Annotated in this window: 50 protein-coding genes, 1 tRNA gene and 1 pseudogene (1 of these 52 cut by a window edge); 16 read left to right on the forward strand and 36 right to left on the reverse strand. The window is 61.8% G+C overall.

The window, feature by feature from the left end; genetic code table 11:
- A pseudogene (locus QZ329_RS03700) lies at positions 1-97 on the reverse strand (flagellin); the annotation flags it as partial.
- Positions 98-448: 351 nt separating this feature from the next.
- Here QZ329_RS03700 and QZ329_RS03705 point away from each other — a divergent pair.
- Positions 449-1,192, forward strand: coding sequence for an alpha/beta hydrolase-fold protein (locus QZ329_RS03705; RefSeq protein WP_295748435.1), 744 nt, complete (start codon positions 449-451; stop codon positions 1,190-1,192).
- 57 nt (positions 1,193-1,249) lie between these two features.
- On the opposite strand, the gene QZ329_RS03710 is transcribed toward QZ329_RS03705, so the two are convergent.
- Complete coding sequence (locus tag QZ329_RS03710; protein ID WP_295748437.1) at positions 1,250-1,633, reverse strand: zinc ribbon domain-containing protein; 384 nt, start codon at positions 1,631-1,633, stop codon at positions 1,250-1,252.
- A gap of 154 nt (positions 1,634-1,787) precedes the next feature.
- Complete coding sequence (locus tag QZ329_RS03715) at positions 1,788-2,936, reverse strand: PepSY domain-containing protein (RefSeq protein ID WP_295748439.1); 1,149 nt, start codon at positions 2,934-2,936, stop codon at positions 1,788-1,790.
- A 132-nt stretch (positions 2,937-3,068) separates the two neighbouring features.
- Between QZ329_RS03715 and QZ329_RS03720 the strand changes: the two genes are divergently transcribed.
- The 3 genes from QZ329_RS03720 to QZ329_RS03730 all read left to right on the forward strand — a co-directional run bounded on the left by QZ329_RS03720 (position 3,069) and on the right by QZ329_RS03730 (position 4,343).
- Positions 3,069-3,145: transfer RNA gene (locus QZ329_RS03720), tRNA-Arg, on the forward strand.
- Between the two features lie 150 nt (positions 3,146-3,295).
- Entirely contained in the window at positions 3,296-3,655 is a 360-nt protein-coding gene (locus tag QZ329_RS03725) for a CidA/LrgA family protein (RefSeq protein WP_295748440.1), read from the forward strand.
- Positions 3,648-4,343: an LrgB family protein gene (locus QZ329_RS03730; RefSeq protein ID WP_295748442.1), complete on the forward strand. Its 696-nt coding sequence runs from the start codon at positions 3,648-3,650 to the stop codon at positions 4,341-4,343. Before QZ329_RS03725 ends, QZ329_RS03730 begins: the two co-directional genes overlap by 8 nt.
- Before the next feature lie 101 nt (positions 4,344-4,444).
- On the opposite strand, the gene QZ329_RS03735 is transcribed toward QZ329_RS03730, so the two are convergent.
- The 6 genes from QZ329_RS03735 to deoC form a co-directional block, all read right to left on the reverse strand.
- A complete protein-coding gene (locus tag QZ329_RS03735) occupies positions 4,445-5,386 on the reverse strand; it encodes an ABC transporter permease (RefSeq protein WP_295748443.1) in 942 nt (313 codons plus the stop codon).
- On the reverse strand, positions 5,383-6,510 hold the full coding sequence (locus tag QZ329_RS03740) for an ABC transporter permease (protein WP_295748445.1): 1,128 nt from the start codon (positions 6,508-6,510) through the stop codon (positions 5,383-5,385). The genes QZ329_RS03735 and QZ329_RS03740 overlap by 4 nt, the downstream gene beginning before the upstream one ends.
- A 3-nt stretch (positions 6,511-6,513) precedes the next feature.
- Entirely contained in the window at positions 6,514-8,022 is a 1,509-nt protein-coding gene (locus QZ329_RS03745; protein ID WP_295748553.1) for an ABC transporter ATP-binding protein, read from the reverse strand.
- A gap of 223 nt (positions 8,023-8,245) precedes the next feature.
- Positions 8,246-9,442: a BMP family ABC transporter substrate-binding protein gene (locus QZ329_RS03750; protein ID WP_295748447.1), complete on the reverse strand. Its 1,197-nt coding sequence runs from the start codon at positions 9,440-9,442 to the stop codon at positions 8,246-8,248.
- A 189-nt stretch (positions 9,443-9,631) separates the two neighbouring features.
- Positions 9,632-10,348 carry a purine-nucleoside phosphorylase gene (deoD, locus tag QZ329_RS03755; protein ID WP_295748449.1) on the reverse strand — a complete coding sequence of 239 codons (717 nt, stop codon included), beginning with the start codon at positions 10,346-10,348 and terminating at the stop codon, positions 9,632-9,634.
- A gap of 1 nt (position 10,349) precedes the next feature.
- Positions 10,350-11,006 (reverse strand): deoxyribose-phosphate aldolase, encoded by a 657-nt coding sequence (gene deoC, locus QZ329_RS03760; RefSeq protein WP_295748451.1) that lies wholly within the window; start codon positions 11,004-11,006, stop codon positions 10,350-10,352.
- Positions 11,007-11,298: 292 nt separating this feature from the next.
- On the opposite strand from deoC, the gene QZ329_RS03765 reads away from it, so the two are divergent.
- The 3 genes from QZ329_RS03765 to lexA all read left to right on the forward strand — a co-directional run bounded on the left by QZ329_RS03765 (position 11,299) and on the right by lexA (position 13,607).
- Positions 11,299-12,513 (forward strand): trypsin-like peptidase domain-containing protein, encoded by a 1,215-nt coding sequence (locus QZ329_RS03765; protein ID WP_295748453.1) that lies wholly within the window; start codon positions 11,299-11,301, stop codon positions 12,511-12,513.
- 127 nt (positions 12,514-12,640) lie between these two features.
- The gene (gene secG / locus QZ329_RS03770; RefSeq protein ID WP_325257479.1) at positions 12,641-12,871 is read left to right on the forward strand and encodes a preprotein translocase subunit SecG; all 231 of its coding nucleotides are present in this window, start codon (positions 12,641-12,643) and stop codon (positions 12,869-12,871) included.
- Between the two features lie 145 nt (positions 12,872-13,016).
- Positions 13,017-13,607 carry a transcriptional repressor LexA gene (gene lexA, locus QZ329_RS03775; RefSeq protein WP_295748457.1) on the forward strand — a complete coding sequence of 197 codons (591 nt, stop codon included), beginning with the start codon at positions 13,017-13,019 and terminating at the stop codon, positions 13,605-13,607.
- A 64-nt stretch (positions 13,608-13,671) separates the two neighbouring features.
- Here lexA and QZ329_RS03780 read toward each other — a convergent pair whose 3' ends face one another.
- From QZ329_RS03780 to QZ329_RS03835, 12 genes are all read right to left on the reverse strand, one after another.
- A complete protein-coding gene (locus QZ329_RS03780) occupies positions 13,672-13,845 on the reverse strand; it encodes a putative motility protein (RefSeq protein WP_295748459.1) in 174 nt (57 codons plus the stop codon).
- Positions 13,842-14,105 carry a carbon storage regulator gene (locus QZ329_RS03785; RefSeq protein WP_295748460.1) on the reverse strand — a complete coding sequence of 88 codons (264 nt, stop codon included), beginning with the start codon at positions 14,103-14,105 and terminating at the stop codon, positions 13,842-13,844. Before QZ329_RS03785 ends, QZ329_RS03780 begins: the two co-directional genes overlap by 4 nt.
- Positions 14,099-14,560, reverse strand: coding sequence for a flagellar assembly protein FliW (locus QZ329_RS03790; RefSeq protein WP_295748462.1), 462 nt, complete (start codon positions 14,558-14,560; stop codon positions 14,099-14,101). The genes QZ329_RS03785 and QZ329_RS03790 overlap by 7 nt, the downstream gene beginning before the upstream one ends.
- Entirely contained in the window at positions 14,557-15,165 is a 609-nt protein-coding gene (locus QZ329_RS03795; protein WP_295748464.1) for a DUF6470 family protein, read from the reverse strand. The genes QZ329_RS03790 and QZ329_RS03795 overlap by 4 nt, the downstream gene beginning before the upstream one ends.
- Positions 15,166-15,213: 48 nt before the next feature.
- On the reverse strand, positions 15,214-16,671 hold the full coding sequence (locus QZ329_RS03800; RefSeq protein ID WP_295748466.1) for a hypothetical protein: 1,458 nt from the start codon (positions 16,669-16,671) through the stop codon (positions 15,214-15,216).
- Positions 16,672-16,689: 18 nt separating this feature from the next.
- Positions 16,690-19,032 (reverse strand): flagellar basal body rod C-terminal domain-containing protein, encoded by a 2,343-nt coding sequence (locus QZ329_RS03805; protein ID WP_295748468.1) that lies wholly within the window; start codon positions 19,030-19,032, stop codon positions 16,690-16,692.
- 32 nt (positions 19,033-19,064) lie between these two features.
- Positions 19,065-19,547, reverse strand: a complete 483-nt coding sequence (gene flgN, locus QZ329_RS03810) for a flagellar export chaperone FlgN (RefSeq protein WP_295748469.1) — start codon at positions 19,545-19,547, stop codon at positions 19,065-19,067.
- Between the two features lie 3 nt (positions 19,548-19,550).
- Positions 19,551-19,859 carry a flagellar biosynthesis anti-sigma factor FlgM gene (locus QZ329_RS03815; protein ID WP_295748471.1) on the reverse strand — a complete coding sequence of 103 codons (309 nt, stop codon included), beginning with the start codon at positions 19,857-19,859 and terminating at the stop codon, positions 19,551-19,553.
- A 211-nt stretch (positions 19,860-20,070) separates the two neighbouring features.
- Positions 20,071-21,111 carry a chemotaxis response regulator protein-glutamate methylesterase gene (locus tag QZ329_RS03820; protein WP_295748473.1) on the reverse strand — a complete coding sequence of 347 codons (1,041 nt, stop codon included), beginning with the start codon at positions 21,109-21,111 and terminating at the stop codon, positions 20,071-20,073.
- Between the two features lie 21 nt (positions 21,112-21,132).
- Complete coding sequence (locus tag QZ329_RS03825) at positions 21,133-21,969, reverse strand: protein-glutamate O-methyltransferase CheR (RefSeq protein ID WP_295748475.1); 837 nt, start codon at positions 21,967-21,969, stop codon at positions 21,133-21,135.
- Between the two features lie 29 nt (positions 21,970-21,998).
- Positions 21,999-22,493 (reverse strand): chemotaxis protein CheW, encoded by a 495-nt coding sequence (locus tag QZ329_RS03830; protein ID WP_295748477.1) that lies wholly within the window; start codon positions 22,491-22,493, stop codon positions 21,999-22,001.
- Positions 22,494-22,514: 21 nt separating this feature from the next.
- Positions 22,515-24,605: a chemotaxis protein CheA gene (locus tag QZ329_RS03835; protein ID WP_365351381.1), complete on the reverse strand. Its 2,091-nt coding sequence runs from the start codon at positions 24,603-24,605 to the stop codon at positions 22,515-22,517.
- 95 nt (positions 24,606-24,700) lie between these two features.
- On the opposite strand from QZ329_RS03835, the gene QZ329_RS03840 reads away from it, so the two are divergent.
- The 7 genes from QZ329_RS03840 to QZ329_RS03870 all read left to right on the forward strand — a co-directional run bounded on the left by QZ329_RS03840 (position 24,701) and on the right by QZ329_RS03870 (position 38,619).
- Positions 24,701-26,137, forward strand: a complete 1,437-nt coding sequence (locus QZ329_RS03840) for a hypothetical protein (RefSeq protein ID WP_295748479.1) — start codon at positions 24,701-24,703, stop codon at positions 26,135-26,137.
- Complete coding sequence (locus QZ329_RS03845; RefSeq protein ID WP_295748481.1) at positions 26,124-26,468, forward strand: EscU/YscU/HrcU family type III secretion system export apparatus switch protein; 345 nt, start codon at positions 26,124-26,126, stop codon at positions 26,466-26,468. The genes QZ329_RS03840 and QZ329_RS03845 overlap by 14 nt, the downstream gene beginning before the upstream one ends.
- Complete coding sequence (locus tag QZ329_RS03850) at positions 26,465-27,049, forward strand: PilZ domain-containing protein (protein ID WP_295748483.1); 585 nt, start codon at positions 26,465-26,467, stop codon at positions 27,047-27,049. Before QZ329_RS03845 ends, QZ329_RS03850 begins: the two co-directional genes overlap by 4 nt.
- A 20-nt stretch (positions 27,050-27,069) precedes the next feature.
- Positions 27,070-32,115 carry an S-layer homology domain-containing protein gene (locus QZ329_RS03855; RefSeq protein WP_295748485.1) on the forward strand — a complete coding sequence of 1,682 codons (5,046 nt, stop codon included), beginning with the start codon at positions 27,070-27,072 and terminating at the stop codon, positions 32,113-32,115.
- A gap of 77 nt (positions 32,116-32,192) precedes the next feature.
- The gene (locus QZ329_RS03860) at positions 32,193-36,353 is read left to right on the forward strand and encodes an Ig-like domain-containing protein (protein ID WP_295748487.1); all 4,161 of its coding nucleotides are present in this window, start codon (positions 32,193-32,195) and stop codon (positions 36,351-36,353) included.
- Positions 36,354-36,374: 21 nt separating this feature from the next.
- Positions 36,375-37,082 (forward strand): PilZ domain-containing protein, encoded by a 708-nt coding sequence (locus QZ329_RS03865; RefSeq protein WP_295748489.1) that lies wholly within the window; start codon positions 36,375-36,377, stop codon positions 37,080-37,082.
- Between the two features lie 121 nt (positions 37,083-37,203).
- Complete coding sequence (locus tag QZ329_RS03870) at positions 37,204-38,619, forward strand: AAA family ATPase (RefSeq protein WP_295748491.1); 1,416 nt, start codon at positions 37,204-37,206, stop codon at positions 38,617-38,619.
- Here the strand turns inward: QZ329_RS03870 and QZ329_RS03875 are convergent.
- From QZ329_RS03875 to fliD, 7 genes are all read right to left on the reverse strand, one after another.
- Positions 38,568-39,752, reverse strand: coding sequence for a hypothetical protein (locus QZ329_RS03875; RefSeq protein ID WP_295748493.1), 1,185 nt, complete (start codon positions 39,750-39,752; stop codon positions 38,568-38,570). The genes QZ329_RS03870 and QZ329_RS03875 overlap by 52 nt on opposite strands.
- A 31-nt stretch (positions 39,753-39,783) precedes the next feature.
- Positions 39,784-41,733 (reverse strand): cell division FtsA domain-containing protein, encoded by a 1,950-nt coding sequence (locus tag QZ329_RS03880; protein WP_295748495.1) that lies wholly within the window; start codon positions 41,731-41,733, stop codon positions 39,784-39,786.
- A 158-nt stretch (positions 41,734-41,891) separates the two neighbouring features.
- A complete protein-coding gene (locus QZ329_RS03885; protein ID WP_295748497.1) occupies positions 41,892-43,676 on the reverse strand; it encodes a methyl-accepting chemotaxis protein in 1,785 nt (594 codons plus the stop codon).
- 65 nt (positions 43,677-43,741) lie between these two features.
- Entirely contained in the window at positions 43,742-44,479 is a 738-nt protein-coding gene (locus tag QZ329_RS03890; protein WP_295748499.1) for an ATP-binding cassette domain-containing protein, read from the reverse strand.
- A gap of 116 nt (positions 44,480-44,595) precedes the next feature.
- Complete coding sequence (locus QZ329_RS03895) at positions 44,596-44,985, reverse strand: hypothetical protein (RefSeq protein WP_295748502.1); 390 nt, start codon at positions 44,983-44,985, stop codon at positions 44,596-44,598.
- Between the two features lie 7 nt (positions 44,986-44,992).
- On the reverse strand, positions 44,993-45,370 hold the full coding sequence (gene fliS, locus QZ329_RS03900; protein ID WP_295748504.1) for a flagellar export chaperone FliS: 378 nt from the start codon (positions 45,368-45,370) through the stop codon (positions 44,993-44,995).
- A 24-nt stretch (positions 45,371-45,394) separates the two neighbouring features.
- Positions 45,395-47,989, reverse strand: coding sequence for a flagellar filament capping protein FliD (fliD, locus tag QZ329_RS03905; RefSeq protein WP_295748506.1), 2,595 nt, complete (start codon positions 47,987-47,989; stop codon positions 45,395-45,397).
- Between the two features lie 171 nt (positions 47,990-48,160).
- Here fliD and QZ329_RS03910 point away from each other — a divergent pair, with 171 nt between their 5' ends.
- Both QZ329_RS03910 and QZ329_RS03915 read left to right on the forward strand, forming a co-directional pair.
- Positions 48,161-48,958: an AAA family ATPase gene (locus QZ329_RS03910; RefSeq protein WP_295748508.1), complete on the forward strand. Its 798-nt coding sequence runs from the start codon at positions 48,161-48,163 to the stop codon at positions 48,956-48,958.
- A 35-nt stretch (positions 48,959-48,993) separates the two neighbouring features.
- A complete protein-coding gene (locus QZ329_RS03915; RefSeq protein ID WP_295748509.1) occupies positions 48,994-49,665 on the forward strand; it encodes a late competence development ComFB family protein in 672 nt (223 codons plus the stop codon).
- Positions 49,666-49,764: 99 nt separating this feature from the next.
- Here QZ329_RS03915 and QZ329_RS03920 read toward each other — a convergent pair whose 3' ends face one another.
- The 8 genes in view from QZ329_RS03920 to flhA are tightly spaced (at most 33 nt apart) and all read right to left on the reverse strand, a layout consistent with a single transcriptional unit that may run on beyond the window.
- Positions 49,765-51,048, reverse strand: a complete 1,284-nt coding sequence (locus QZ329_RS03920) for an HDOD domain-containing protein (RefSeq protein WP_295748511.1) — start codon at positions 51,046-51,048, stop codon at positions 49,765-49,767.
- A gap of 15 nt (positions 51,049-51,063) precedes the next feature.
- Positions 51,064-51,990, reverse strand: coding sequence for a chemotaxis protein (locus QZ329_RS03925; RefSeq protein WP_295748513.1), 927 nt, complete (start codon positions 51,988-51,990; stop codon positions 51,064-51,066).
- A 33-nt stretch (positions 51,991-52,023) separates the two neighbouring features.
- Positions 52,024-52,503 (reverse strand): chemotaxis protein CheD, encoded by a 480-nt coding sequence (locus QZ329_RS03930; protein WP_295748515.1) that lies wholly within the window; start codon positions 52,501-52,503, stop codon positions 52,024-52,026.
- Positions 52,493-53,122 (reverse strand): chemotaxis protein CheC, encoded by a 630-nt coding sequence (locus QZ329_RS03935; RefSeq protein ID WP_295748517.1) that lies wholly within the window; start codon positions 53,120-53,122, stop codon positions 52,493-52,495. The genes QZ329_RS03930 and QZ329_RS03935 overlap by 11 nt, the downstream gene beginning before the upstream one ends.
- Positions 53,123-53,136: 14 nt before the next feature.
- On the reverse strand, positions 53,137-53,925 hold the full coding sequence (locus QZ329_RS03940; protein ID WP_295748519.1) for a flagellar hook basal-body protein: 789 nt from the start codon (positions 53,923-53,925) through the stop codon (positions 53,137-53,139).
- A gap of 12 nt (positions 53,926-53,937) precedes the next feature.
- Positions 53,938-54,702, reverse strand: a complete 765-nt coding sequence (locus QZ329_RS03945; protein WP_295748520.1) for a flagellar hook-basal body protein — start codon at positions 54,700-54,702, stop codon at positions 53,938-53,940.
- Between the two features lie 3 nt (positions 54,703-54,705).
- Entirely contained in the window at positions 54,706-55,539 is an 834-nt protein-coding gene (locus QZ329_RS03950) for a FliA/WhiG family RNA polymerase sigma factor (protein ID WP_295748522.1), read from the reverse strand.
- Positions 55,536-57,457, reverse strand: partial view of a flagellar biosynthesis protein FlhA gene (gene flhA / locus QZ329_RS03955; RefSeq protein ID WP_295748524.1) — the 3' portion only. 187 nt of this gene lie beyond the right edge of the window; only the last 1,922 of its 2,109 coding nucleotides appear in the window; the start codon falls outside the window, past its right edge — the gene reads right to left on this strand; it ends in the stop codon at positions 55,536-55,538. The genes QZ329_RS03950 and flhA overlap by 4 nt, the downstream gene beginning before the upstream one ends.

Consider the following 57,457-nt stretch of genomic DNA (forward strand, 5'->3'; position numbering starts at 1 on the left):
CGGAAGACAGCTTCTCCAGGTTCTTAGAGAGCGCGCTGGTGTTGATGTTGTAGTTGCGGTAGGCGTTCATCGCCATAATATTGTGCTGAATACGCATAACAAATCTCCTTATTTAAATTCCGGACGCGATCCTTGCGTCCGTCCGCTTGGGTGGTGGCGGCCTCTGGCCCGGGCAACCGGCCGGACTGCCCGGACCTTCTGCCGCCGGTACGGTATTTCAACCGGCCGCGCGGACCAGGTGAAACCTTTTGGGGCCCTTGGGATCAGCTGACGCTGAATCCGTTCAATAGTCTTATCGGCACTTTTTTCACGAAATTAAGGGCGCGGCCAAAAAATTTCAAAGAACCCTTCCGTGCCCCGGCGGAGGCGGAAACTGCGCCTTGCCCTTCGGGGCGCTTTATGATACACTGACAGCGGCGCAAGATTTGTTTAAAGGAGGAGGCGTCTCATGCGCATCGAATATTATAAGGAATACAGCAGCCGCCTGGGCCGGGAAATGGAATTCAAAGTATACGGCCACGGAGGCAAACCCGCCCTGGTCTTCCCCTGCCAGAACGGCCGGTTTTTCGACTGGGAGGGCTTCGGCATGCTGGAGACCCTGGAAGACTATCTGGAGGGCGGGAAGCTCCAGCTCTTCACCGCAGACACCATTGACCGGGAGACGGTCTCCCAGGTGGACGGGAACCCCTATGACCGGGTGCGGCGGCACGAAGCCTGGGTGAATTACCTGACGGAGGAGCTGGTCCCCCGCATCCGGGAGATCAACGGCACAAGGCAGGCTCTGCTGTCCACGGGGTTCTCCATGGGGGCCTACCACGCGGGGAATCTGTTTTTCCGGCGGCCCGATATCTTTGACAGCGTCATCGCCCTTTCCGGCGTTTACGATACCTATGACATGTACAACGGCTATATGGACGAAGTGGTCTATGCCAACGACCCCTGCGCCAGCCTGGCGGGCATGCCGCCGGACCATCCCTACCTGTCGCTTTTCAACCAGCGCAGGATCATAATCTGCGTGGGACAGGGCGCCTGGGAGGAGCAGCTGCTGGCAGGCACCCGGCGTTTGGACGCCGTGCTGCGGGCCAAGGGCATCCGGGCCTGGGTGGATTATTGGGGCCTTGACGTGAACCACGACTGGCCCTGGTGGAAAAAACAGATTCGCTACTTCCTGCCCAACGTCCTCCCGGAATGAGCGCCCAAAAAGGGACTGCCCAGGCAGTCCCTTTTCTTTGCTCTCGTTCTGAAAAAATCACTCGCCCATGGGCGCGCCGCACTGGGGGCAGAACTTGCTGTCGGACTCCGCGCCGCAGATGGGGCACTTCTTTCCGGCGAAGTCCTCCTCCGCCTCTTCGGCGGGCTCTTCCTTCACAGGCTTGCTGGCCTCCAGCTCGGCAATCTTAGCCTTGGAAGCGCTGACGGCCTCCACCGCCTCCCGCACCGCGTCGGGAATCTCGCCCTCATACTCGCTGACAAACCACTCGCCGATAGCGCGGTAGTTCTTGTCGATCTCCTTCTGCTCGCCGGCGATGGCGACGTTGATCTTCACCAGCTCGGCGGCGTCCTTGGTCCGGTCTGCGGCCCGGTTGGCCACATCCTTTGCCTTGCGGGTCAGTTCGTCAAAATTAAACGCCATGTTGTTGGTCCCCTTTCATATTTTGAACCTGCCTTGGCAGGCTTCGGCCTCTTGATTCCGTCATCCTGCCGATTGTGAGACCTAGTATAACGCATCCATTTGGGAAACGCAACAGAATTCCCCCATGTTTTACAGTTCGTTTTCAATCGGCGGCTCAATCGTCCATTTCCGCTTTCAAAACCGCGCCGGTGGCGGCGTTGATTTCGTAGTCGTACTCCATCCGCCCCACTTCAAACTCCACCTCATAGACCTGGACGCCGTCCTCCCAATCCAGTTTGCATTTGACTTTCACGGCGTCCGCCTCCTGAACCCCGGCATGGGCGAATGCGGCGGACTTGGCGGCCGCCTCGCCGATGAGGGTTCCGCCTCCCCCGGCGGCGGAAGCGGCGGCGGAGACATGACTGAGGACCTTCTCCTCCCGCTTCAGCACAGCCCCGTCGTAGAGGCCGATCTCGTACTCATAGCGTCGTTCCGCCGTGGCAAACTCCACCTCGTAATGCTCCGGGCGGCCGTCGTCGTATTCCAGCCAGGCGTTGCAGTAAACCGTGCCGCTCTCCTGAAGCCCAGCGTCGGCCAGAGCAGCGCGCTCCGCCTCGGCCTCGCCAATCAGGGCAGTCTGGCCGGCGGACTGGGAGGGGGCCGGATTTCCGGCAGGGGCGGAAGACGGCGCGGATTCCCCGGGGGTCTTCCCTTCGGAGGGCGCGGGGGAAGCCGTTTGATCCTCTCCTTCGGAGGGGGCGGAGGGCATCCCGGCATCCGGGGCGGCGGCATAAACCTGGAGAATGTCGGGCGTCCCCTCCAGCACCTCGCCGGTATAAGCGTCCACCTTATAGTTAAACTCCCCCAGAGTGGGGTGGCGGAGCTCCACTTCATAGTGGGCGGGCGTCTCGTCCAGCTCCGGCTCCGCCTCCCAGGTGACGGCGTTTGTCTCCCATGTGCCGGCGTACTTCTCCACGGCCTCGGCCGCGGCGGAGAATCCGATGGGCAGGCCCGGCGCGCCGGTTTGAAGCAGCTGCACCAGCTCCTCCCGGCTCAGCTCCTCCAGACTTCCGGCGGACAGGCTGCTGTTTTGCAGCAGCACCGCCTCAATGATATCCTTTTTATTGGAGGCGTCCGGAGCGTCCCGTGTCTCCGTACTCTGGGGCATCGCCCCGGCCTGCTGCGCCGGCGGCGGAGTCTGGGCTTTTCCGCCGAATATCTGCCAAAGCTGAAGACCCAGCACCGCCGCCAGGAGGACAACGGTGGCCGTCAGCAGCCAGCGGATCAGCCGCTTTTCATTGGTTTCCTTTCGCTCGGGGGGCATATGAATCACCATCCTTTTTGTATGGCTTCATTATAACGGGGCGCGGAGGAAATGTCCAGAGGGGATTCTGTGCGTTTTGGGATTGACAGGCTGGAAAAAAACAGGTAAAATAATTGCATTGCCCTTCCATATGCCCTGGTAGCTCAGTAGGATAGAGCGAACGCCTCCTAAGCGTTAGGCCGCTGGTTCGACTCCAGTCCAGGGTGCCAGCTCAGAAATTCCCCTTACCGCTGCGCTTCCCGCCCCGCAGGGGCGGAAAGCTCCGCCGGACGGGGAATTTCTTCGCTTTCGGACGGAATCTGCGGATTCCGTCCGAGGGGGGGACGGCGTGCGGGGATTTATTTTGTGGAGGTATGGGGATGAAGTTTGTTTTTCAGTTTTTACGGATTTTGGGCTTTTGCTTTTTGGGGGAGGTGCTTCATGCGCTGCTGCCTCTTCCTGTGCCGGCCAGTATTTATGGGCTGGCGCTGCTGCTGCTTGCTTTGAAGACTGGGTTGGTGCGGCTGGATCAGGTGAAGGAGACGGCGGGATTCTTGATTGCCGTCTTTCCGCTGCTCTTTGTGCCGGGGGCCGCTGGGATCATGGAGTTGGGGAGTGTGCTGAGGGCGATGTGGCTTCCCGTCCTGCTGGCTGTGACCTTGGTGACGGTTTTGGTGATGGCCGCCGCCGGACGGATTACGCAGGCGGTTATCCGGAGAAAGGAGGCCCGGCATGACTGAGCTTTTGACCACGGGGGCCGTCTGGGGCGTGCTGCTGACCCTGGCCGCCTTTGCCCTGGGGACCTTCTTGCAGCGGAAAACCGGGCGGGCTTGGTGCAATCCCCTGCTGCTGGGCGCTCTTTTTGTTGTCCTCTTTCTCCGGCTCTGCCGGATTCCCTACCCGGACTATCAGGCCAGCGCCGCTCCCGTGAGCTATCTGCTCCTTCCCGCCACCGTCAGTCTGGCCGTGCCCCTCTACGAGCAATGGGAAGCCCTGCGGAACCACACCGCCGCCATTCTCTCCGGCATCGGAGCCGGAGCCGCTGTCAGCGTGGGCGCCATTCTGGTTCTGGCCTGGGCCTTTCACATGGACCGCTCCGCTGCCGTCAGCCTGCTGCCCAAGTCCGTCACCACCGCCATCGGAACCGACGTCTCCGCCGAGCTGGGGGGCATCCCCGCCCTGACCACCGCCGTCATCATCCTCACCGGCATCTTTGGGAACCTCGCCGCCCAAGGGGTGTGCAGGCTGTTCCGCATTACGGACCCCGTGGCGCAGGGCGTGGGCATCGGCGCCGCCGCCCATGCCATCGGCACCGCCAAGGCCCTGGAGATGGGGCCGGTGGAGGGAGCCATGAGCAGTCTCTCCATTGCTGTGGCCGGGATTTTGACGGCGCTGCTCTGTCCCCTGGCCGTTCATCTGCTGCCCTAGGCGGCCTGCCCGAAACGTTGCGAAAAACCCCTGGCGCGGTCCGGCGCCAGGGGTTTTCTGATACAGTTCGTATTTTTCCGACAGATATCTACAATTTGGACTTATCTCTGTCCCTTGTCGTAGGGGACACCCTCGGCCTTGGGGGCTCTGGACTTCTTGGAGGTAAAGGCCAGCACCACCAGGGAGATGATGTAGGGCAGCATGTTGTACACAGCGGCGGGGAGGTTCAGGGCCTTCAGCATGTCAAAGCCGGAGTACACGTTGCCCAGGGCCCGGAAGAAGCCGAACAGCAGCGCCGCCAGGGCGATGCGGGTGGGCTTCCACTGGCCGAAGATCATGACGGCCAGGGCCAGGAAGCCGAAGCCCGCCACGCCGTTTTCAAACTTCCACTCGCTGACGCCGGCGGTGATGTACACGATGCCGCCCAAACCTCCCAGCATACCGGAGATCAGCACGCCGGCATAACGCATCTTATAGACGTTGATGCCCACGCTGTCCGCCGCCTGGGGATGCTCGCCGCAGGCCATGAGCCGCAGGCCGAAGCGGGTCTTGTACAAGGAGACGTAGGAGCCGATGAGAGCCAGCAGGGCCAGCAGCATGAACCAGTTGAACTCAAAGCTGCCGATGTTCACCAGGAAGGCCTTCTTGGCGTTGATGTACTGAATGGTGGAGGACACATTGTCCACGCTCTCGGCGGTGTTCATGGCCTTGACGAAGACCGTGGCCGCCGCGGTGCCCAGCAGGTTCATGGCGGTGCCCACCAGAGTCTGGTCCGCCTTGAAGTTGATGGCGGCCACCGCCAGCAGCAGGGAGTACAGCATGCCCAGCAGGATGGCAGCCAGCACCACCAGCAAAATCATGCCGATGGCGGGAGTACTGTCCGGCAGGAACTTCATCATCAGCGCGCCGCCCAGGGCGCCCATGACCATGATGCCCTCCAGGCCGATGTTGATGACGCCGGAATGCTCCGAGAAGCAGCCGCCCAGGGCCACCAGAAGCAGCACGGACGCGAAAATCAGCGTATATTGCAGCAGGAGGATCATTTCCCGTCGCCTCCTTTCCCGGCGGCCTTCTTCTCATCCCGGCGGTTGAGCCAGCTGTTCAGCGCCATCTTGAAGAAGAGAACGAAGCCGCACAGATAGATAATCAAAGCGGAGATAAAGTCGGAGATCTGCGAGGAGTACATGGTCTTATCCACATACGCGCCGCCGTTGGTGATGTGCTGAATGAAATAGGAGGAGAAAATCGCGCCAATGGGGTTCAGCCCGCCCAGGAAGGCGGCGGCGATGCCGTTGAAGCCCATGGCGGGGACGGCGGACTGGGTGCACTGCCACTGCTCGAACCCGGTGAGGAACAGCATGGCCGCGCCCATGGAGGCCAGGCCCCCCGCGATGGCCATGGTGAGAATCAGGTTCTTCTTCTCCCGCATGCCGCAGTACTTGGCGGCAAACTTGTTGCAGCCGGTGGCCTTCAGCTCATAGCCCAGCTTGGTCTTCTCCAGCAGGACCCACACCAGAATGGCCACAAGAACGGCCAGAGGAATGGCCAGGCCCACATACTGATTCTTGCTGAACAGCGCGCCCAGACCCAGGGAGGGCAGGATCGCCCCCTCGTTGGTGCTGGCCAGGGTAAAGGTATAGGGGCTGGTCTCCTCCTTCACCAGGGTCAGCAGCATGTTCACGGCATAGAGGCTGATCCAGTTCAGCATGATGCAGGAGATGACCTCGTTGACGTTGCAGTAAGCCTTCAGCACGCCGGAGATGGCGCCCAGGGCGGCCCCGGCGGCGATGGCGGCGATGAGGCAGGCGAACCAGGGCAGCTTCAGCCCCAGGGCGCAGTACAGGCACGCGCCGGTGCCCACCACGTACTGCCCCGCCGCGCCGATGTTGAACAGGCCCACCTTATAGGCGAAGAGCACCGACAGGCTGCACATCAGCAACGGAGCGGTCTTCACCAGGGTGCTGCCGAAATAGCGCAGCTGGGCGGTGGATTTGGAGTAGGTCATGAAGTTTTCCACGATGGCCACAATGGCCCCATTGGCCCCGGCGGGATTGATGAGCAGCAAGGCCACATACCCCACTATCAGGCCCAGCAGAATGCACAGCAGCGAGGCCAGCAGAGACTGGACCGCGCCGTTGCGCAGCAGGGACGTTTTTTCCTTTTTCATGTCTTACGCTCCCTCCCTTTTCGCGCCGGCCATGTACAGGCCCAGTTCTTCCACCGTGACGGTCTTGGGGTCGAACTCGCCCACGATCTCGCCCTCGTACATCACCAGGATGCGGTCGGAGACGTTCATGACCTCGTCCAGCTCCAGGCTCACCAGCAGCACGCCCTTTCCGGCGTCCCGCTGGGCCACGATCTGCTTGTGTATGTACTCAATGGCGCCCACGTCCAGGCCCCGGGTGGGCTGAACGGCGATAAGCAGCTCCGGGGACTTGTCGATCTCCCGGGCGATGATGGCCTTTTGCTGGTTGCCGCCGGACATGCTCCGGGCCGCCGTAATGGGGCCCTGTCCGGACCGGACGTCGTACTGATCGATGAGCCCCACGGCGTACTCCCGGATGGCCTTGCGCTTGAGGAAGCCGGCGGGGGTGACGAAGTGACTCTCAAAATAGCGCTGAAGCACCATGTTGTCCTCCAGCGTGTAGTCCAGCACCAGACCGTGCTTGTGCCGGTCCTCGGGAATGTGGCTCATGCCGGAGGTGGACCGCTTGCGGATGGGGACATGGGTAATGTCCTGCCCCGCCAGAATCAGCTGGCCGCTCTTCAGGGGCTCCAGTCCCGTCAAACCATAGACCAGCTCCGTCTGCCCGTTGCCGTCGATACCGGCGATGCAGACGATTTCGCCCCGGCGGACCTGGAAGGAAACGTCCTTGACAGCGTTGTTGCTGTGGCGCTTTGAGGCGACGGTAATCCCCTTTACGTCCAGAACGACCTCGCCGGGCTTGGCGGGGACCTTCTCGACGGCAAAGCTGACGTCCCGGCCCACCATCATCCGGCTCAGCTCCTCCTGAGAGCTGCTGGCGATGTCCACGGTGCCGATGTATCTGCCCTTGCGCAGAACGGAGCAGCGGTCCGCCACAGTCATGATCTCGTTGAGCTTGTGGGAAATGAAGAGCAGGCTCTTCCCCTCCGCCGCCAGATTCTTCATGATCTGCATCAGCTCGTCGATCTCCTGGGGGGTCAGCACGGCGGTGGGCTCGTCAAAGATCAAAATCTCATTATCCCGGTAGAGCATCTTCAAAATCTCGGTGCGCTGCTGCATGCCCACGGTGATGTCCTCCACCAGGGCGTCGGGGTCCACGTGGAGACCATACTTCTCCGAAAGGGCCACCACCTTCTCCCGGGCCTCCGCCTTTTGAAGGAAGCCATGCTTGCAGGGCTCCACACCCATGATAATGTTGTCCAGCACGGTGAAACACTCCACCAGCTTGAAGTGCTGGTGCACCATACCAATGCCAAGGTCGTTGGCGTCGTTGGGGTCCTTGATGGATACCACCTGTCCATCCTTCTTGATGACGCCCTCTTCCGGCTGGTACAGGCCGAACAGCACGCTCATCAGCGTGGATTTTCCGGCGCCGTTTTCGCCGAGCAACGCGTGAATCTCGCCTTTTTTCAGTTGCAGGGTGATATTGTCGTTGGCCACGATGCCGGGAAAGCGCTTGGTGATATTCAGCATCTCAATGGCGTAACTCTGTTCCAATTTCACAACCTCCTCCTTCTCTGTTTCCTCGAACCGTCTGTGAGAATAATGGTTCCTGTTTATTATACCATATCCCGCCGGGAATTTCAAAGGATTTTTTGCAAATTTTCACAAGGTTGACCTTTTTCCAAAAACTGCCTGTCCGCCCAACAAAAACGAGGACGGGAAATATCCCGTCCTCGTTTGGTTTGGCGCTTTTTTACTTGATGTTGCCCAGATCGTTCACGGTGATGTTGGAAACGGCGGGCATGGCGGAGATGTCGTCGGACACGGTGATCTTTCCGTCGAACATATCCTTCACCAGGGCCTTGTAATTGTCCTGAGAGAAACCGTCGCCCCACTGGGTAGTATCCATGGGCAGCAGGACGTAGTTGGCGGAGGGATCGTCGCCGGAGACCAGGCCCAGAGCCTCGGCCTTGCCGCCGTAGTTGCCGAAGTTGCCGGCAGCAACCTCATCCAGCATGTGGTTGACCGTGGCGGCCAGGCCCTTCATGGCGGAGGTCAGGGTCACGCCCTCGCCGTAGGCGGCGTCCAGGGTGAAGCTCTGGTCCACGTCCACGCCGATGACCTTGGCGCCGGGGACCTTGGCGGCCGCCTCACCGGCGGAGGTGCAGATGCCGCCGCCGCAGGCGAAGATGGCCTGCACGCCCAGGTTCTGATACCAGTTGTCCGCGTAAGCGGTGATGTCGGGGTCGCCGAAGAACTGGTTGCCGTAGACATACTCCACCGTGGCGTCCACGCTCAGCTCGCCGGCAGCGGCGTCCACGCCCTGGACGAAGCCATAGCCAAAGCGCTGCACAGCGGGAACGGCCATGCCGCCCAGATAGCCCAGGTGGGTGTAGCCCAGCTTCACGGCGGCAACACCGGCCATGTAGCCCGCCAGCTCTTCCTTATACACAGCGCAGTAGACGTTGCTGGGAACGGCCATGCCGCCCAGGTCGCCCTCGCTGACGTCCAGAGCGATGAAGGTCAGCTCCGGATAGATGTCGGCCACCTGGGCGATGGTCTCGCCGAAGGCGAAGCCGGGCATGACGATGACGGTGTAGCCCTCGTCCGCAGCCTTCTCCACCATGGCCACACGCTCGGCGGTAGAGTCGCCGGCGGGCTTGTAGTAGGTGAAGTCCACGCCGTTGGCCTCGCTCCAAGCCTTACTGGCCTCGTAGGTGGTCTGGTTGAAGGACTGGTCGGTGATGTCGCCGTAGTCGGTGATCATGGCGACGCGGATGTCGCCGGCGCCTTCGTCGCCGCCGTTATCGTCGGGCGTGGTGGCAGGCTCTTGCTGCTGACTATCGCCGGTGCTGCCGGAATCGTTGGAGCTGCCGGAGTCATTGCCGCCGCAGGCGGCCAGAGACAGCGCCATCGCCAATGTCAGCAAGATCGCAAATAACTTCTTCATTGGAATCAACCTTCCTTACAGTATGTTCCTCCGGCTCCGGCCAGAGGTCGGCCTCTGCGGGCCAAGCCCATTATATCAATTCTTTTCCTGAATTTCAACCGCTTTACAAAATGTTTTCCTTTTAGCCGGAATCCAAGGGCGATTCTCGTTCGTATTTCACAAAAATTCCCGAAAGTCCCAGGCCGTCTCTCACGGTTTTGCCATCTTCACGGCGGTCTCCAGGGCAATCTCCATCATCTGGAACAAGGAGGACTGCCGCTCCTTCGGGGGCAGATTCTCCCCTGTCACCAGATTGTCCGTGACGGTGCAGATGGTCAGAGCCCGCTTCCCGGCCTCGGCGGCGTTCATATAGAGGCACGCCGTCTCCATGTCGATGGCCAGGACCCCCATGGGGGCCCATTCCAGGCCGCTGCCATGTTTATAATAGAACACGTCGGAGCTGAGGATGTTCCCTACCGGGGGCTCCACCCCCCGCTCCCGGGCCGCCGCCACGGCTGTCTCCAGCAGCCGGAAGTCCGCAATGGGGGCGAAGGTCCCCGGCAGCTGGAAATGATGGGCGAAGTTGGAGTCCGTGCAGGCCCCCTGGGCGATCACCAGGTCCCGGAGCTTCAGCTTCTCGGACAGGGCCCCGGTGGTGCCCACGCGGATGATGTTGTCCACGCCGTAAAAGTGAAAAAGCTCATGGGAATAAATGCCGATGCTGGGCATGCCCATGCCGGAGGCCATGGCGGACACCGGGACGCCCTTATATGTCCCGGTCCAGCCCTGGATGCCCCGGACGTTGTTCACCAGCCGGGCGTCCTGAAAAAAGGTCTCCGCGATGAACTTCGCCCGGAGGGGGTCGCCGGGCATCAGTACCGTCCCGGCGAAGTCGCCCTGAGCCGCCTCATTGTGGGGCGTTCCCATGTCAGCCCTCCATAGCCTTCACAGCCTTGACAATCCGGCTGGTGCCCAGGCGGGAGGCGCCCAGGCGGATGAAGTCCTCCGCGTCCTTCAGGTCGGCGATGCCGCCGGCGGCCTTGATCTTCACGTTGGGGCCCACGTGCTTAGCGAAGAGGGCCACATCCTCCCGGGTGGCTCCGCCGCCGCCGAAGCCGGTGGAGGTCTTGATATACTCCGCGCCGGAGGCGGTGACAATCTCGCACATCTTGACCTTCTCCTCGCCGGTGAGCAGGCAGCACTCGATGATGACCTTCAGCAGCTTGCCCTTGCAGGCGGCCTTGATGGCCTTAATCTCCTCCAGCAGCGCGTCCCATTTCTTGTCCTTCACCCAGCCGATATTGATGACCATGTCCACTTCCTCCGCGCCGTTGTCCACGGCGTCCGTGGCCATGAAGCACTTGGCGGCGGTGGTGTCATAGCCGTTGGGGAAACCGATGACGGTGCAGATGGCCAGCTTGCCTTCCACATACTCCGCCGCCTGCTTGACATAGCTGGCGGGGATGCAGACGCTGGCGCACGCGTATTTCATACCGTCGTCACAGATAGCCTTGATCTCCTCCCAGGTGGCTCCCTGGGCCAAAAGGGTATGGTCGCACTTTCCAAGAATTTCTTTCAGTTCCATTTCAGCACACTCCTTTATTATAAATTTGATTTACTTCCGCTGCGCGGGAAAGGTCTACCATTATAATTATAGCAGAGTTTTCCCATTCTGTCCAGTACGGCGCTTACAGGAGCGCTTCTTGCCGCGCATTTTATTTTCCCCAGGGTTTTCCAGGGACAAAGGCTCTGCCCGCGTCCGCTCTCCTGGGAATGCCGGCCTTTCGGGGAACGGGGCGGGATAGAGTCCGCCCCTACTTGCAAAGCCGGTTCCGCCGTGCTAAAATGGGACGAAGATTTGATACGGAGGCTCACCCATGAAAAAACGACTGCTTTCCCTTCTCTGCGCCTTGGCTCTGCTTCTGGGCGCGCTTCCCTCCGCCGCCGCTCTGGAGGGGGAATCCCGCCGGGCGGCGGAGACCCTGACCGCCCTCCACGTGCTGCCGGACAGCTCGAAGGGGCTGGACCAGCCCATCACCCGGGAGGAGGCGGCAACGCTGCTGATTCGCTTTTCCGGCTCCAACGCCGCCGGTTCCGCCGCCCTCAGCGCCGTCAAGACCCGGGGCCTGCTGAGCCGCACCGTCCCCCAGGACGGAGAAATCTCGGCGGAGGAGTTCTGCGCCGCCCTGCTGCGCCTGCTGGGCTACCTCTCCGCAGACGCGCCGGAGGCGGGGGCGGCGGTCTACGCCCGGCGCATCGGCCTCACCGCCCAGGACTATGAGGGGGCCCTCACCCGGGGCAAGGCTCTCCAGATTCTCCGGGACGCCCTGACCTTCCCCGACGAGGAGGGCGTCACCTCCGCGGAGCGGCTGGTGGAAGCGGGCCTCTGCACCCGGGCGGAGGCAGAGGCGGAGGGACTCTTCGCCCAGGAGCTCACCGCCCGGCAGATCGTGGACCGGCACATGTCCGCCGTCTTCCGGCTGGATACCTATTATTCCGAGGACCATTATCAGAAGGGCCGCATTGACAACGGCGGCAGCGGCTTCTTCGTCTCCCGGGACGGCTTGGCCGTCACCAACTACCACACCATTCAAAACGTGGTGGAGGCCACCGTCACCCTGATTACCGGGGAGACCTACCGGGTGGAGCGGGTGGTTTTCTGCGACCCCGGTGCGGACCTGGCTCTGCTGCGGATCTCCAACATCTCCACGGACAAGGTCCCCACGCCCTTTTTCTCCTACCTGAAAATCGCGGAGGAACCGGAGCTCCGTCCTGGCGACCGGGTCTATACCCTGGGGGCTCCCCTGGGCATCTCCCTGACGGTCAGCGAGGGCATCATCAGCGCCGTCAACCACCAGACGAACCACTTCACCACTCCCTGCGTCATCAACACCGCCGACATCTCCCCCGGCAGCAGCGGCGGCGCGCTGCTGAACGTCTATGGCCACGCGGCCGGTATCACCACCGCCGCCTATACAGGAGGCAACAATCTCTATCTCTCCGTCCCCCTGACCCCGATTCTGGAGGCGGACTGGACCGCGCCCGGGCTGCCGCTGTCCTCAGTGGCGGCGGTTATGGAGGCGGCGGGCTGATGGGGCGGCGGAATTCCCCGCTGTATTTTCTCGAATAGTACTTGAAAACCGAGAAAACCTGTGGTAATATAAAAAATTGTCAAATACGCTTCACGCGCTGCGTGATTTCATCTGGAGGTTGAACGTTTTGAAAATTGCCATCACCATTTTGCAGCTCCTCTGCGGCCTGGGCATCATCCTGATCGTGCTGTTCCAGTCCGGCAAGAGCGCCGGACTCTCCGGCGCCATCGGCGGCGTGGCCGACTCCTTCCTCGCCAAAAACAAGGCCAAGACCATGGACGCCAAGCTCGCCCGGGCCACCAAGTGGATCGGCGCGCTGTTCCTGATTTTGACCCTGGTCCTGCTGATTCTCGGCTGAGCAAGTGAAGACCGCCTCTCAGGGCTCTCCCTGGGGGGCGATTTTTTCGAAAAAAGTTCAGAACAAATGTTTGCTTTTTTGTTTTCGATGTGTTATAATAGAAAAAATATTTTTACCCTTTCATCGTGCGCTCAGGAGGTTTGCTATGGTAAAGCTCACTCACATGCAGCAGAGAGTTTACGACTACATCGTCTCCTGCATCCAAACCCAGGGCTATCCTCCCTCTGTTCGGGAGATCGGCGACGAGGTGGGACTGAAGTCTCCTTCTACCGTTCACTTCCATCTCAAGCACCTGGAGGAGGCGGGCGTCATTATCAAAGGGGCCGGAAAGGGCCGTGCCATCGCCCTAACGGAGCCTCCCGCGCCGAAAAACCAGGTGCCCATCCTGGGCAGCGTGGCCGCCGGCAGTCCTATCCTGGCGGAGGAGTGCATTGAGGACTATTTGACCTTTGACGCCGGGGGCCGGGAGGGGGAGCATTTCGCCCTGCGGGTCCGGGGCGAGTCCATGATCAACGCCGGCATCCTTCCCGGCGACCTGGTGGTGGTCCACAGCCAGCCCACCGCCCACCATGGCGAGATTGTGGTGGCCCTGCTGGAGGATGAAGCCACGGTAAAGCGCCTCTCCCTCCGGGATGGGCAGGTCTGGCTCATGCCGGAGAATGAACTCTACTCCCCCATCGACGGGACCTATGCCAGAATCCTGGGAAAGGTCACCGCCGTGATCCGGCATTATTAACATCAGATGGCAAAACGGCGGCAGGGCGCTTCGCGCTCTGCCGCCGCTTCTTTCTCAGGCATACTCAAGCATACGTATCAATATACTCGCCCAGGCCGGGGGTGGGAGGAAGCATTTCCAGCTCTCCCATCGCCTGCTGCTCCATGTCCGACATGGTCTGCTTCTGAAGAGACATGGCATACTGCGTGGCCAGCCGCGCAGAGCTGATCTGCATGGAGGCGAGAGCGACTTCATTCATGGTTTTTCTTCTCCTTTCTGCTTGTTTTTGTCCGAGGGAAGAGCGCCCAGCAGCCCCAGCAGCTCGGCAGGGGCCGCCTCTTCCACAGCGGAGTCCCGGTTGGCCGCCGTGGCGTCCAAAAGCTCGCTGCGGAGGATGGAAATCTCTTGGGGCGCGGAAATGGCCAGTCGGACCCGTCCCCCCTCAATGGACACCACGGAGATGGAGATATTCTCCCCAATCACCAGGGACTCACCGGGTTTGCGCTGCAAAATCAGCAAGATGCGTCCTCCTCCCCGCGGCCAAACTCCGCCAGGGGGTGCCGCATTTCATACCGGCCCATAATCACCTGCCGGGCCTGCCGGGTCTCCGGATGGATGACCAAGGGGCACTTCAGGTTTACCGTACTTTCCGACACGGGGTTTTTCAGCGCGCACATCACATAGAACCCCAGCTCCCCCGCGTCCTTCACACCGAACTGCCGCAGCTCCGCCTCCTCCAGCACCGGCGCGTAGTCCGGCAGAAAGGAGAAGGGGTCCAGCACCACAAAGGCCAGGGCCGGGGTTGTCATGCTCTGAAGGCACAGCATGCTGCCGCCGCTTCCGTCAAACGGCATCAGGAGGAAGTCATGCTCCTCCTCAAAGCCGAATAGGCCGGCGGGAAAGCAAATCGCGTCCTTGGCCTCGCACTCGATCTCTCCGAAGTACTTGGTCTCCAGCTTTAAAATCTCTGTCATGCCTTCACATCCACCGGCTCGTAATCGGGATCGGCAGAGGGGGGCACGTACAGCGGCCCGCCGATATACTTGATGATAATCTCCGGCTTCTGCTTTACGGAAATCTCAATGTCGCCGGGGATGAACTCGAACTCGGTCTTGTTGACCCGCCAGTCGAAGTTCAGCTTATCCATCTCATAGCGGATGTTCAGCTCGCCGGGGTCCCAATCAATCTCCGGGCCCACGGAGGGCATGAAATCCATGGCGGGCTGACTGTACATCTCCTGGCTGATGGCCGTTTTGGCAAGCCGGGACTGCACATCCTCGCCGATCTGGGCTTTCAAATACAGTTCTCCTTCCTGGGCAAGGGCGGCAGTGGCGCTGTACGCAGCCTGCTGGCCTTTCTGGGCGCTCTGCTCGATGCTGCGGACAGCAGTGGGAACGATGGACTGGCGCATCTCAAATGTGTCCACATTCAGCTGAATGGGCCGGCTCTTGATACTCAGTCCCTTTTTGTCCCGGGAGATCTCCAGCTCCGCCGTGCCGCGGGTATACTGCAGCTGGGCCCGGGACGTCCGCATCTCAATTTCGATGGGCACTCTGGTAATCTCAAGCAGCTGTTCCATAGATCAATGGCGCACTCCTTTCTCTACTTATAATCTCTTATAATCTCCTTACAGACCGATATAATCCATCAGACTCTGGGAGAGGATGCTGTTGCCCACCTTCAGGGCGGTGTCGTAGGCGTAACGGGCAAACATATACTCCGTAATGGCCGCCGCCGGGTCCACATCCTCCAGCTCCGTGATCTGGAGATTCAGCGTCTCCGCCGTCTCGGTAAGAAGCTCCGTATTGTCCTTGAGGAAGCCGGTCTCGGTGTCCAGCTCCGTCCAGCGCTGAATCAGGAGACCCTTGGTATCCTCAAACTTCCCGGCCAGGGCCTTGAACTCCGCCTCTTCCTCCTCGCTGGCGAAGTGGCCGTCGTCCTCGTCGCAGCGCTGGAGAATCTCGCCCATGCGCTGGATGATGGAGACCATGTTGTTGGGCACGGTGACGGTCCGCTTTACGGCGTCGTCCCCCTCGCCCATCGTGACCTCCACCTCTTCGGTGCCGAAGTTGCCCAGGTAGTAGATGCCCTGGAGGGAGGCGTCAAACACGCTGGAGGAAACCGCCTCGCCGTTTTCCTCCTTGAAGCCCAGGCCCAGGTCCATATACTTTTTCTCGCTGTTGACGAAGTAGTTCAGCTTCCTCTGGTCCTCCGGGTCCATGGAGTCCACGGGCACGCCCCGGTAGCACAGGGCGTTGTGCTGCGCCTCCTCCACGTTGTTGGTGCCGGTTCCGTCTTCCTTCAGGTATTTGAATCCCGTGTCCGCCTTATAGCTGGGGTTCATCACCTCCACCCGCAGGGCCAGGGCCTCGTCGTCGGTGGTGGGCTGGTGGGGGTCCGTCACCACCTGCGCCATATACTTGCCGCCCTTGGACGGGTCGTCGGGGTCATAATCCTTGTTCAGCACCGGCTCCGTCAGGGCCTCGCTGATGTCGTTGGTGTACTTCACGCCGTCCGCCACTTTGGCGGGGTCGGCCATATACTGGTAGGCCGCGGCGTATTTTTCATCCTTGGGGTCCAGGACGGTATTGGGGTCCAAATAGCTGGGGTTCATCCGCGGACCGTCCCAGGTGAAGGGAACGTTCAGCGTGTCCGCGCCGGCGAAGATATAGTTGTCGCCATAGCGGGTGTTCATTTTTTGAACGATGCTCTGGGCCTTGGCGGCCATGGACTGGCCCAGGGCTTTCCGGCCGGAGGCCGTGGCCCCGTTCTCGCCCCGGATCAGGTCGGCAAACACCGCGTCGTCCGACAGGGCGTAAATGTCGGTGGAGATATTCTCCTTCACCTGCCAGGCCTGGTCGTATTTATGCCAGACGGAGTTGTTCACCGTCAGCTGGCTCTTGGTGCGCATAAAGGAACTGCGCAGCTGGAAGCAGCGGGTGGCAAGAGCGGGGTCCTCGGCATAGGTGTTGAAAGCCCTTCCGGTGAACACCGTGGTCATGCTCTTGGCCATGTTGGTGTTGGACGTATTCAGGTTGTAGCGGTAGCCTTTCAGCGTGCCGACAGTGGTTGTGCGCGTAATCATCAGAGCTTCTCCTCCTTATCAGGTCGTCAAACCGGTGTTGTTAATCAGCTTGTCAAGCACGCTGTCAATGGTGGTCATCAGCCGGCATGCGGCGTTATAGGACTTGGAGTACATCATCAGGTTCATGGCCTCATCGTTGAAGTCCACGGACGAGACGGAGTCCCGGTTCTGGTCGATTTGCAGGGCGTTTTCATAGGCGGTGTCCAGCATGGTGCCGGTGAGGCTCTGGTCCTCGCCCAGGGTGGAACCGATGCGGTTCCACATCTCGTAGAAGGTGCCGGTGAACATGATGCCGTCGCTGGCGCCCTCAGTCCCCGGCAGGACGTTGGGAATGTAGTCCATCTTCTCGGAGAACAGGCCCCGGAGGTGCAGGATGTTGCTGCTTTGTCCGGAGGCGGGCTCCAGCTCTCCCGGCGGGCACTCGAAGCTGCGGACAATCAGGGCGTCCGCGTCCTTCCAAATCTGGGAGATGCTGATGTTGGCGGCGGTGATGCCGGAGGGGTCGTTCCCGGCGGGGTGGTTGCTGAAGAGGACGCCGCCGTCGAAGATGCCTCTGGCGGTCTCCTTCCATTTCTCCGAGGTGGGATCGGCGGGGTCGTAATCCGGCCCCTTGAGGTAGGCGTCGACGATCTCCTTGAGGTTGTCGGGCTTGGCCTGATAGGTCAGACCCGTCTGATTCTGGAGCTCCTGCTGAATGGCCGGGTCCAGTTTATCCCAGGTATCGTTCTTATTCAGCGTATGCGTCACGCCGCCGGCGGTGATGGTCACCGGCACGCCCGCCGGTTTCCCCGCGGCGTTGGTGCCCTCGGTGATGTAATTCCCCTTGTCGTCCACCCGGAAGCCCTGGTTGGCGGCGTTGAAGGCGTTGGCCAGCTGGTTGGCCAGAAGGTCCAGCGTTTTCTGGAAATAGGGGATGCCCCGCTTGCCGGAGGCGCTCTCATCGCCGGTGCGGTAGGGGCCCGTCATATCCTTCTCGGCGATGACGCTGAGATCCGAAAACTGGCCCTGCTCCGTCAGCAGCTCCCGTTCGGCCTGGAGCTCGCCATAGAGGTCGTTGTCGTCCAGCTCCACGGGCTTGGAGGCGGTCTGAACCACCACCTGCTTGTAGTAATCGTAAACCGGCGTCTTGCCGTCCGCCTCATAGACGAAGGTGCCGTTGGGGTTCCGCCGGTGGACCTGCTTATACTTGGTAAGCGTGATGTCGTTGGCGGTGGGTTTGTCATTCTCCGTAATGACGCCGCCCTTGGCCAGGGCTTCCAGCGCGTCCTTCATGGCGGCAGCGTCAGTTTTGTCGATCAGCTCCTCCGGGCCCTTGCTGTTGGTGTAGAGGAGGCGGCCGATCTTGCTGCGCAGCTCGGACACGGTCATGTTCAGATTGGAGTTGTCAATCTGACGGGCCTCGGCGGGGTCGTCGGTATCCTCGCCGTTGGGCTTGAGGTACTTGCCCACGTATCCGGGGTCCCCGGGGTTCAGGTCCTTGTTATAAGCCGGGTTCTCCTCCGGCACCTGCTCCAAAATGAGCTGGGCGCCGTAAATACCGTCGATCAGAAGGCTGGAGTCCGTCTCAATGGCCCCGTTGGGGTTGGCGTTGCCCAGGCGGATGGTCAGCTTTTCGATCTCCACGCCGTAGCTGAACTCCTCCATGCTGTAGGTCACGTCGATCTTCACCAGCTTGGAGAGCTCGTCGATCTGGAGGTTCCGCTCGTCCCGCAGCTCCAGGGCGTTGTCGCCGTGAATGTCGCACTTGCGGATCTCCTCGTTCAGTTCACGGATGTTGTTGAGGATGCCGTTGACCTTCTCAATATCCTGATGGAAGTCGGTCAGGGTGTTCTGCCGCACCTGCTCCAGCTGGCTGGCGTAGGAGTTGAACTTCTTCACCAGGGCGTCCGCCGAGGCCCGGACGCTGTTGTCGTACTCCTGGTGGCCGGTCTGGTCCGTCAGGTCCTGAAGGGCAGTGAACAGCTTCTTGATCTCCAGACCCAGGACGCCGAAGCCGCCCTCGTCCTTGCTCTCGTCGCCCTTGCCCACCTCGTCCAGAATGCTGGCAATGCTGTTGAGTCCTTCCAGCATGGCGTCCATATGGCCCACGCTGGCGCTCTCTTTGCGGAAGCGGATGTCCAGATAGGGACTGCGAATCTGGGAGAGGCTGTTCACAATGACGCCCTGTCCCACCCGCACGTCGCCCTCGGCGTAGTAGCGGTCGCTTCCCACGGTGTAGAGGCTGCTCTGGTCCAGTCTCTGGCGGGTATAACCCGGGGTGTTGATGTTGGAAATGTTATTGCCGGTAACAGTCAGGCCGGTCTGGGAGGCATAGATCGCCAGGCGGGCCTGAGTAAAAGAACCAAACGTGCCAATGCTCATAACTTATAAAACTCCTTTTATCTCGAACGGTGTCAGCAGCGAAAATCCGTCCGCATGGACGGGGGGGGCGCGGTCTCCGACTCACTGTGGTAACCGGGGCCCGCCGCCTCGGCAGGGGGACCGCCCATCTCGGCCAAAACCCGTTCCACCTCCTGAAGGTTCCGCTCCAGAACGGTCCGGGTCTTCCCGGCGGCCTGCTGGTAAACGCGGTATTTTTCCCGCAGGTTCTCCACCGTCTGCCGGGCCTCCGCCTGGAGGGCGGGGGGACAGCGGTCCGGAACCTTGGTCAAGGGGACGCCGGTCAACCCCAGCTGGGGCAGCAGCTTGTCGCGGGTCTGCTCCAGCCCGCGGAAGGAGAGGCTCAGGGCCTGCTCCTGATTCAAAAGTTCGTTCAGCGCGGCCAAATCATCCGCCTGGGCGGCGGCCAGCTTCCGCTCGGACAGCACCGTCAAATTCTCCAGCCCCTGACCCAGGGCGCTCAGGAAGGAGAGGTAGGAACGAAACAGCTCTTCCATTTCTCACTCCTCCACCAAAAACAGCATCCGCCCGGCAATGGCCATGGGGTCCGGCCGGTACTCCCCGGTGGACACCTTCCGGCGCAGCTCCTGAATGTCGCCGGTGGTATTGGCGGTCCGCACCTCCTGAGAGAGGCGGCTGACCATTTCCATCTGGAAGCTCTTCCGCCCCGCCGGCGCGGAAAACTCGGCGGAATCATAGTTGTGCCCGGAGGCAGGCTGGGACAGCCCGCTCCGCTTCTGAGCGGGGAAATACGGTTTCGTCCGGCTGATGGTCGAGATGGGGCCGGAACCAGTAGAAGTCAGCATCATATCTCACATCCTTTGCAAATGACGGCAATCCATTTCTAACTATTCATTATTCATATCGGCAAATCGGCCGGAAAGTTAAGAACGGAAGGCAGATTTTTCTTGCTTTCGGGAGAATTCTTCCCCAGGGAGCCGCCGTTCCCCGCGCAAAAAAACAAGCCCGCCCCCGCATAAGGAGCCAAGCCTGTTTTTCCCAATTATTTCAATTTCAAACTCAATGCAGCGTCTTCAAATGCCGGAGCAGCACGCTGGCCACATTCTCGCAGGAGGCCTGCACGCAGACCGCGCCGATGTCGTTGGCCACCATGGGCATCCCGTACACCACGCTGGACTCCTTATCCTGTCCGATGGTGAAGGCGCCCTTCTTCCGCATCTCCAGCAGGCCCGCGGCCCCGTCCTGTCCCATGCCGGTCATGATGATGCCCACCATCTTGCAGCGGACCACCTCCGCCATGGAGTGGAACATCGCGTCCACCGAGGGGCGGTGGCCGCTGACCTTCTCCCCCGGCGTACAGGAGACGGTGTACTTCTCCCCAATGCGCACCACCCGGCACTGGAGGTCCGCCGGGGCCACCAGGGCCAGTCCCCGGTGAAGCTCGTCGCCGTTTCTGGCCTCCCGGACCTCCATTTTGCAGATGCGGTTGAGCCGGTCGGCGTACATCTGGGTGAAGCCCTTGGGCATGTGCTGCACAATGACCATGGGCGGAATATCCGCAGGGAGGCGGCGCATGACCTCCAGTGTGGCCTCGGTGCCGCCGGTGGAGGCCCCCAGGCCCACCACCACCCGGTCCAGCGCCAAGCCGCCCCCCAGGTTCGGCGTGGCCACCGCAACGGAGGGGCTGCGCATCGGGGCGCTTCGGACCTTGGCCATGGAGGCCACCAGCACCTTCTGCGTGAGGTTGGTGATGAAGACCTCTTTGCTCTCCTGCACGTCGGGCTTGCGGACAAAGTCCACCGCGCCGGCGTTCAGCGCGTCAAACACCTTCAGGTTCAAAGAGGACACCAAAATCACCGGCACCGGGTTGCTGGGCATGTATTCCTTCAGGAAGTCAATACCGCTTTGCCCCGGCATCTCCACATCCATGGTGATGACGTCGGGCTTCAGGCGGGGAATCTTCTGCTTCGCATCCAGCGTGTTGATGGCGTAGCCCGCCACCTCGATTCTTGGGTGGGCGGAGAGCCCATTGATAATCAGACTTCTGGCCAGGGCGGAGTCATCCACCACCATGACGCGGATTTTTTTCCCCAGTTCCATCGTGAGGGAACCACCTCCTTGTTATTTTTGGAAGGTCGCCGTAGCCAAACGGCGATAGGGCGCGTTCTGGCTCAGGTTTTCCGAGGCGCTGATCAGCAGATAACCGCCAGGGACGGTGGCGTCGTAAAACCGGCGGACCAGGGCATCCTTGGTGGGCTGATCGAAATAGATCATCACGTTCCGGCAGAAGATCACGTCGAACTTCCGGCGAAAACGGATGGGGTCCATCAGGTTAAAGGTCTGGAAGATCACGTTGTTCTTCACGGCGGGAGACGCGGTATGGGTGCCGTCCCGGTTGGGGGTGAAATACTTCCGCTTCCAGTCCTGCGGGATGGTGTCCGGCAGGTTATAGGTCCCCCGCCGGGCGCTGGCCAGCGCCTGGGCCGAAATGTCCGTGGCCAGGATGCGGGTGTCCCACTCCTTGGCTCGGGGACCCAGATAATCGTAGAGGAACATGGTGATGTTATAGGGTTCCTCTCCGCTGGAGCAGCCCGCGCTCCAGATGGCAAGGGTCTTGTCGCGCTCGTGGCGGCGGACGATCTCCGGAATAATATTATTGCAGAAATAGTCCAGATGTTCCTTCTCCCGCATGAAGAAGGTATAGTTGGTGGTCAGCTTGTTGAGAACCAAGGTGACCTCGTCGTTCTCCTTCTTGTCCAGAAGGTGGTTGACAAACTCCGCGAAGGTTTTGTACCCCAGCTTTTTCAGCGCCGGGGAAAGCCGGCTGGTGATGAGCTGCTTTTTCTGGCTCAGGTCAATGCCGTAGCTGGACTGGATGAAGTTCACCATCCGCTTGAAGTCCGCGTCTGAAATCGTCATGGGGCCAAACGCGCCGCCGGTTTTCATTTCCGTATCCATAGTTTTGTTCACCGCTTTTACGAAGAAGATTACTCGCCGTATCCGTGGGCGATCAGCTGCTCGCAGTCCAGCACCAGCATGGTGCCGGAGCCGTCGGGCAGAGAGCACATGCCAGAAACCAGCTTCTGGGCGCTCTGGGAGGGGATGGGGACGATGCTCTCCACGGGAATGTCCAGCATCAGGTCCACAGAGTCCACCTGAATGCCCAGCTGGTTGTTATTGTAGTCGATGACGATCAGGATGCCTTCCTCCGCAGGGGGCTTTCCCAGGCGGAGACGGATATCCATGATGGGGATGATCTGGCCCCGCATGTTGAAGATGCCCTGGATATAGTCCGGCATCATGGGAAGATAGGTGGCGGAGTAGGTGTTCATGATCTCCACCACCTGCTCGGCGTCAATGCCGATCTTCAAATTGTCCACGGTAAAGATCAGGTGCTTCCGGCTGCCCGCGCCCTCGTCCTCGGGAACGGCCTTCTCCACCTCGTCTTCCTCCACCTGAAACAGGATGTTTTCATTACTCATTGCGTTTCCCTCCTTTGGCGCTTAACTGTTCCGAGCCGCCGCGTAGAGGCCGCCCGCGTCAAGGATGATGCTGATATTGCCGTCTCCCAGAATGCTGCATCCGGTGATGCCGTAATTCTTGATGTCAAAATTATTGACGTAAGCGGGAAGGGGCTTTACGACAATCTGCTGCTCGCCCAGAAGCTCGTCGACAAACAGGCAGTAGGAGCAGTCGCCGGATTCCAGCCACATCAGGATGCCGTTTTCCATCTTCTCCGCGCCGCTGGGAAGATTGTAAAAATCCTTGGCCCGGATGACGGGATAGTAGCCGTCCAGCATCTTGACCATCTCGCCGTTGACGGAGTCGTGGAGAATGTCCGCCTCCGTGAGCTTGATGCTGGAGCGGATGTTGTTGATGGGGATGGTGAAAATGGAATTCCCCACAGAGACCTCCATGCCGTCCATAATGGCCATGGTCAGAGGGATGCGCATAATAGTGGTCATGCCCTTGCCCTGCTCGCTGGTGATGCTGACGGAGCCGCCCAAACTCTCCACGCCGCTTTTCACCACGTCCATGCCCACGCCGCGTCCGGAGAACTCCGTCACCTGGACGTTGGTGGAGAAGCCGGGGGCCATGAGGAAGTTCAAAATCTCCTTGTGGGAGTACTCCACGTCGGGAGAGGCGATGCCGTTGCGGATGGCCTTGGCCAGAACGGCCTCGTCGTTGACGCCGGCGCCGTCGTCGGAAATCTGGATGATGACCTCGCTGCCGGTGTCCTGGGCGGAGAGAAGGATTTCGCCCACGGGGTCCTTCCCGGCGGCGATGCGGTCCTCCACATGCTCCTCAATGCCGTGGTCCATGGAGTTGCGGACCATGTGCATAATGGGGTCGCCGATGGAGTCCACAATGGTCTTATCCACCTCGGTGTTCTCCCCCACCAGGGTGAGCTTCACCTGCTTGTTGAGCTTCTTGCACATATCCCGCACAATGCGGTTCATCTTCTGGAAGGTGTTGGACACCGGAATCATCCGCAGGGACATGGACACGTCCTGCAGCTCATCCGTCAGCTTCCGAAGCTGCCGGGCGGACTTGGAAAACGCGTCCAGATGGAGACCCTTGAGGTCCGGGGAGGACGTAACCATCGCCTCCGTGATGACGATCTCGCCCACGATGGCGGAGAGCTGGTCCAGCTTGCTCAGGCCCACGCTGATCAGGCTCTCCTTCTGACCCTGGCTCTGGTGCTGCTGGCCGGGGGCCGCAGCGGAAGGAGCCGGCGAAGCGGGAGCCTTCTGGGCGGCGGGAGCGGCCTCCTGGGCGGCGGGGGCGGGCTCCGGCGGCGGGGGCGGGGCGGGGGCAAAGTTCCGCTCCTCATAAGAGTGAACGGAGCCGGCGGTCATCACGATGGGCACAGCCCTGGCCCGGTCCGCCTCGCTGCGGAACTGGAGGAGGAAGCCGTTTTCAATCACCACTTCGGACAAAGAGGGGTCCGCGTCCACTCCGGCGGGCTGGTAAGTGAAGTCCGCATCGGCGCAGAAGCCCTGCACGGAGGTGACCAGCATGAAGGCCCGCAGGTTCTCCATGCCGCAGCCCTCGTCAAAAAAGACCCGCAGCTCATAGGGGAAATCGGCGTTGCCCTCCGTGGTTTGGACGGGAGCCGCCTCGCCGGCGGGCGCGGGGGCCGCCGGAGCGGGAGCCGCCTTGGGCGCCGGCTCCGCTGGAATTTCTTCCCCCTTAATTTTGGCGATTAAACTATTAATATTTTCAAGGAAACTGTCGACATCCATATTAAGGGGCTGCTCTGCCTCCACCTTCTCCATTTCCTCCCGGAAATAATCCACGGAGTGGAGCATCACGTCGAAGAGCGCGGGGCGGTCCTCATCCTTAACCACGGACATCGTCCCTTCCCGGATGAGGAAGAACATATCCTCAATGCGGTGGGAAACCCTGGCCAGCGTATCAAATTCCATCATGGCGGAGGAGCCTTTGATGGTATGCATGATGCGGAAAATCTCATTGACGTTGTCCTGAGAGAATGTATTTTCCTTTTCCGCGTCCAGAACAATGCTCTCCAGCTGCTCAAGAAGCGTGTTGGTTTCATAGATGTACATATCGAGAATATCATTGTTGCTCACGAAAACACCACCTTATCAGCCTTTTTCATTACTATCGACCTGTTGCGCTAAAAAAATAAGTAGCAGCGGCAAGTTTTTTCTGTGAGGTGTCAAGAATGCCTGATCTGCTCGGCGCCACCAATCCGGTCCCAGGCTACGACAAAAGCACGGTCAACCGGAATATTCCCGTCTCCCCCGAAAACACGCAAATCCAAAACGTCCCCGATACCACCCGGGTCGTCCGCGCCGACGGACGGACCGAACAGCAGGACAGCAACCTCCAGGGGGACGGCCGGATTCGCTACGACTCCAATTTTCAAACCTTCCTCCAGCGCCTCAAGGAGACGCCCAGTCTGGCGGAATGCCTCTCCCGCATCTTCTCGGGGCGGGAGGGCATCGTCGTCTCCTCCGGCCTCAGCTCCGGCATCGCCGAGGAGATGGGCCGCCTGCTGGAGATGCTGCGGATGGACGAGGCCCAGCTGATGGACTTCCTGGGGGGCCAGTTCAAAACCGGAACCCGCTTCGGCGGGGCCCTCTTCGCCCTTCTGCGCAACGCCTATGACCGCGCCTCCTCCGACGGGGTGCGGACGGATATCCTCCAATTTCTGAAGGCCTATGTGGACTTCGACTCCACCAGCCACATCGAGGGCAACCTCCTCCGGGACCTTCGGTCTATGGCGGACGCCATGCCCGCCAGCTGGGCGGAGAAGCTCCGGGACCTGACGGCGCAGCTCCAAAACGGCATCGCCGCGGGGAACCGGGCGGGGAACCTCCAGCTCCTCCAGCGGGAGATTTTCCCCTATATGTCCGCCTATGTGGAGCGGACCCACGACATGGGCACGCCCCGGGCCCTTCTGACCATGCTGGCGCTGAACGTGGCCCGGTACGAAAACGGCTCTGAGGAGAAGCTGCTGGAGGGCTTCCACCAGCTCAGCGGCTACGGCACGCTGAAAGGCCAGCTGGGCGGAATCGACGATCAGTCCCTCCTCCTGCTTTTGAAAAGCCGCGCCGCAGGGGAAGGAGGCGCCCGGGCCATTCAGTTTTCCAACCAGCTGGCCTCCGCCGCCGCCCGGGCCTTCCGGGGCGAGGGCAGCGCCGAGGTGCAGCAGGCTTTTCAGAACCTCATCGCCGCCATGCTGGTGAACGAGAGCGTTTACATGCCCATCAACCACTATCTCCTGCCTCTGGAGTGGGACGGGCGGATGCTCTTCTCCGAGCTGTGGGTGGACCCCGACGCCGAGGAGGACCAGGGGGGCCGGGCCGGCGGCCAGAAGCGGACCATGCGCTTCCTCTTTAAAATGGATGTGCAGTCCCTGGGCATGTTCGACATCATCCTCACCGCCCAGGGCAGCGACGTGGACGTGCAAATCGCCTGCCCGGAAACGGCGGTCCCCTTCTCCAAGCAGATCGGAGACGCCGTTTCCCAGATTCTCACCCGGAACGATCTCAAGCCCGCCCGGGTGGCCGTCCGGCGGATGGACCGCCCGGTCACGCTGACCGAGGTGTTCCCCAAAATCTTTGAAGGGAAGAACAGCGTCAATGTCAAGATCTGAAGGAACGACCCGGGCCAAGAAGGCCGTGGCCCTGCAATACGGCCCAGGGGACACCGCGCCGGTCATCGTGGCCTCCGGCATGGGATACCTGGCGGAGAAGATCGTGGAGACCGCCGCCGACTGCGGCGTGCCCATTTATGAGGATAACTCCCTGTCCACCATTCTCACCCAGCTTCAGCTGGGCCAGGAGATTCCGGAGAGCCTGTATCAGGCCATTGTGGAGATTTACGTCTACTTCCTCCACTTTGACCCCTCGGGCAACCTCCAAAAGAAGCAAGAGGAGCGCGGCCAGGCGCCGCAGAGCGACACGCAAAGAGAGGGAACAACATGACCTATCTGATTTTGGACACCCAGAACCACGCCCTGGCCAGCGGCGAGCTGGCCACCCCGCCGGGGACCACCCCCATGCGCCTGAACGTCCTGGAACACAAAGTGGACGACGTGATGCGGCACGAGGTGATTACCCTCTTCAGCTCCAGCAGCGACGAGCCGCCCGTCCAGTGCCGCATCCTCCGCCAGCGGGGGGACACGGTGCTCCTGGAAAAAATCGCCACCCTGGACCCGGAGGTCCGAAGAAACCTGCGGGTGCCGGTGAAGTTCGACAGTTTTATTTACGCCCTCCCCGATTCCCCCTGGCAGGGGCGGCGGCCGGTGCAGTCCATCGACCTCAGCTGCGGCGGCATCGCCTTCTACGCCGGCTGTCCGCTGGAGCTGCATGAGCAGATGGAAGTCGTCGTCACGTCCACGGAGAATCCGGTGATTCTGCGGTGCGAGGTTCTGCGCAAGCAGGAACTGCAAAACGGCCGCTTCATGTACGCCACCAAGTTTGTCGGCATGTGCGAGGACGAGGAGGTCGCGGTACGGGAGGCGGTGTTCAGCCTCCAGCTGCAAAGCCGCGACACTCAGGATTGAAGAAAAGGAGGAAGATCAATATGATGGCAAATGCCCGCGCCCAGCGCGCTTTTGTACCAGGGTTCGCCCGGCTGGCGGCCCTGGTTCTCGCTGCCCTGACGCTATGCGCCGCCCTCTCCGCCCGCCCCGCCCAGGCGGCGGAGTGGATGGAACCCTACCTGGAACAGGTACGGGAGTGGGGCGTCATGCGGGGGGACGCCTCCGGCAATATGAACGCGGACCGGGAGATTACCCGGGCGGAGTTCGTCACCCTGGTCAACCGGGCCTTCGGCTATACGGAGGTGGGACCCCACACCTTCACCGACGTGGCCCCCAACGACTGGTTCGCCGAGGACATCAGCATCGCCCATCAGGCGGGCTACTTCAACGGCACCAGCCCCACCACCGCCTCCCCCATGAGTCCGGTGACCCGGGAGCAGGCCGCCGTCCTTCTGGGGCGGAGCCTGCGGCTCCAGGGCGTCACCGGCGCCGCCAATTCCACCTTCACCGACATGCAGGACATCGGCGGCTGGAGCCGGGGACTGGTGCAGGAGGCCGCGGACCTGGGCATTGTCCAGGGCTATCCCGACGGCAGCTTCCGCCCCGGTCAGTACATCACCCGGGGCCAGATGGCCTGCTTCCTGGTCCGCGCCCTGGGCACCCTGGTACAGGAGCCCGGCGAACAGGCCAGCGGCGGCGTGTACGGCAACCTGACCATCAACGCCCCCGGCGTGAAGCTGAAGGACACCACCATCACCGGCAACCTCTATCTCACCGGCGGCGTGGGCCTGGGGAACGTGGAGCTGGAAAACGTCACCGTCCTGGGCAAGATCGTCCTCTGCGGCGCCGGCGAGGCGGAGCGGGGCGACCACAGCGTCATTCTGCGCAACGTCACCGCCGGCACCCTGGAGGTGGACAGTCTCACGGACCAGTTCCTCTCCGTTCAGGCCGAGGGTCTCACCAGCATTGACAACACCATCGTCCGCACCTCCGCTTATCTGGAGGACCTGACGGAGGACGGCCTGGGTCTCAAGAGCATCCGGCTGGACGGCGAAGACGGCGTCCAGCTCCAGCTGGCGGGCAACATCAAGGACGTCACCAACCTGACTCCCAATTCCGCCCTCCAGATCGCCCAGGGCGTGGCGGGCACCGTCACCGTCGACGAGCGGGCCACCAACACCACCCTGAGCATCGACAACCGGGCCATCATCAACAATCTGAACCTGGACGCCGGCACCCCCGTCACCGGCGCGGGCAGCGTCAGTCATCTGAACATCAACGCCCCGGGTTCCAACGTCTCCATGCTGCCGGACACCATCACCGTCCGCCCCGGCATCACCGGCAACATCAACAACCAGAACATGAACAACATCTCCGCCGCCGAATCCTCGGAGGAGCCCCGGCTGCTGGCGGGCTATCCTGTCGCCCGGAACGTGGCCCCCACCTCCGCCGACGCGGTGTTCAGCACCAATAAGCAGGGCACCATCCACTGGGCCATCACCGCCTTGATGGACGGCTCCCTGGGGGAGGAGGAGCTGATGAACCCCTCCGCCTACTCCGCCAAGATTATCCGCAGCGGCACCGTCGCCGCCGCCAACTCCAGCACGGAGTACACCGCCCGGCTCACCGGACTGACCCGGGAGGGCTCCTATTACATCTCCGCCCTGGTGGTGGACGCCCGGGGCCACCGGAGCCCCGTGAAAGTGGCCGCCTTCACCACGCCGGACGACTCCACGCCCAACTTCGCCACCGGCTATCCCCAGGAGCCCGTCCTCACCGTGGACGCCGACGGCGAACAGGTGGCCCAGATCATGGTCATGCCCACCAAGGACTGCCAGATGTACTACGTTCTGCTGCCCAGCGGCGCCACGGCCCCCACAGCGGCGGACTTCCGCTCCGCAGCCCTGCCCGGAAACCTGGGCTTCGGCATCGTGCGCCTGCGGAAGAACACGCCCTTCCTGGTCTCCCGCATCAACTCCTCGCACCTCCAGGAGCAGACCACCTACAACCTCTACCTCTGGCTCAACGACGCGGACAACGGCCGCAGCTCCGCCGTCCGCCGGGTTCAGATCACCACCCGGGACCTGACGCCCCCCACCATCCAGCACCTCACCGTCACCAACATCGCCGCCCAGCAGGTGCAGCTGTCCTTCGCCCTGGATGAGCCCGGCATGCTCTACTGGGCCGTGGTCCGGCAGGGCACCAGCTTCTACGCCAGCGGCATCGACAAGGAAAACCCGGGTCTTGCGGGGCAGATTCAGATTGAAAACGGCACCGGCACCAACGTGGTCCGCCGGGGCGGCCCCATCCGGGCCAACCAGGCCTCCACCGACGTCACCTTCACCGTGGCCGGGCTCCAGCCCCAGACCGCTTACGATCTCTACTACGTGGCCAAGGACCTCGCCGGGAACTACTGCGTGTACTCCCAGACGCTGACGCCGCCCATGGAGATCAACACCCTGGACAACGAGGCGCCCACCGTCACCCAGGAGTTCACCAACGACGGCGACGGCCCGGAGAGCCACCCCACTCCCTACCCGGACTCCACCATCCGTCTGGTCTTCTCCGAGGTGGTCCTGGCCGCCCGGAACGAGGCCGGCGAGTGGAAGTACGACAGCTTTGAGGACGCCTGGCGGGACGCCCAGGGCGGCTCCGCCGAGAAGCAGAAGGTCTTCGCCGACCTCCTGCGGGAGCACATCAAGCTCTACCGCCGCCCCGCCATGGGCCAGCCCCAGCTGGTGACGGAGCGGACGGCGGACAACGAGTCCACCATCGGCGACAGCTGGGTCATCGACTACCGCAAGGCCGTGGTCCAGCGGGACCCCTCCGGCAGCGGCGAGATGTACATCACCTTCCCCTATGAGGAGGACAGAGGCCGCAGCGCCCTGAACCTGGGCAGCGGCGAGACCTATTACTTCGTCGTCTCCAACGTGGCGGACAACTCCGACGCCCACAACCGCCTGCAAAACAGCGCCGGCAACCGGGAGGGCTTCCAGCTTCCCGACTTTACCACCATCGACGCCCGGCTCCACATCACCGCCGGCACCGCCATGGGCACGGTGGGCGGACAGAACATGGTCTTCGACATGAACTTCCGCCTCTCCCCGGAGGGCACCGCCAACGTCAACAGCGAGGTGCTCTGGGACATGATCTTCTGGGCTGACGAGTCCCTGGCCTTCAAGCTCTACTGCAACGACGGCAGCGGCTGGCGGCAGTTGGGCGGCGAGGCCGAGATTCACACCAACGCCCAGCAGCCCCGCACCGGCATCAGCATCACAAAGCTTTTGCTGGGCTCCAGCGGCGGCGTGCCCAATTTCGAGCAGCTCAATCAAGTCAGCGGCGTCCGGGATTACGGCATCATGATTACCCGCCGGGGCGACTCCACTGATAGCGAGACCTGGAGCGGGGACGTCACCCTCACCATCATGCCGGTGGCCGGGGACCTGAACTCCCTGACCAATCTGGCCGGGAAGAACCTGACCCCCAGCGCCTACCAGGCCCACCAGAACAGCAACTACGCGGTGCGGGAAATCGGTATCCCCCGGGAGTATCAGGTTTCCAAGCCCTTCGCTGACACCAAAATGCCCACCTTCATTGAGAACTATCCCCGCTTCACCCCCACGGACAGCGGCGTCAGCATTGACCTGATGGCCAGCCGGGACAACTGCAAGTACTTCTGTGTGGTCACAAGAGTCAACAACATTCCCACCACCCTGGACGACGGCTCCGCCAACGCCGGAACCCCCATCACCCTGGACACCTGGCGGCTGCTGCCCCAGTCCGGCGGAGAGCTCCGGGACGCGAACGGCCTGAATCCTCAGGCCCCGGGCAACGTGAACCCGCCGTCCACCACCTCCATCACCAACGGCACCACCTATGTGGGTCCGTCCTACATCATCCGCAACGGCTCCTGCGGCCGCCGCGTCACCAACATCAACATCACCGCCTCCGACCCTGAGGGCGGACTGGACGCCAATTCCGAGTATGTGGCCTACTTCGTCCTCCAGGGCGACGATCCCACCTCCGCGTCCAAGGTCTACGCCTTCCGCTTCCAGACCGAGGCCGTCACCCGGCCCGTACTGTCCGTGACGCTGAACAGCCCCATGGGCATCATCCAGTCCAACCGGGAGGCGGACGTCTGGTACGCTCTGGTCACCGCCGGCACCACCCAGGCGCCCTTCAACCTGACTCTGGCGGACTGCGCCCCCGGAAACCCCAACTGGGACTCCAACTCCGCAGCTCAGGCCAGCTACGGCAGTCTCTCCGTTCTGGAGGCCATGCGCATGGAGGCTCCCAGCGGCATGACCGGCTCGCTGTTTGACGCCTTCGCCAACCTGGACAACAGCAACACCATGGCCATTGTCAACGTGGTCAAATCCTCCGGCTCCTCCGCCGGTTCCATCCCCATCGCGGCGGGTCCCGTGAACCTGAACAGCCAGAACAACCTGCGGACCTCCGTGAACTTCTCCCAGTATCTGGTGGGCAACGCGGAGTACTGGCTGGTGGCCGTGGGCCAGTGCCAGGGCACCTCGGGCCACGCGTTCCGTTCCAACCGCTATCTGCGCAACACGGACACCACGCCTCCTCAGGTCACCGCGCTGGACACCAACATCAGCAGCGGCACCATCTACACCGTGGATGACCGGCAGCTCGCCTATACAGAGCGCTACAGCGGCACGCTGTACATCACCTTCAGCGAGGCCCTGTACTACCGCGAGTCCGCCGAGGTGCGCAAGCAGATCATCGACGCGCAGAACGTCGCCGACCCGCAGAACCGCTACATGAGCAGCGTGGCCCTGCTGGGCAGCAACAACCCCAACTTCCATATGCTCTGCCGGGTCACCAACTTCAACCCCAACAACCCCCAGGACTGCATGGACCTGCGCATCCAGTTTGAAAACTGCGGCGACGGCGACTCCGTCACCTTCGACGCCAACCTCTGCGATGTGAACAACAACCCGGGCTCCCGCCCCCTGACGCTGACGCTGCGTCTGGTGGAGGAGAACGGTCTCCTGCGGCCCAAGTTCGAGTTTGCCTCCACGGCCATTGCCGGCATCTGGGACGGCAGAACCAACGTGCGCAACTGACCCCTCAGCCCACCGAGGGCGGGCGATACCGCCCGCCCTCTTGCTTTTCGCTTTTTGGATAAAGGAGTGTATGCCACATGAAAATTCGATTCCTCCGCCGGGCCGGAGCGCTGCTGCTGGCGCTGACGCTGGCCGCCGCCCTGCTGGCGGTTCCCGCCGCCGCCGTTGACCCCGGAGATCAGCCGGACCCGCCCGCCACCGTCGCCGTCACCGGCGTCTCCCTGAACCCGGCCTCCCTCTCCCTGGAGGTCGGGGACACGGGGACCCTCGCCGCCGCCGTGGCCCCTGCGGACGCCACGAACCAAGCGGTCACCTGGTCCAGCAGCAACGAGGCGGTCGCCACGGTCTCCAATGGCACGGTTTCCGCCAGATCCGCCGGTCAGGCCGCCATTACCGTCACTACCGAGGACGGCGGATTTACGGCCCAGTGCTTCGTCACCGTAACGGTGCCGCCCCCTGTGGCCGTCTCCAGCGTCTCGCTGAACAAGGACAGCCTCTCTCTGGAGGTCGGGCAGGAGGAACAGCTCCTCGCCACCGTCCTTCCGGCCAATGCCGCCGACAAAACCGTTACCTGGTACAGCAGCAACACCCGCGTCGCCACCGTGGGCGAGGATGGCGCCGTCCAGGCCCTCTCCGCCGGCACCGCCCTGATCTCCGCCGGGGCGGGTGGGAAATTCGCCTACTGCAATCTCACCGTCACCGCGCCGCCCACCGGCGTCACCGCCGTGGAGCTCGACCAGCGCGCCGTCTCCATTCCCGTGGGGGGCAGTCTCACCCTTACCGCCACGGTCATCCCCAGCAGCGCGGCGGATAAGTTCCTCACCTGGAAAAGCTCCAACAGCGCGGTGAAAGTGGTCCCCAGCAGCACCGGAGGCACCGCGGTGGTCTCCGTTCCCTCCACCACGGCGGTGGGAACCACCGCCACCATCACCGTCACCTCCAGCAACAACCCCGGCGCCGCCGACAGCTGCCTGATCCGCGTGGTGGCCGCCCAGCCCCCCGCCGTCACCAGCGTGGCCATCACCAGCCGCACCAGCGACGAATTTAAATACGTGGACCCGGGCAAGACCTTCCAGCTCACCGCCGAGGCCTATCCCACCAACGCTCTGGAGGCAGACCGGAAGATCACCTGGTCCTCCAGCGACACCTCCGTCGCCACCGTGGGGCAGGACGGCGTGGTCAAGGGCGTCTCGCCGGGCAAGGCCGTCATCACCGCCCAGGCCGGCGGGTCCGACGGGCCCACTGCCGTCCGGGAGATTGAGGTCTCCGGCCTGCTTTTGAGCTATGTCAAAAAATCCTCTACCGGCGGCGTGGGCACCACGGTGCAGCTTACGCCGGACACCGTGGTGGAGCTTTTCCAGTACCGGGACATCAGCGTCACCGTCTCGGCTTATGGTCAGGCCCGCCTGCGGACCATCAACTGGGACAGCACCAACAACACCGTGGCCCAGGTCATCGGCGGCCGGGTCACCGCCAACTATCCCGGTGAGAACGCGATCATCACCGCCGCCGCCGCCGGCACCGGCTACAGCGCCAGCTTCAAGGTCCGGGTGACGGAGGACGTGGCCGACGCCATCACCGTCAACATGGGCTCCAGCCCCTCCTACTCCTTCTCCAGCGTCGTCAGCGAGTTGAACAGCCGTTCCCAGGCCAAGGCCGGGGGCCCCCTGGACAACGTGTATAATCTGAAGGTCTCCACCAAGAACGGCGTCCTGTACTACCGGTTCAACTCCCCCGACGCGCCCAACCACGGCGTGGGCGGCACGGAGCGGTACTACTACCAGCCCACCGCCCAGGGGCAGATGGCCCTGCGGGACATCACCTTCGTCCCCAACTCCGGCTTCAGCGGCACCGCCGTGGTGGACTACAACGCCGTCTCCACCAACGGCACCGCCTTCACCGGCACCATCCGCATTGAGGCCACTGCCACCGGCGACGTGACCTATTCCACCGCCATGGACCAGCCCGTCACCTTCGCGGCGGAGCATTTCTCCGCTATCTGCCGGGGCCGGAATGGTCAGGCCATCCGTCACGTCACCTTTGAGCAGCCCTCCTCCAGCCGGGGAACCCTGTACTACAACTACAGTCCCACCGGCCAGTACTCCCCCAAGGTGGACAGCGCCACCCGGTACTACGCCACCAGCAATCCCTCCATCGATCAGGTGACCTTCGTCCCCGCCAAGGGCTATATCGGGGACGTGGACATCGCCTACCGCTGCACCGACAGCTCCGGCGCCTCCTATACCGGCACCGTCACCGTCACGGTCTACTCTCCCGACGGCTCCGAGAGCCGGGATGTGGAGTACTCCACCGGCCTGAACCAGCGGCTGGAGCTCAACGGCGCCGACTTCAACACCGCCTGCCAGCGGGCCACCAACGGCACTCTGGACCGCATCCGCTTTGACAGTCTCCCCTCCTCCAGCGCGGGCATTCTGTACCTGAACTACACCAGCAGCTCCAGCACCCGGGTCTCCACCGGGCGGAACTACTACCGGAATTCCACGCCCCGCATTTCCAACATCACCTTTGTTCCCGCCCGGAACTACAGCGGCACCGTCACCATCCCCTTTACCGGGACCAACACTTCCGGCGCCACCTTCAGCGGCAATCTGGTCATCCATGTGGACGACAGCCTGGGGACCGTGCACTACTCCACCCCTCGGAACCAGACCGTCACTTTCAGCGCCGAGGATTTTAACGACGCCTGCCGCCAGGCCAACGGCCGGACGCTGAACCGGGTGCGCTTCACCCGTCTGCCCTCCTCCAGCGCCGGAACGCTGTACTACAACTATGTCAGCTCCAGCTCCACCGGCACCCGGGTCTCCACCGGCACGGACTACTACCGCTCCGGCTCGCCCTCCCTCTCCAGCGTCACCTTCTCCCCCGCCATCGGGTATGACGGCACCGTCTCCATTCCCTTCGACGGGTACGACAGCAACGGCTCCCGTTTTGACGGCACCGTCACCATCGCGGTGGGCAGCGCCTCCTCCAGCCGCACGGTGAGCTATTCCACCGTCACCGGCGGCTCCGTCCGGTTTGACGCCGCGGACTTCAACACCGCCTGCCGCAGCGCCACGGGGGACACGCTGAACTATGTCCGCTTCGACCTGCCCGCCTCCCGGTACGGTACGCTCTACTATCAGTACAGCACCAGCACCCGCACCGGCACGGCGGTCAGCAGCGGCACAGGCTATTACCGCTCCGGCGGCAGCCGCCAGATCGGCGACGTGAGCTTCGCCGCCTCCTCCACCGCCGGCACCGTCACCTTCGGCTACACCGGCTACAGCACCCGGGGGGACTCCTTCTCCGGTACGGTGGAAATTCAGGTTTCCTCCTCCGCCACCGGCGCCAGCTCCACCATCCGCTACACCGGAAGCTCCGCGCCCATTTCCTTCCGGGCCCTGGACTTCCAGAACGCCTGCCAGACGGCCCTGGGGAACGCGCTGTCCTACGTTCAGTTCAGCACCCTGCCCGCCGTGGGCCACCTGTACCAGAACTACAGCGGCCCTGGCCATACCGGCACCGGCGCCAGCAGCGTCACCCGCTACGGCGTACAGGAGCTGGGCCAGCTCAGCTACGTTCCCAGGGCGGAGTATCAGGGGACCATCGTCATTCCCTATACCGCCTACGACGTCCAGGGCGGCAGCTACGCCGGCACGGTGGAGGTTCAGCTCTCCAACTTCTATTGCTACACCCCCTTTACCGACGTAGCCGCCGGCTGGGACTGGGCGAAGCCCTCCATTGAGTTCCTCCGCTCCAGCGGCATCACCACCGGCTATAGTGACAACACCTTCCGCCCCGGCCAGCAGATCAGCCGGGGGGAGTTCACGCTGATGATCTGCCGGGCCTTCCAATTCCCCACCACCGGCAGCTCTGGCTTCCCCGACGTGCCCGCCGGCAGCGTCTACGCCGGAGCCGTGGCCTCCGCCAGGGACCTGGGCATCGTCCAGGGGAACAACGGCCGCTTCCAGCCGGACCGTCCCATCACCCGGCAAAGCGCCATGACCATGATCTGCCGGGCCATGGAGGCTGCGGGGCAGCCCGTCTCCACGGCGGACAGCTCCCTCCTCGCCGCCTATGCCGACGGCGGGCAGGTCTCCGCCCACGCCCGTTCCTCCGTGGCCGCGCTAATTCAAATGGGTGCCGTCCGGGGAACCGCCAACATGCGCATCAATCCCACCGCCGCCATCAGCCGGGCGGAGATGGCGGTCATTCTCCACCGGGTTCTGTCCCGGTAAGATAAGGAAGGAGACGGGATCATGAGTATCTTCAAATCGCTCCTGAAACGGACGGAGGAGGACCGGTCCTCCCAAGCAAACCAGGACTTTCTGCCGGACCTATACAGCGGCATGAAGGTGGAAGTGCTGACCCCGGCCAACGCCCTGATTTTCGTGGGCAAGCTCCGCGTCCTCGGCCGCGACCTTCTGGAGCTCCGGGCGGAGGCGGGGGGCTATCTCCCCCGGGCGCTCTACAACCAGCCGGTAAAGCTCCGGGTCTTCCAGAGAGATGGCAGCGCCTTCACCCTCAACGGTATCGTCAGCCAAAACAGCTTTGACTTCTGGCGTGTAGAAAAGCTGAAATACCTGCAAAACAGCGAAAACCGCAGCTTTTTCCGCCAGAACACTGGCGTGAGCGGCTGGGTCTATCCCATCACCTCCTCCAAGGGGCAGAAATTCTCCTGCAAGGTGCTGGACGTCAGCGCCGGCGGCGCCCGGGTGATTACGGATAAGCTCATCGAGCTGGGAGGCGCCTTCCGGCTGGAGGCCGCTCTGCTGCCGAATGAAGAGCCCTTTTTGCTCACCTGTCAGGTAACCCGCATCCTGGTCCGGTCCCAGACCGCCAGCCCCGTAAAAAAGTACGAGTACGGCTGTCAGTTTACGGACCTCTCCCCCCGGGAGCAGGACCGGCTGCTTCAGGCCATCTTTACGCTCCAGCGTAAAGTACTCCAGGCCCGCCGGGATCAGTAAGCCTCTATACAAAGTCGCCGTGCGCACCGCTTTCGCGGTGCGCACGGTTTCTTTGCGCCCGATTTTAAATTTCTCCGTTTCCGGCAATACTGGTAAAAACTCACAAAAGCGGAGGTTTCAGATGAGCGTCACCTTTTCACAATTCTGCACCGGCACGCCGGAGGTTCGGGAAACGCTGCGCCGCTGCATCGACGGCCTGGGGGCCCAAGGCCGGAGTTACGAATTCCCGGACTGCCGGATGCCGGAGGGCTGCGTCCCCCGGCAGGCGGTGCTGGGCTTTTTGAAGCGGGAGAAAGGATATCTGCTTTACTGGCGTCCCGCGGTGGTCTACCGGGGGAAGAGTCCGGTGCTGGCCGCCCTCTTTGCAAGAAGCCTCTGGCGCTTTGACAGCTTCGAGGCTATGAGCGCCCGCCTCTCCTCCCTCCGGCGGGAGGTGGCGGAAGCGCCCCGGCCCTTCCGCCCCCCGGTGCTGACGGCGGAACCGGCGGTCCCGTCTTCCGCGCCGCTCTCCCCCTGGCCGCTTCTCTACCGCAGACTTCGGGAGGAGCTGAGCCGCCATGTACTGGGACAGTCCCAGGCGGTGGAGGCCGCCGCCTTCCGGCTGTACAGCCACGCGGGAAAACGGGCCCCGGCCCGGCCTCTGTCCCTGATCTTTCACGGTCCCACCGGCGTGGGAAAGTCGGAACTGGGCAAGGCCCTGGCTCCGGCGCTGGAGCGCTGCTGCGGCAGGCGGTTTCAATTTGTCTGGACGGAGCTGAACACCTTCACCCAGCCCCACTCCGTCCACCGGCTCACCGGCGCGCCGCCGGGCTACGTGGGCTATGAGGACCAGCCCATCTTCGAGGCGGTGCGGCAGAACCCCTGCACCGTCTTCATGTTCGACGAGCTGGAGAAGGCCCACCCGGAGGTGCTGAAGGTCTTCATGTCCATCTTGGACGAGGGGCGCTGCACTGCCCACAAGGCCGACGACGCCGGCGGGCGGGAGCTGGACTTCCGCCGCTGCGTGTTCGTCTTCACCTCCAACGCGGACCTGACGGCGGCGGGGGGACGTCCCCTGGGCTTCTCCCCCCACCGGCTCCCTCCCCCGGATTCGGAAACTCCGGCGGAACCGGCCACGCCGGCAGAACTGGCGGAGCGGCTCTTCCGGGAAAACGAAGAAGCACGCCGGGCTATGGTGCGCCTCGGCGTGCTTCAGGAAATCGCGGGCCGCTTCAGCGGCATCATTGGCTTTCACCGTCTGGACAGCGAAGCCCGTCAGGCCGTCACCGTCAAGCAGATTCAGGCCCTTGGCAGGGAGTACGGCCTGGAAATTCTCCAGGTGGAGGAGGACACCGCCCAGGCGCTGACGCCTGGGGAGGACGCCCTCTCCGTCCGCTCCTCCGTCTGCGTGCTGGAGAGTCATCTGGCCCCCCTGCTGGCCGCAGCCTCGGGCCGGACGGCCTACCGCCTGGCCGGACTGCCCGGCAGTCTCAAGCTGCTGCCCGATTACTCCCAGTCCAGCTCCACCACGGCGTTGGCGGCCTCGTCCAGCTTATAGAGGCGGCCATCATTGGACAGGAAGACGCTTCCGGCGATCTGGCTGTCTTCATCGTAGATGTTTACCCGCATGCAGGTGGTCTCGGCAATGCGGACGGAGCCCTCCTGGGGCATCAGCTCATAGGACTCCATGGACTCGCCGGGAAGCCCCAGCTTGGACGGGTGCATCGCCTCCAGGTCCGCCAGTCCGCGGCTGGGCGCGCTGGGCATCTGCGCGGCGGGCTTGGGATCCCGCACCCGGCCCTCGGGCATATCCAGCGTCACAGTGCAGGTGTCGCCCCTCCAGTCCAACAGCAGGGAGTGGACGCCGCCGCCGCTTCCGTCCTCATTTTCGGGCACGTTCCGGGCCAGCTGGACGGAGCCGCTCTCCCCCAGCTCCGGAAGGTCAATCCGCAGAAGGGTCTCATCCACGGCGGAGAAACCCGCGTCCTCGGTGGTCATCAGCGCTGCGTAGGCGGAGGCCAGACTGCCGGCATTTTGCAGCCCCTCATAGCGGTAGAGAATTTTGGTAAAGGCCTCCGTCTCCTCCGCAGGTTCGGCGGCGGCCTCTCCTTCTTCGCCGTCTGCCTCGCCGGTCCCCTCCGGTTCCGCCGGAGGCTCCGGCACAAGCTCCTCCCGATAGACCAGCACCTGCTCCCCGGTTACCGGCAGGGCGGTGATGGGCACCTCGTTCTCTTTGAGTATGTACTCATAGGGGGCGGCAATGGGCTCCGGCGGAGCCTCTTCCTCCTCCTCGCCGCCGCCCTTCAGAAAGAAGAACGCGCCCACAGCCACTGCCGCAATCACCACCGGCAAAAGGAGCAGCAGCTTTTTCTTTCCCTTTTTCTTGGGCTTGCCGCCCTCCTCGCCCTCCACGGCGCTGGCGGCGGTCTTCGCCACAACTTTGGCCTTTTTCTCCGCCGCCTTCTGGGCGGCTTTCTGCGCCTTCTTCGTGGCCTGCTCCGCCTTCTTGGTTTGCTTTGCCGCCTTCTTTTCGGCGCTTTGCACCGCCCGGGCCGCCTTTTTCTCCGCCTGGGCCGCCTGCTTCTGCTTGGCCGCCTCGGCCTTTCTGCCGGCGGCCTCCACCTGCTGGGCGGCTTTTTGCGCCTTGCGCTCGGCCTTTTGTATGATCTTTTCCGCCTTATCCTGTTTCAATGCTTCACTCTCCTATACTCACACCGTCCGCTCAGCGAATGATGATGGTGTCCCGGTCCTTCACCGCCTGGCTGAATCCGCACTCCACTCCGTTTACCAGCAGATGCACCGGCCCCTCCAGCTGCCCGAAATCCACGCCGGAGCGCTCCAGCAGGTCCATCAGATAATAGGGCTGTCCGTTCTCCTTCGGCGGCAGAACCATAGGCTGTCCGTTCAGAAGAATCTCCACCTCCCGCTTGCGGACCAGCGGCTTCGGAGCCGGCGTTTCTATAGCCGGCGTCTCCGCAGGGGCAGGGAGGGGTTCCGGCGGAGGAGGCGGGGCAGGCGCAGGAGCTGGCGCGGGAGAAGGCGCGGGGACACGCTCCTCCTCCGGTTCGGGCGGCGGCGTCATACCGCCGGGGCCCTCCAGGGTCAGGACGACGTCGCCCTGGCGGAGGGGCGTTTTGAAGTCCCCCTCCTGGTTGTTCAGCAGCACCCGGCCGGAGAAGTCCTTCCCCAGCAGCTCTCCCAGGGTCTTGGCGGCGTCCGCGCCGCTGCGGGCGGGCTGGAAGCGGATGCTGTCCCCCGCGTGGACCACCGTGGTGATGGCCGCCTCCTCTCCGTTCACCCGCAGAATGGCGGGAACGGCGGGCTCGCCCCGGAGGATCATATGCCTGCCGTTGAGGGTCACGCCCAGGTTTCGGCCAGAGCGGCCCAGCATGTCGGCGTAGGTATACCCGTTCATCAGCAAAATATCCCGGACGGTCAGCACGCCGCTGCGGAAGAGCTTGGCCGTCTCGCCGTTGAGGGTGATGACATAGCTGTCGTTCAGCAGACCCAGGGCGGCGGAGACGGCGATGCCCAGGGGCGTGGCATACTCCGGGTTGTTCAGGTCGATCTCATCGGCAAAGGCGCTTTTGGAATAGTTGCTCCCGGCGATGGCCACCCGCCGCTCGTCCATACCCAGGCTGGCCGCCACCTTTTCCCGGAGACCGTCCAGCTTGCTGCCGCCGCCCGCCAGGAACAAAGCCGAGGGCGCGCCGCCGTTGAGCTCCGCCACCTGGGCGGCAATGGCCTCCGCCAGGCGGCCCATGGGCTCCTGAATGGCGGTGTGAATCTCCTCGAAGGTGGCGGTGTTCTCTAGGCCCAGGATGTCCGTATAGTGGGCGTCCTCTCCGGGGCGGAGGTTCCGCTTCATCTCCTCGGCGGTCTGGAAGTCCACCAGATAGGCCCGCATGATGGCCTCGGTAATCTCGTCTCCGGCGATGGTGGCCATGGTATAGCCGGTGACGCTGCCATCCCGGCAGACGGCGATGTCCGTGGTGCCCGCCCCGATGTCCACCAGGGCCAGGTTTAAAAGGCGCAGCTCCGCCGGAATGGCAGCGTTCATGGCGGCGATGGGCTCCAGCGTCAGACTGGAGACCTGGAGGCCCGCCGCCCGCATGGCGGCATACAGGCTTTCCACCACCTCGCCGGGGAGGAAGGTGGCCACCACGTCCGCCTCCGCCTTCTGGCCGCTGTGGTCCAGCAGGGAGGAGAGGGGATAATTGTCCAGCCGGTACTGCGCCACGGTGTAGCCCACCATGAAGAACTGCCGCCGCACCTCGTCCTCCACTTGCAGCGCATCCTCGGCGGCGGAGAGGGCCCCGGCCTCCAGCCGGCTGATCATCTCGGCGGTGATGCTCTTTTCGTCGCTCAAATCCAGGGCGAAGCTGCCGCTCTGGGTCCGCAGGGCCCGTCCGGCGGCGGCCACACACACCCGCTCCAGGCGAACGCCCAGACGCTCCTCCAGGCGCTCCGTCACGGTCCGGGCCAAGGCGCCCACCTGCTGAATGTTGTCAATCTGGCCGTCCAGCATGGCCCGGCTGCCATGCTCGGCCATTTCGATCTCCATGGCCTTAAACCGGCCTCCGGAGGGCTTTCCCACCACGCCCACAACGCTGCGGGTGCCGATATCCAGGGCGAAAATCATATCCCGCTCCTGGGCTCTGAAATCCTTCATAACGAGACGCTCCTTTTCCTGTCTCCCTCTCAAAGGGGGGGCACAAATGATGCCAGAAGGCGGCACCGAACCGCCTTCTGGCAATCATGGCAGGGAACTCTACTGCCAGCGCGGAATGGCGCGAGAGGTCCTGCGGTCATTCCATGGCAGCTCGCGTCTTAATATTTGCTGAAGGGACTGCCGCCCGCACTGCTGTAACCGCTGTCATAGACGTCGTCCCCGCCGTCGTCGGAATAGCTGGGCGCGGCGCTGTAGCTGACGCTGCCGGAAGTGCTATCGCTGAGAAGGCGGAACTTGGAGAGCAGGTCCTTCATCAGGGAGGCCTGGCTGCTCAGCTCCTCGCTGGCGGCGGCGGACTGCTCGGACGTGGCGGAGTTGGTCTGCACCACGGAGGAAATCTGGTCAATACCCTCGGTGACCTGGGCGATGGCCTCGGCCTCCTCCTCCACCGCCTTGGCAATCTCCTGGAGGGCGGCCATGGACTCGTTGGTCGCTTCCACAGTCTTGCTCAGGGAATCGGACACCCGCTTGACGATCTCGCTGCCGTCCTGGACAGAGGTGATGGAGTTGTCAATCAGCTCCTTGGTGGCCTTGGCGGCCTGGTCGGACTTGGTGGCCAGATTCCGAACCTCATCCGCCACCACGGCGAAGCCCTTGCCGGCGCTGCCCGCCCGGGCGGCCTCCACGGCGGCGTTCAGGGCCAGGATGTTGGTCTGGAAGGCAATGTTCTCAATGGTGGCGATGATCTTTCCAATCTCCTCGGAGGAGCTGGAGATCTTCTCCATGGCCTTCACCATCTCCTCCATGTAATCGGCGCTCTCCCGCACCCGGAGGTCGGCGTTCTTGGAGTGGTCAATGGCCTCTTCGCTGCGCTTGGCGTTGCTCTGGGAGCGGCTGGAAATCTCGGCGATGGTGGCGGACAGCTCCTGAACGGCGCTGGCCTGCTCCGTCGCGCCCTGGGCCAGGGCCTGGGCGCCGGTGGACACCTGGTCGGACCCGGAGGAGACCTGCTCGCCGCTGAGGTTGATCTGCGCCAGGGTGTCGCTGAGACTGCGGTTAATGACGCGGATGGACTTCAGCATGCTGCTCAGCTCGCCCACATACAGCTGCTCCACCTGGGTGCGGCAGTTGAAGTTTCCGTCGCCCATCTCCTCCAGAAGGCGGCAGGTATCCTTGATGACCCCATCCAGAACCTTCTGGCTGGTGCGCAGCGCGTCGCACATCTCGCCCAGCTCGCTGGTGCTCTCATAGTCCACGGGGATATCCAGCTTGCCCTCGCTGAAGCCCACCAGGGCAACGCGGACCTTTTCGACGGGGATCACGATGCTCTTAATGATGAGAAGGGCGATGCGGAGGACAACGAGGGTGGCAATGACCATGGCCACAATAATGATAATCATGGCAATATTGGAAATCATGCTCTGCCGGTCAATAATATTGGCCTGCTCCGCCTGGAGCTTCGCGGCCAGCGTGTCGCCGGCCGCAGCGGCCTGCGTCAGGGCGGGCGTGCAGCTTTCCACGATCATGGTGGCGGCCTTCTGCTGGTTTGTCCGGGCCGTCTGACTGATGGTGCTCGCTTCCTCCTCCCAGTCCTCCACCAGCTTGACAAAGTTGTTCAGCTCCGTCTTGTCCTCCAGAGGATAGATGCTGTTCAGCTCCGTCAGTTCCTCCTTCAGCTGGCTGATTTTGCTGTTGGTGGTGTCCAGGCTGCTCATATCGCCGGACAAAACCGCGTCCCGCAGGCTGCGGGCGGCGATGTTGTAGCTGATGCGGCACTCCGAAACCGTCTGATTGGACTCGACATACCGCTCCAGAATGTCGGTATACTGGCTCTTCTGCATGTTCATCAAGATCAGAGAGGTGATGATAATGATTGCGGAGACAGCAATGGTAATTCCATACCCCATGACCAGGCTTTTCCTGACCTTCATGTTTTTAATCATTTTGAGTCTTCCTCCTCTTTCAATCCATGATCTTTGTATCGAATCTATGATCATCGGCTTCGGGGCTATACCACATCGCCGTATCTTCCCTTCTCGACGTCGCCGAAAATCTTTCCATCCACCAGCGTCACCACCCGGCGGCGCATGATGTTCACATAGCGGCTGGCATGGGTGGCCATGATGACCGTGGTGCCCATGCGGTTGACCTCCTGCAAAAGCTGAAACATGTCCCAGATGTTGTCGTCGTCCAGATTGGCCGTGATTTCGTCCAGCACCAGGATGGGGGGGCTGTTGATCAGGGCCCGGGCCAGCTCCACCCGGCGGCACTCCCCGATGGACATCTCCACGGGATAGCGGTTCTCCACTCCCCGCATGCCCACCAGGCCCAGCACCTTCTTCACCCGCATCTCCACATGCTTGCCGCTTTCCAAGCGGCGCCGGCCCACCTGGGCGGCAATCCAGAGGTTTTCCTCCACCGTCATCTTTCGAATCAGGCTGTGCTCCTGCTGGACTTTTCCAAACAAGATGGCCATGCGGTTCTGGCTCCAGGGAATCAGCTTCCCCAGGTCCTTCTTGTCCAGGCAGACCGAGCCCTTGTCCGGTTTCACCTTGCCGGAGATCAGGTCCAGCAGCGTGGTCTTTCCCGCGCCGCTGCTGCCGACGACAAACACGAACTCCCCCTGCTTAATGGTAAGGTCCACATTTTCTACGCCGACCTCAAACTTCTTGCCCTTGTTCTCCTTTTGCTGTCTTCGGTCCAGCTTATAGCGCTTTGTTACGTTTTCCAGCGTGATTGTGGGCATAGTCTGCGCTCCCGTAGTCTTGAATTCTTCGGATTTCCAGCCGCTGTCCGTCCATATGCGCGCAAAGACGGGAGCCCGGCCGGACAGGCCAGCCGGGACTCCGGCTCTTCGCATTCTTATGATGGATAGATGGATTTTTCGCGCGTCAGCTTACGGTTGACCACCCGGTCCAGCTCCACCAGCTGCTTTAAAACCCGCCGGTTCAAACCGATCTGATTGGCCAGCGGAATCTCTGCCTCCGTCTCCGCCTCCCCGCCTTTTAAAAGGGCGCTCAGGCGGTCCTGCGCGGCGGGGGGCAGAGCCTGCCGCTGCTGGTCCAGCGCCTGATGGGCTCTGGCCAGCTTGTCGGTGGGTTCCTGCCGCATGGAGACCAGCATCTGCACGGTGATCTGGTCATCCCGGTCCACCGCCTCCGCCAGCTGGCGGGTCAGGTCCAGGGCCTCGTTCAATGCGGCGTAAATGCGTTTGAGCTGTACGTGGGCGTCCAAAAGCGCCGCTGCGTCCATGATATCCCTACTTTCCTGAGTCTCCGCTCTTCTGCGCCTGGCGGAAGGCGTCCCGCAGTTCGCCCACCATGGTTTTCACGTGGGACAAGACCTCCTTGCGGCGGCCAATCTTCGCCCGGCCCAGCTCATAGGTGAAATACTCGTAAAGCTGCGCCAGATTCCTGCTGATGGGATACTGCCGGTCCAGCGTAGCGTCCAGGTACTCGATGATCGCGACGGCCCGCTCCAAGGCGGCTTCATACGTCTCGTAGTTCTGCTGGTCCAGCATGAGCTCCCCCTGAGCCAGACGTTTGTACAGCTCATCATACAGCAGCAGCAGCAGTTCGCCCTGGGTCATGGTGTTGATGCTCTGCTCCTTGTATTGCTGGAAGCCTTTCATATCCATTGTCTGTGGATCACCGCCTTTTTATTAACCGCCCATCATCAGTTGGGAGAAGTAGGAGCTCTGGGAATTCATCTGCTGCACCAGCTGCTCCAGCCGGGTGAACTGGTTGGTGTAGTAGTCCACCTGGTCGCTCATCTTATCCTCCCACTTCTCGATTTGCTCGTCAATCCGATTGAGTTCCTTTTGAATTGTATTGGTATACAGCGTACTGGGCGCCAGCACAGAGCCCGCCTTGTCCACCAGAATGCCCTTGCCGCCGCTGGTCTTGCCGTACAGGTCCAGGGGGGCCTTGATGGCCTGCATCAATCCGTTGGAGCTGGCGCCGGTCTCCGTGCTCTTGCTGAAGATGTCCCGGACCCGGTCGGGGTCGCTCTCCAGGGTTTCCCGCAGCTTTTTCTCGTCCAGCTTCAGCGTGGTCAGACCGTCGGCGTAGCTGGTGGTGATGCCCGCGGCCTTCAAATCCGCGCCGTCCTGTCCCACCATGGAGATGGCGGAGGTCAGACGCTTGTAGAGGGTGGCAAGGTCATTGTCGCCGAAGAGGATGCCGGTCTTGGCCTTATCCTCCCAGGCCTTGATGGAGCTCTCCGACATGTCCTCCATGTCCTCGTCGGTCAGGGGTTCATAATACTGCTTGTTGCTCCGCTGAAGAGGCAGGGTGGAATAGGCGTTCTTGAGCTCCGTCACCATGGCGTTGTAATCCTCCACCATGGCCTTGACGGCGTCCACGATCTTGTCAGAATCGCTGCTGGTCTCGAAGGTGACCTTCTCTGCGGCGGGGTCCAGAGAGCCGTCCGCCTGATAGCCGAAGGTATCCTTCAGCGTGACGCTCATGCCGTCCAGTTCCACGGTGTTGGAGGCGCGGGTCAGCTCCATCTCCTTGCCGTTGATGGTGGCGGAGAAAACCGCGTCCGTACCGGCCACATAGTCCGCCCCATCGGCGGAGGGGTCCCCAAACAGGGCGGCGGACAGCCCCTCGAACTTGATGCCCTCCGCCGCGCCGGTTTTTTTGGCGGTGAAGACCAGCTCGTTGGTGGTCTTGGAATAGCTGGCGCTGACGCCGGCGTCTTTGTTGTTGTTGATCTGCGTGATGAGGGTGGAGAGGGAGGTATCCTCTGTGAAGTCGCCTACATGCACGCCATTGACGTCCAAGCTGTAGACGGTCTCCATAATGGGGTTGCCATCCTCGTCCCTGAGCACGTTGCCCTTGGAGTCCTTCTTCTCCTGCTCTTTGGAGACCAGGCCCTTCAGCCCCTCCTCGCCCAGAAGGTCCTTGATGGTCCTGCTGGTGTCCAGATAGCTGTTGGTGCCGCTGTCCCCCAGGCCCAGAATCTTGTTCTTGTCGGCCTTGATCTCGAAGGTGGAGCCCTCCTTGGCTGTGAACTGGAACTGGATGCCCTCCTTGCCGTCACTGGCCTTCGCCGCGTCGCTGACGGTCAGCTTATCCTTGCCAAAGGCGTCGTCAATCTTGGTTTGAAGGGCCTTGACATACGCCTCGTCCCGCCACTGGCGGCTCGCGGCGCTCTTGAGCTCCTCGCCGTTGGCGATCTTTTCCTTCAGCTCCTTGAGGTAGGGGATGTTCTTCCCCTCCGCCGCCATATCGTCCAGACTCTTGAGCATCTCGTCCCGGGTGGGCATTTTGAAGCTCTTGGTCACGCCGTCCAGGGTGATGGACATGGAGGTCTCGGAGAGGTAATCGGTGGCGCTCTTCTCCTGCTTTACCAGGGATTCGCTGCCGTACATGAAGATACCGCTGAGGCTCTTCACGCCCGTGCCGGGCTTTGTGCCGCACATGAGCACCTTCTGGATGCTCTCGCTGGCGCTGCTGATATAGACGCCGTTTTTCTTGCTGTCGGTAAAGCCGATGGTGCCGTTGGGTCCCGCCTCGGCCTTGACCACCTTATCCAGCAGCTCGTCGCCGGTATAGCTGCTGTTGCCGATGGTGACGGTCTGCTTTTTGAGCTGGTTGTTGATCTCGTCGGCCAGCTTCTGGGCGGCGGTCTTTCCGCCCTCCATGTCCGCCGGGTCATCTTTGAAAATCATGGTCTCGTCAAAGGTGACGGTGAGATAGGTCCGGGCGTCGGAGCCGCCGTAGGCCAAGGTCATATTGCCGCTGAACGTGCTGACGTCCAGGGGCTGGTCCAGGTCAAAGGACCCGGGGGCCAGGGCGGAGGTGGTCTTGCCGGCCGCGGAGCTGCTGATGAGCTTATCGATGCTGCTGCCGCTGATGGCATAGCGGGCGGAGGTGGCCAGCTGCTTCACCCCGTTGAGGGAAACGCTGCTGCTGGTCCGGCCGGCGGCGGACACCTTGGAGGCGTTGGCCCCCTTGGCCACGGTGGTGACGGCCTGGTTAAAGAAGCTGCTGGACATCAGGTTGCTGGCGGAATTATAAGAGGTGTACTTATCCGAAAACACGGACATCTTATCGATGATGCTGCGGTACGCCTCCTGCTTCCACTCCGTCTTTGTACGCTTCTTCTGGAGCGCGGTGATCTTGTTTTTGTAGGCGGATATGGCGTTTTCGATCATGGACTCCGTGTCCAGGCCGCTGGCGAGACCCGAGAGTACGTTTCGATTGCCATAAATGCTCTTGCTGCTGCTGACACCGCTGACAGATGCCATATGCTTCCACTCCTTTCAGATTTGGAAATTTAGGCGAGGTTCCGGTCCCAATCGGTCCGAAGCCATCGAACCAAGAATTTTTTTGATATTCCTCTATGTTTTTTTATCGACATATAGTATAATAAAAATAAGAGGTCCCCGTTTAGTTTTTACAGTAAGGAGGAAAATCCTTTGACACAGGTCATCACTGTCACGAATCAAAAGGGCGGCGTGGGCAAAACCACCACCGTTTCCGCGCTGGTCTGCGGCCTGAAGCAGCGGGGCGCGCGGGTCCTGGGCGTCGATCTGGACCCCCAGGGCAATCTCGGCTTTACTCTGGGCCTTGATATCGGCGAGTGCAAAACGGTTTACGATGTGCTCACCGGCGCCTGCCCCATTGAGCGGGCCATCTCCCATACGGAGTACGGCGACATCCTCGCCTCGGACATCATGCTCTCCACTGCCGAGGTGGAATTCACCGCCCCCCGGCGGGAGTTCATGCTCTCTCAGCAGCTGGATGTGGTAAAACCCAATTACGATTTTGTCATCATCGACACGCCTCCGGCCCTGAACATCCTCACCATCAACGCCTATGTGGCCTCCACCGGCCTCATCGTCCCCATGGAGGCGGAGGTTTTGAGTCTGGTGGGCGTCTCCCAGATTCAGGACACCATTGAAACGGTCCGCAAGTCCTTCAACCCGGACCTGAAGGTCCTGGGCATTCTTCTGAACAAGTACGACCGCCGCCTGACCCTCTCCCGGGAGATTCTGGATCTGGCGGAATCCGTGGCGGAACAGCTGGACAGCCAGGTGTTCCACACCAAAGTCCGCCGCAGCGTCAGCGTGGCCATGGCCCCTGCCCACGGGCAGAGCGTCCTGACCTATCAGCCCAGCGCAAAAGCCTCCGCCGATCTGCGGAAAATCGTGGACGCCGTAGCGGGCCCGGCCTTTCCGGCCTCCCGTCCGGCCCCTCGCACCAAATGGTTTTGACCCTCTGATTTTTCTGATGAAAAGGAGTTTTAATTATGGCATCCAATAATACCAGCAAGACCGCGCATGTGATGAATCTTCTCAGCAAAAACCGGGGCGGAGCGGCCGAGCCTCCGACGGAGCCCCAGGCGGAAACCGCCGCTCCCGCCGCCCCTGAGGCGGAACCCGCCCCCCAAACAGAGGCCGCCCCCAAGACGGAGGCCGCTGCCCCGGCCCATGCCGCGCCGGTGGCTCCCATCATCTCCTCCATCACCGCAGACGCCGCAGTCTCCTCTCAGATCAAGGGCGCTTTGGAAGCGGAGCTGGAGCAGGCCCCCAAATCCGCCGCCCCCGCCGCCCCTGAGGCGGAACCCACGCCGGTCCAGCCCCCCGTTTCGGAAGAGCTGCCCGCCGCGGTGGAGCCCAGCGGCGCCCCCGAGGAGGAGGAGTCCGCCTCTTATATCAACGTCATGCAGATTCTGGTGGACGAAAAGGCGGATGAGTACATGAAGATGTTCGGCATCTGCTGCTGCGACAAGTGCCGGGTGGACGTTCGGGCTTACGCCCTGAACCATCTGCCGCCCAAATACGTTGTCCTCAGCGAGAACGAGCGGGTCCCCCGCCTCACGGTCTACGAAAACCGCTTTGCCAGCGACATCACCGCCCAGCTGATCCAGGCCTGCAAGCAGGTCATGCTGAGACCCCATCACTCCAGACCCGAGAACTGAAAAGGTTTTGCAGCCCGTCAAAACGCGTTTTGACGGGCTGCACCACGGTCCGGCGCCAGTGATCTGCGCCGGACCGTTTTTCATGGATGGAAACTGTGTTTAAACGCCGCTCTCCGCCGCGGCCTCCGACTGCTGGTCGGCGGCCGGATTGCTCAGCTGCTCCCACAGCATGTCGACGTTTTCCACGCAGATGAAATAGACATTGGTCAGCAGCTGGTTTGGAATACCAAGCTCCTCCGCCAGGGAGGTGATGGCATTCCAGTTGGCCGCCTCATAGCTCAGCACCAGCTCATAGAGCTTGCCGCAGCGCCCTTCCTTTTTCAGCAGGGCCATCTTCACCTCGCTGCTCACCGGCAGCTCCTCCAGAATCTCCTCCAAAGGCGCGTCCACCAGGTGGTTCAGCGTGGAGAACATTCCCATCAGATACGCCTCCGACCGGGAGATGGGCATGTTCTTGGCGTGCTTCATCAGCTCGCTGCAAAAATACGCCCGCATGAAGGACCGCTTCAGGAACTCCTCGGTTCCCGCCTCGGCGGCCTCGCTTCCGGCGCTGGCACTGAGGAGATAGACCCACTGCTTCAGCTGGCCCAGACCCAGCGTCATGATGGCCTGGTGCACCGTGGTGGCCCGGTTCCGCAGGGCGAAGTAGGCGGAGTTCGCCACCTTCAGCAGGTTATAGGTCAGGCTGGCGTCCATGGAGATGAGCTGCTCGATCTCGTCCACGTCCGGCTCGTCCCGGGTCACCGCCACCATCAGGCGGAAGAAGCTGGACTGGAGATAGGCGCTGCTGTGGACCCGGGTGGTCATCTGCTCGGCGACATAAGCGCCCTCCAGACCGTCGGGTTTCAGCGTCTGCGCCCTGCGGTATTCCTCTTCCGTGTCTATGTTGGTCACGATGCACCGTTTCTGCATGCTGTGGGCCACTTCCACAATGTTGTGCATAGCCAGCTCCGGCGTGGTCTGAATATTCAGCTTGATGTAATCAATATGATCCAGCAGGGCGAGATAGCGGGGGGCAAACTGGAATTCGTTTACCGCGACCTTATAGCCCTCCTTGGCAAACTGGTTCACAAAGTGCATGGACAGCGGATGAATGATGACGCTGTCGTTGATCTGGATCACAAGCTCCGACTTGTCAAAGAGCCGGGGCGTTTTTTTCATCAGCAGCGTAGTCGTGAAGGTCATGAAGTTCAAGGATCCCTTCAGCGTTGTCGTGCTGTTCTGCGTGAGAAAGCTGTAGATCGTGTCAGCGGAGGCAAATTCGCTGGCCTGGGTATTTTCCACAGTAAAGGCCTGATTCTCTCCATAGTACAGGATCTCGTAGCCTAAAATCTTCCCAGCCGGGTCCTTGATCGGCTGCCTTACGATATATTTACTGCTCATGACGTCCCTCCGAGATTATTCCTGTCCGGCTTCCAGCAAATGGTCGATTACCCTGACCAGATGACCGATCTCCGGCTTGCTCATCTGCTCGTCCGCGCCCAGCTCCTTGCCCTTGCGGCGCATCTCCTCCGTAATCAGCGAGGAGAAGATGATCAGCGGCAGATGTTTGAAATCCTTGTCGTCCTTCACCAGCTTGGTCAGCCGGTGTCCATCCATCTGGGGCATCTCGATATCGGTGATGATCAGCGCCGCCTTGTCGTCGATATCCGGCGTGCCCCGAATATCGTTGAGGTAGTTCCAGAGTTTGCCGCCGTCGGGGAACATCCGGGTGTTGACATATCCGGACTTGTGCAGGGCCTCCTCGATCATCTTGCTCAAAAGCACGGAGTCCTCCGCCACCAGAATAACGGCCTCGCTCCTCTGCCTGGGACCCAGGCGGTCAATCTCGGACATCTGGATGGTGGTCTCCGGGGCGATCTCGGCGACAATCTTTTCAAAGTCCAGGATGGTCACCAGGTCCTCGCCGCACTGGGCGATGCCGGTGGCGATACCCTCCTCCCCACCGGCGACGGTTTTATCCGGCTTTTGAATGCTCTTCCAGGAGATGCGGCTGATGCCCACCACCGTGTGAACCCGAAAGGCGATGTTCATCTTGTTAAAATTGGTGATGATAAACAGGTCCTTGCTCTTCTTCTCCCCGCTTTCGCTCAGGAGATAGGTGGGCAGGTCCACCACGGTGATCACCTTGTCGCGGGGCTTGAAGATGCCCTCCACTGCCGGGTGGGCATGGGGCATGTGCTTCACAGGCTGGGAGACCAGAATCTCCTTGACCTTCGCCACATTGATGCCGTACAGGCTCTCATTGATGGTGAACTCCATGACCTCGATTTCATTTGTGCCGGACTCCAGCAAAATGCCCCGCTTGTCCTCTTCCAACAACATTCCGAACACTCCTTTCAGTGGTTGTCCCTCAAATTATATAATCAGCTCCGGCCGGCCGTAGCAGCGGACACAGCCCAGACCGGTGCCCGGGTCAAACAGCAGCGTGCGGGCCACGGAGCCGCCCACATCCTCTTTCAAAAGCTGAATACCCTCCCGCTTCAGGTGCATGTGCACGCTTTCAATGTTCCGCTGGCCAATGTTCCCCAGAGAACCGCCGCTGACCTCAAACATCTTGGCCCCGCCGGCGATCTTCGCCGTGATGCGGGAACGGGACGCCCCCTTGGCCTCCATCATTTTCAACGTTTCCCGGATGCCGGTGTCCGCGTATTTCATGACGTTCTTCCGGCCCGGCTCCATATTCAGCGGCAGCATGATGTGCACCAGCGCCGCCAGTTTGATCTTCTGGTCATACAGGCAGATTCCGATGCAGGAACCCAGCGCGTAGGTAATCAGCATGCCGCTGCCCTTGGCCATTTTCATATCCGCAATTCCAACTGTGATTTTAGTCTCCACTGTTCACGCCCAGCTTCCTTAGCAAAAAGTTCAGGGACCGAATATCCGGGGACAACAACAACCGGCAGGGAATCTCCTTTCCGTTGCAGATGAAGTCTCCGCCAATGGTCATAATGTAATTGGACTGTCCGCCGTACTCCGCCATGGGCACGGCGATGATTGCTCCCTGCATATCCACAGTGAAGGCGGGCACCGTCAGTTCGATGTCCAGCCCCGCCAGACCGCTGAGAGCGTTGATAAATGTAGAAATCATGATGTTGCCCACCTCCGTGAGGGCGGAGCTTTCCAGTTCCCCCAGCTCGGTGTAATCCGTGATGCTGTGGTCCATCATGCTCTCCAACACCAGATTCACAAATTCCAGCTGCTGCACCGACAGCATGATGCCGCTGAGCTGCCCGCTCATGCCCACCAATACGCCGGCGGTAATCTCCTCCGGGCCGCCGATCCACTCGATGGCCTCGTTATAGCCCATGATACGGACCTCCGGCTGCTGGATGCGCACCGGCATTCCGATCAGGGCGGACAGCGACGTGGCGGCGTTGCCGGTGCCGATGCTGCCGATTTCTTTCAGAGTGTCCAGCTCCAGGGAACTGAGCTCGTCATAGCTTTTTAACGTCATGCTTCCCCTCCCTCTCAGCCGCGCAGGCCGTTGATGGTGGTCTCGATCTCATCGGAGGACTGCACCATCTTCAGCGCCATGCCATACGCTCTCTGGGACTCGATCACCTTGGTCATCTCCTCCGCCAGGTCAGCGTTGGACATTTCCAAAAAGCCCCGCATCGGTTTTCCGCTGCCCATGCGGATGCCGCCGTTTTTGTCGATGGCCCGGAAGCGGGTGTCGTTGACATGCTCCATGCCGTCGTAGTTGTTGTAGTCGAAGACGCCCACGGGCTGCTCCTCGTGCTCGTCGTCCACCTCGATCATGCCGCCGGTGGTGCTGAGGACAAAGCGTCCCTCGTTGTCGGAGAGGTAGTAGACCCGCTCCGTAATGGGCTGGCCGTTCTCATCCATCTCTCCTGTGGCGCGCATCAGCTCGGAGATGACGAAGGCGCCGTTCCGGGTAAGGGTCACGTCTCCCGTGCTCAGGTCCGCCAGGGCGAAGAAGCCGTCCCCCTCGATGTAATAATCCTGGTCCTTCCGGGTTTCCGCCACCGGGCCGCTCTTAAAGTCCGTGTCCGTGGTCCACAGGCACGCGCCCACACCGGAGCGGAGCATCTCGAAGTCTCCGCCTTCTCTGGCGGCCTTGGCTCCGTCGGTCTCCTCGCCCACGGCCTTGAGATCGTCGTACATCAAGGAGGCGAAGCGGCTCTTCTCCGCCTTGAAGCCGTATGTATTCAGGTTTGCGATGTTGTTTCCGTGAACCGTCAGGCGCTTGAGCTGCTGGTGCGCTCCCACGGCTCCAATGAAAAAGGATTGATTCATCCGAACTCCCCCTTACTGGAAGCGGCCGACCTCGGTGGCCGCCCGGCTCATCAGCTGGTCGTACATCTTGGAAATCTGAGCCGCGCTCTGCAGGGCCCGCTGATAGGTGATCATCTCCGTCATCTGCTTCACCATGTCGCTGTTGGACCGCTCCAGATAGCCGTTCCAGATTTCAAAATTCTCGCTGGGCTGGGCGTTCTCCCCGGTGAAGAGTCCCCGGTCGTTCCGCTCCAGAGCCTCGTTGTCCTCAAAGCTGTAGACGCCCAGCTGGGCAACGGGAATGGTCTCGCCTCCCGGCTGCTCGTAGTAAATCACGCCCTTGCTGTCCCCATGAATCTTATCTGTGCCCAGATAGATGGGCTCCTCCTGGGGGTTCAGCACCCGGCCAAAACCGGGGAGGCAGAGGTATCCCTCCTCATCCAGGGAGAAGTTGCCCATCCGGGTATAGCTCACGTTGTCCTCCGCGTCCTGCACGGCGAAGAACCCGTCCCCCACGATGCAGAAGTCCAGGGGCAGCTCCGTGGGCTCCGGGGTGCCCTGGCTGTAGTCCGTGTAAATATCGCTGGGCGCCCGGATATAGCTCTGCCGGCCAATCTCCTCGCCGTGGCTGTGGTTCACGTCCACCCGGCTGTACAGCACATCGTCAAAGGTGGTGGCGGTATAGCGCTCCTGTTTGTAGCCCGCCGTGGAAATGTTGACCATGTTGTTGCCGATGACATTGAGATTCTGCTGGTGGGTCAGCATGGCGGAAGTCAGATTGTAAAAGCCCTTAAACATGCGTCATCCCTTCTTCCTCTTGGATTTCGGCTCCTGCGTATCGTTGAGATAGGCCTCCATAAAGTGTCGCAGCTTCTGGATGGCCCGGGTATGTATCTGGGAAATTCTGGGTTCGCTGAGCTCCATCACCTGGGCGATCTCCTTCAGGTGGAGATTTTGCTCATAGTACAGCGAGAGGACGATCTGTTCGTTCTCCCGCAGCTGGGAAATCCCCTCCGCCAGAGTTCGCTGCATCTCCCGCTCCTGCAAAACCGCCTCCGGCTGGCTTTGCAGGTCGCTGGAGGGCACCTCCAGCTGATAGCCGGAGGTCTCCCGGGTGTCCATCAGCACATCCAGGGAGAGGACGTTGCTCAGGGCGATGTTGGCGGCGTCCTTCTGATACCGCTCCACGCCGATTCCCAGATGTCCGGCAATCTCGCCGTCGGTGGGGGTTCGCCCCAGCGAGGCGGAGAGCTCCGACACCGCCAGATCGATCTCCTTGGCCCGCTTGCGGACGTTTCGGGGAATCCAGTCCTGCTTCCGGGCCAAGTCGATGACCATGCCCCGGATGCGTTTGGAGACATACGTCTCAAACTTCACGCCCTTCTCCGGGTCGAACTTGTCAATGGCGCCCAGGAGGGTCAGAATCCCCTCGTTGATGATGTCGTCAATCTGGGCGAAGCTGCTGTACACGCCCCGGATCTGCATGGCCGCGCTTTTAATCAGCCCCTCATACCGCAGGACCAGGGGCCATTTCAGCTCCTCGTCCCCCGTTTCCTTATAGAGACGGAGGAGGTCCTGGGTATCCATCTCCTCAATTTCCCGCTGGCTGTACCGGACCGCCGCCATCTCACTCATGTGCCCACCGCCCTTCGCTCGGGCCGGGCGGGCGCGTCCAGCGTGATGTTGCCGATGGCCTGGATCTGCACTGCATTGGTAATCTCGTTAAAGGAGAGGACATAGATGCCGGGATAGAACTGGGTAATCATCTTGGAGAAATAGCCCCGGATCACCTGGCTGACCAGGATGATGGGCGTTTGGGAGAGGTCGTTGAACTTCTTGAGCTGGTTGGCCAGCTGCGAGACGATCTGCTGCATCAGCTCCGGCCCCATGGCCAGATACACGCCCTGCTCGTTGCGGGTAAGGGAGGCAATGACCTTCTTTTCCACCTCCGCGTCCAGGGTGACGACCCGGAGCTGCCCGTCCTCGCAGAAGCGGCGGGTAATGGTCCTGGCCAGGGCGCCCCGGACCTGCTCCGTGGCCGCGTCGATATCCCGGCCCATGCTCAAAGCGTCGGCCAGGGTTTCCACAATGGTGCCCAGGTCCTTGATGGGCACGCCCTCCTTCAGGAGATTCCGCAGTACCTTCTCTAGAACGGAGTAGCTTATAATATTGGGAATGGCCTCCTCCACCAGCTCCGGGGAGGTGCGCTTCAAATTGTCCACCAGCTGGATGGTCTCCGTCCGGCCCAGCATCTCATAGGCGTATTTCTTCACCGTCTCGGAGAGGTGGGTCAGCATGACGGACAGGGGGTCGATGACGTTGTACCCGTAGATTTCCGCCATTTCCTTGTTCTCCGGCAGAATCCAGCGGGAGGGAATGCCGTAGGCCGGCTCGATGGTCTCGATGCCGTCGATCTCCCCCAGGGGGTTGGCGGGCTCCAGGGCCAGGTAATAATCCACCAGAATCTCGCCCCGGGCCACTTCCTCGCCCCGGATGCGGATGACGTACTGGTTGGTTCCCAGGGAAGATGCGTCGTGGAGGCGGATAGAGGGGAAGACGAAGCCCATGTCCTGGGCATACTGCCGGCGGAAGATAACGATGCGGCTGATGAGCTTGCCGCCGTGGCTCTCGTCCACCATAGGGATGAGGCTGTATCCAAACTCCATTTCGATGGGCTCCACCGAGAGGAGGTTGTAGACGTTGTTGATATCCTTGTAATAGTCGGTCTCGCTGGGCGCGGCAGCCTCGGCGCTTTGCTGCTGCTCCGAGGCGGCCTGAATGGCCGCGGCCTCCTCCTGTTCCCGCGCCATGCGGCGGCTGATGAACCATCCGCCGCCCAGCAGCAGCCCGCCGCCCACAGCCAAAGCGAAATGGGGCGTGTTGGGAATGGCCGCCAGGAAAAGGAGAATGACGCCGGTGGTCATAATGGCCCGGGGCTGCGCCTTGAACTGGCCGACAACGTCCTTGTTGAGGCTGCCCTCCGACACGGACCGGGTGACGATCATGCCGGTAGCCGTGGAGATCATCAGCGCCGGAAGCTGGGAGACCAGTCCGTCGCCGATGGTGACGATGGAGTACCTGGAGATCACGTCGGTAAAGGTTCCGGCGTTCATCACCATGCCAATGACGGTGCCGCCGATGAAGTTGATCATCGTGATAATGAGCGACATGGTGGCGTCGCCCTTGACGATCTTGGTGGCGCCGTCCATGGCGCCATAGAAGTCGGCTTCCTTCTGGATTTTATAGCGGCGCTCCTTGGCCTCCTGCTCGTTGATGAGGCCGGAGGAGAGGTCCGCGTCAATGGCCATCTGCTTGCCGGGCATGGCGTCCAGGGTGAAGCGGGCGGCCACCTCGGCCACGCGCTCGGCGCCCTTGGTGATGACGATGAACTGCACCAGCACGATGATGAGGAAGATGACCACACCGATGACGATGTTGCCGCCGGTAATCAAGTGGCCGAAGTTGGCGATAACCTCGCCGGCGTAGCCCTGATAGAGAATCTGCCGGGTGGTGGACACGTTCAGTCCCAGCCGGAACAGCGTGGTAATCAGCA

Source organism: uncultured Oscillibacter sp. (assembly GCF_910579365.1).
GTDB lineage: Bacteria > Bacillota > Clostridia > Oscillospirales > Oscillospiraceae > Oscillibacter.

Coding starts and splice junctions, on each gene's coding strand:
- QZ329_RS03705 (WP_295748435.1), top strand. CDS start 449: ATGCGCATCGAATATTATAAGGAATACAGCAGCCGCCTGGGCCGGGAA.
- QZ329_RS03710 (WP_295748437.1), bottom strand. CDS start 1,633: ATGGCGTTTAATTTTGACGAACTGACCCGCAAGGCAAAGGATGTGGCC.
- QZ329_RS03715 (WP_295748439.1), bottom strand. CDS start 2,936: ATGCCCCCCGAGCGAAAGGAAACCAATGAAAAGCGGCTGATCCGCTGG.
- QZ329_RS03725 (WP_295748440.1), top strand. CDS start 3,296: ATGAAGTTTGTTTTTCAGTTTTTACGGATTTTGGGCTTTTGCTTTTTG.
- QZ329_RS03730 (WP_295748442.1), top strand. CDS start 3,648: ATGACTGAGCTTTTGACCACGGGGGCCGTCTGGGGCGTGCTGCTGACC.
- QZ329_RS03735 (WP_295748443.1), bottom strand. CDS start 5,386: ATGATCCTCCTGCTGCAATATACGCTGATTTTCGCGTCCGTGCTGCTT.
- QZ329_RS03740 (WP_295748445.1), bottom strand. CDS start 6,510: ATGAAAAAGGAAAAAACGTCCCTGCTGCGCAACGGCGCGGTCCAGTCT.
- QZ329_RS03745 (WP_295748553.1), bottom strand. CDS start 8,022: ATGCTGAATATCACCAAGCGCTTTCCCGGCATCGTGGCCAACGACAAT.
- QZ329_RS03750 (WP_295748447.1), bottom strand. CDS start 9,442: ATGAAGAAGTTATTTGCGATCTTGCTGACATTGGCGATGGCGCTGTCT.
- deoD (WP_295748449.1), bottom strand. CDS start 10,348: ATGGGAACGCCCCACAATGAGGCGGCTCAGGGCGACTTCGCCGGGACG.
- deoC (WP_295748451.1), bottom strand. CDS start 11,006: ATGGAACTGAAAGAAATTCTTGGAAAGTGCGACCATACCCTTTTGGCC.
- QZ329_RS03765 (WP_295748453.1), top strand. CDS start 11,299: ATGAAAAAACGACTGCTTTCCCTTCTCTGCGCCTTGGCTCTGCTTCTG.
- lexA (WP_295748457.1), top strand. CDS start 13,017: ATGGTAAAGCTCACTCACATGCAGCAGAGAGTTTACGACTACATCGTC.
- QZ329_RS03780 (WP_295748459.1), bottom strand. CDS start 13,845: ATGAATGAAGTCGCTCTCGCCTCCATGCAGATCAGCTCTGCGCGGCTG.
- QZ329_RS03790 (WP_295748462.1), bottom strand. CDS start 14,560: ATGACAGAGATTTTAAAGCTGGAGACCAAGTACTTCGGAGAGATCGAG.
- QZ329_RS03795 (WP_295748464.1), bottom strand. CDS start 15,165: ATGGAACAGCTGCTTGAGATTACCAGAGTGCCCATCGAAATTGAGATG.
- QZ329_RS03800 (WP_295748466.1), bottom strand. CDS start 16,671: ATGATTACGCGCACAACCACTGTCGGCACGCTGAAAGGCTACCGCTAC.
- QZ329_RS03805 (WP_295748468.1), bottom strand. CDS start 19,032: ATGAGCATTGGCACGTTTGGTTCTTTTACTCAGGCCCGCCTGGCGATC.
- flgN (WP_295748469.1), bottom strand. CDS start 19,547: ATGGAAGAGCTGTTTCGTTCCTACCTCTCCTTCCTGAGCGCCCTGGGT.
- QZ329_RS03815 (WP_295748471.1), bottom strand. CDS start 19,859: ATGATGCTGACTTCTACTGGTTCCGGCCCCATCTCGACCATCAGCCGG.
- QZ329_RS03820 (WP_295748473.1), bottom strand. CDS start 21,111: ATGGAACTGGGGAAAAAAATCCGCGTCATGGTGGTGGATGACTCCGCC.
- QZ329_RS03825 (WP_295748475.1), bottom strand. CDS start 21,969: ATGGATACGGAAATGAAAACCGGCGGCGCGTTTGGCCCCATGACGATT.
- QZ329_RS03830 (WP_295748477.1), bottom strand. CDS start 22,493: ATGAGTAATGAAAACATCCTGTTTCAGGTGGAGGAAGACGAGGTGGAG.
- QZ329_RS03840 (WP_295748479.1), top strand. CDS start 24,701: ATGCCTGATCTGCTCGGCGCCACCAATCCGGTCCCAGGCTACGACAAA.
- QZ329_RS03845 (WP_295748481.1), top strand. CDS start 26,124: ATGTCAAGATCTGAAGGAACGACCCGGGCCAAGAAGGCCGTGGCCCTG.
- QZ329_RS03850 (WP_295748483.1), top strand. CDS start 26,465: ATGACCTATCTGATTTTGGACACCCAGAACCACGCCCTGGCCAGCGGC.
- QZ329_RS03855 (WP_295748485.1), top strand. CDS start 27,070: ATGATGGCAAATGCCCGCGCCCAGCGCGCTTTTGTACCAGGGTTCGCC.
- QZ329_RS03860 (WP_295748487.1), top strand. CDS start 32,193: ATGAAAATTCGATTCCTCCGCCGGGCCGGAGCGCTGCTGCTGGCGCTG.
- QZ329_RS03865 (WP_295748489.1), top strand. CDS start 36,375: ATGAGTATCTTCAAATCGCTCCTGAAACGGACGGAGGAGGACCGGTCC.
- QZ329_RS03870 (WP_295748491.1), top strand. CDS start 37,204: ATGAGCGTCACCTTTTCACAATTCTGCACCGGCACGCCGGAGGTTCGG.
- QZ329_RS03880 (WP_295748495.1), bottom strand. CDS start 41,733: ATGAAGGATTTCAGAGCCCAGGAGCGGGATATGATTTTCGCCCTGGAT.
- QZ329_RS03885 (WP_295748497.1), bottom strand. CDS start 43,676: ATGATTAAAAACATGAAGGTCAGGAAAAGCCTGGTCATGGGGTATGGA.
- QZ329_RS03890 (WP_295748499.1), bottom strand. CDS start 44,479: ATGCCCACAATCACGCTGGAAAACGTAACAAAGCGCTATAAGCTGGAC.
- QZ329_RS03895 (WP_295748502.1), bottom strand. CDS start 44,985: ATGGACGCAGCGGCGCTTTTGGACGCCCACGTACAGCTCAAACGCATT.
- fliS (WP_295748504.1), bottom strand. CDS start 45,370: ATGGATATGAAAGGCTTCCAGCAATACAAGGAGCAGAGCATCAACACC.
- fliD (WP_295748506.1), bottom strand. CDS start 47,989: ATGGCATCTGTCAGCGGTGTCAGCAGCAGCAAGAGCATTTATGGCAAT.
- QZ329_RS03915 (WP_295748509.1), top strand. CDS start 48,994: ATGGCATCCAATAATACCAGCAAGACCGCGCATGTGATGAATCTTCTC.
- QZ329_RS03920 (WP_295748511.1), bottom strand. CDS start 51,048: ATGAGCAGTAAATATATCGTAAGGCAGCCGATCAAGGACCCGGCTGGG.
- QZ329_RS03925 (WP_295748513.1), bottom strand. CDS start 51,990: ATGTTGTTGGAAGAGGACAAGCGGGGCATTTTGCTGGAGTCCGGCACA.
- QZ329_RS03935 (WP_295748517.1), bottom strand. CDS start 53,122: ATGACGTTAAAAAGCTATGACGAGCTCAGTTCCCTGGAGCTGGACACT.
- QZ329_RS03940 (WP_295748519.1), bottom strand. CDS start 53,925: ATGAATCAATCCTTTTTCATTGGAGCCGTGGGAGCGCACCAGCAGCTC.
- QZ329_RS03945 (WP_295748520.1), bottom strand. CDS start 54,702: ATGTTTAAGGGCTTTTACAATCTGACTTCCGCCATGCTGACCCACCAG.
- QZ329_RS03950 (WP_295748522.1), bottom strand. CDS start 55,539: ATGAGTGAGATGGCGGCGGTCCGGTACAGCCAGCGGGAAATTGAGGAG.